General features: G+C 48.1%; 45 protein-coding genes and 1 pseudogene. 23 read left to right on the top strand and 23 right to left on the bottom strand.

The genetic code is table 11. The features are described from left to right. Nucleotides 1-451: 451 nt before the first annotated feature. A complete protein-coding gene (locus tag WCN91_RS13870; protein WP_342679975.1) occupies nucleotides 452-1,438 on the bottom strand; it encodes an LLM class flavin-dependent oxidoreductase in 987 nt (328 codons plus the stop codon). A 218-nt stretch (nucleotides 1,439-1,656) separates the two neighbouring features. Between WCN91_RS13870 and WCN91_RS13865 the strand changes: the two genes are divergently transcribed. From WCN91_RS13865 to WCN91_RS13855, 3 genes are all read left to right on the top strand, one after another. Next, nucleotides 1,657-2,916, top strand: coding sequence for a glycerophosphodiester phosphodiesterase family protein (locus WCN91_RS13865; protein ID WP_342679974.1), 1,260 nt, complete (start codon nucleotides 1,657-1,659; stop codon nucleotides 2,914-2,916). A gap of 201 nt (nucleotides 2,917-3,117) precedes the next feature. Then, a complete protein-coding gene (locus tag WCN91_RS13860) occupies nucleotides 3,118-4,074 on the top strand; it encodes an SPFH domain-containing protein (RefSeq protein ID WP_342679973.1) in 957 nt (318 codons plus the stop codon). A 16-nt stretch (nucleotides 4,075-4,090) separates the two neighbouring features. Further along, on the top strand, nucleotides 4,091-4,546 hold the full coding sequence (locus WCN91_RS13855) for an NfeD family protein (protein WP_342679972.1): 456 nt from the start codon (nucleotides 4,091-4,093) through the stop codon (nucleotides 4,544-4,546). 366 nt (nucleotides 4,547-4,912) lie between these two features. Here the strand turns inward: WCN91_RS13855 and WCN91_RS13850 are convergent, their stop codons facing one another. Both WCN91_RS13850 and WCN91_RS13845 read right to left on the bottom strand, forming a co-directional pair. Beyond that, nucleotides 4,913-6,421, bottom strand: a complete 1,509-nt coding sequence (locus WCN91_RS13850) for a DEAD/DEAH box helicase (RefSeq protein ID WP_342679971.1) — start codon at nucleotides 6,419-6,421, stop codon at nucleotides 4,913-4,915. 184 nt (nucleotides 6,422-6,605) lie between these two features. Then, nucleotides 6,606-6,909: pseudogene (locus tag WCN91_RS13845) on the bottom strand (serine hydrolase domain-containing protein); the annotation flags it as partial. A 119-nt stretch (nucleotides 6,910-7,028) separates the two neighbouring features. Between WCN91_RS13845 and WCN91_RS13840 the strand changes: the two are divergent. Beyond that, the gene (locus WCN91_RS13840; protein WP_342679970.1) at nucleotides 7,029-8,003 is read left to right on the top strand and encodes a transposase; all 975 of its coding nucleotides are present in this window, start codon (nucleotides 7,029-7,031) and stop codon (nucleotides 8,001-8,003) included. Between the two features lie 293 nt (nucleotides 8,004-8,296). Here the strand turns inward: WCN91_RS13840 and WCN91_RS13835 are convergent, their stop codons facing one another. Further along, a complete protein-coding gene (locus tag WCN91_RS13835) occupies nucleotides 8,297-9,223 on the bottom strand; it encodes a LysR family transcriptional regulator (RefSeq protein WP_342679969.1) in 927 nt (308 codons plus the stop codon). Between the two features lie 139 nt (nucleotides 9,224-9,362). Between WCN91_RS13835 and WCN91_RS13830 the strand changes: the two genes are divergently transcribed. The 6 genes from WCN91_RS13830 to WCN91_RS13805 all read left to right on the top strand — a co-directional run bounded on the left by WCN91_RS13830 (nucleotide 9,363) and on the right by WCN91_RS13805 (nucleotide 14,501). After that, nucleotides 9,363-10,430 carry a PepSY-associated TM helix domain-containing protein gene (locus WCN91_RS13830; protein WP_342679968.1) on the top strand — a complete coding sequence of 356 codons (1,068 nt, stop codon included), beginning with the start codon at nucleotides 9,363-9,365 and terminating at the stop codon, nucleotides 10,428-10,430. Continuing rightward, entirely contained in the window at nucleotides 10,427-11,266 is an 840-nt protein-coding gene (locus WCN91_RS13825) for a DUF4198 domain-containing protein (protein ID WP_342679967.1), read from the top strand. Before WCN91_RS13830 ends, WCN91_RS13825 begins: the two co-directional genes overlap by 4 nt. Before the next feature lie 174 nt (nucleotides 11,267-11,440). Then, nucleotides 11,441-11,908, top strand: a complete 468-nt coding sequence (locus WCN91_RS13820; protein WP_342679966.1) for a MarR family winged helix-turn-helix transcriptional regulator — start codon at nucleotides 11,441-11,443, stop codon at nucleotides 11,906-11,908. Next, nucleotides 11,905-12,984: an HlyD family secretion protein gene (locus tag WCN91_RS13815; RefSeq protein WP_342679965.1), complete on the top strand. Its 1,080-nt coding sequence runs from the start codon at nucleotides 11,905-11,907 to the stop codon at nucleotides 12,982-12,984. Before WCN91_RS13820 ends, WCN91_RS13815 begins: the two co-directional genes overlap by 4 nt. 16 nt (nucleotides 12,985-13,000) lie before the next feature. After that, nucleotides 13,001-14,026 carry a DUF2955 domain-containing protein gene (locus tag WCN91_RS13810; RefSeq protein WP_342679964.1) on the top strand — a complete coding sequence of 342 codons (1,026 nt, stop codon included), beginning with the start codon at nucleotides 13,001-13,003 and terminating at the stop codon, nucleotides 14,024-14,026. 52 nt (nucleotides 14,027-14,078) lie between these two features. Next, complete coding sequence (locus WCN91_RS13805; protein WP_342679963.1) at nucleotides 14,079-14,501, top strand: hypothetical protein; 423 nt, start codon at nucleotides 14,079-14,081, stop codon at nucleotides 14,499-14,501. Between the two features lie 14 nt (nucleotides 14,502-14,515). On the opposite strand, the gene arfB is transcribed toward WCN91_RS13805, so the two are convergent. Then, the gene (gene arfB / locus WCN91_RS13800; RefSeq protein WP_342679962.1) at nucleotides 14,516-14,929 is read right to left on the bottom strand and encodes an alternative ribosome rescue aminoacyl-tRNA hydrolase ArfB; all 414 of its coding nucleotides are present in this window, start codon (nucleotides 14,927-14,929) and stop codon (nucleotides 14,516-14,518) included. Nucleotides 14,930-15,113: 184 nt separating this feature from the next. On the opposite strand from arfB, the gene WCN91_RS13795 reads away from it, so the two are divergent. Further along, complete coding sequence (locus WCN91_RS13795) at nucleotides 15,114-15,692, top strand: short-chain dehydrogenase (protein WP_342679961.1); 579 nt, start codon at nucleotides 15,114-15,116, stop codon at nucleotides 15,690-15,692. A 302-nt stretch (nucleotides 15,693-15,994) separates the two neighbouring features. Continuing rightward, on the top strand, nucleotides 15,995-16,849 hold the full coding sequence (locus WCN91_RS13790) for an EamA family transporter (protein ID WP_342679960.1): 855 nt from the start codon (nucleotides 15,995-15,997) through the stop codon (nucleotides 16,847-16,849). A gap of 110 nt (nucleotides 16,850-16,959) precedes the next feature. Here WCN91_RS13790 and WCN91_RS13785 read toward each other — a convergent pair whose 3' ends face one another. Continuing rightward, nucleotides 16,960-17,526 (bottom strand): uracil-DNA glycosylase family protein, encoded by a 567-nt coding sequence (locus WCN91_RS13785; protein WP_342679959.1) that lies wholly within the window; start codon nucleotides 17,524-17,526, stop codon nucleotides 16,960-16,962. 454 nt (nucleotides 17,527-17,980) lie between these two features. Further along, nucleotides 17,981-18,505, bottom strand: coding sequence for a lipocalin family protein (locus WCN91_RS13780; RefSeq protein ID WP_342679958.1), 525 nt, complete (start codon nucleotides 18,503-18,505; stop codon nucleotides 17,981-17,983). Between the two features lie 446 nt (nucleotides 18,506-18,951). On the opposite strand from WCN91_RS13780, the gene WCN91_RS13775 reads away from it, so the two are divergent. Further along, a complete protein-coding gene (locus WCN91_RS13775; RefSeq protein ID WP_342679957.1) occupies nucleotides 18,952-19,482 on the top strand; it encodes a DUF6942 family protein in 531 nt (176 codons plus the stop codon). Nucleotides 19,483-19,488: 6 nt separating this feature from the next. Here the strand turns inward: WCN91_RS13775 and WCN91_RS13770 are convergent, their stop codons facing one another. The 4 genes from WCN91_RS13770 to WCN91_RS13755 all read right to left on the bottom strand — a co-directional run bounded on the left by WCN91_RS13770 (nucleotide 19,489) and on the right by WCN91_RS13755 (nucleotide 25,373). Further along, a complete protein-coding gene (locus WCN91_RS13770; RefSeq protein WP_342679956.1) occupies nucleotides 19,489-20,154 on the bottom strand; it encodes a class I SAM-dependent methyltransferase in 666 nt (221 codons plus the stop codon). 41 nt (nucleotides 20,155-20,195) lie between these two features. After that, nucleotides 20,196-23,858, bottom strand: a complete 3,663-nt coding sequence (locus WCN91_RS13765; protein ID WP_342679955.1) for an AAA family ATPase — start codon at nucleotides 23,856-23,858, stop codon at nucleotides 20,196-20,198. Further along, nucleotides 23,848-25,065, bottom strand: coding sequence for an exonuclease SbcCD subunit D C-terminal domain-containing protein (locus tag WCN91_RS13760; protein WP_342679954.1), 1,218 nt, complete (start codon nucleotides 25,063-25,065; stop codon nucleotides 23,848-23,850). The genes WCN91_RS13765 and WCN91_RS13760 overlap by 11 nt, the downstream gene beginning before the upstream one ends. Nucleotides 25,066-25,133: 68 nt before the next feature. Then, the gene (locus WCN91_RS13755; RefSeq protein ID WP_342679953.1) at nucleotides 25,134-25,373 is read right to left on the bottom strand and encodes a hypothetical protein; all 240 of its coding nucleotides are present in this window, start codon (nucleotides 25,371-25,373) and stop codon (nucleotides 25,134-25,136) included. Between the two features lie 400 nt (nucleotides 25,374-25,773). On the opposite strand from WCN91_RS13755, the gene WCN91_RS13750 reads away from it, so the two are divergent. Then, entirely contained in the window at nucleotides 25,774-26,370 is a 597-nt protein-coding gene (locus WCN91_RS13750; protein ID WP_342679952.1) for an HAD family hydrolase, read from the top strand. Nucleotides 26,371-26,494: 124 nt separating this feature from the next. Then, on the top strand, nucleotides 26,495-27,220 hold the full coding sequence (locus tag WCN91_RS13745; RefSeq protein ID WP_342679951.1) for a YebC/PmpR family DNA-binding transcriptional regulator: 726 nt from the start codon (nucleotides 26,495-26,497) through the stop codon (nucleotides 27,218-27,220). A gap of 70 nt (nucleotides 27,221-27,290) precedes the next feature. Here the strand turns inward: WCN91_RS13745 and WCN91_RS13740 are convergent, their stop codons facing one another. Further along, complete coding sequence (locus WCN91_RS13740; protein ID WP_342679950.1) at nucleotides 27,291-29,474, bottom strand: malate synthase G; 2,184 nt, start codon at nucleotides 29,472-29,474, stop codon at nucleotides 27,291-27,293. Nucleotides 29,475-29,686: 212 nt separating this feature from the next. Between WCN91_RS13740 and WCN91_RS13735 the strand changes: the two genes are divergently transcribed. Beyond that, the gene (locus tag WCN91_RS13735) at nucleotides 29,687-31,291 is read left to right on the top strand and encodes an isocitrate lyase (RefSeq protein ID WP_342679949.1); all 1,605 of its coding nucleotides are present in this window, start codon (nucleotides 29,687-29,689) and stop codon (nucleotides 31,289-31,291) included. A gap of 303 nt (nucleotides 31,292-31,594) precedes the next feature. On the opposite strand, the gene WCN91_RS13730 is transcribed toward WCN91_RS13735, so the two are convergent. From WCN91_RS13730 to WCN91_RS13705, 6 genes are all read right to left on the bottom strand, one after another. Further along, the gene (locus tag WCN91_RS13730; protein WP_342679948.1) at nucleotides 31,595-32,191 is read right to left on the bottom strand and encodes a hypothetical protein; all 597 of its coding nucleotides are present in this window, start codon (nucleotides 32,189-32,191) and stop codon (nucleotides 31,595-31,597) included. A gap of 51 nt (nucleotides 32,192-32,242) precedes the next feature. Further along, the gene (locus WCN91_RS13725) at nucleotides 32,243-33,922 is read right to left on the bottom strand and encodes a substrate-binding domain-containing protein (RefSeq protein WP_342679947.1); all 1,680 of its coding nucleotides are present in this window, start codon (nucleotides 33,920-33,922) and stop codon (nucleotides 32,243-32,245) included. A gap of 186 nt (nucleotides 33,923-34,108) precedes the next feature. Further along, complete coding sequence (locus tag WCN91_RS13720) at nucleotides 34,109-35,470, bottom strand: DNA recombination protein RmuC (RefSeq protein WP_342679946.1); 1,362 nt, start codon at nucleotides 35,468-35,470, stop codon at nucleotides 34,109-34,111. Between the two features lie 345 nt (nucleotides 35,471-35,815). Beyond that, nucleotides 35,816-38,857 carry a DEAD/DEAH box helicase gene (locus tag WCN91_RS13715; RefSeq protein ID WP_342679945.1) on the bottom strand — a complete coding sequence of 1,014 codons (3,042 nt, stop codon included), beginning with the start codon at nucleotides 38,855-38,857 and terminating at the stop codon, nucleotides 35,816-35,818. Nucleotides 38,858-38,998: 141 nt separating this feature from the next. Continuing rightward, complete coding sequence (locus WCN91_RS13710) at nucleotides 38,999-39,964, bottom strand: ParB N-terminal domain-containing protein (RefSeq protein WP_342679944.1); 966 nt, start codon at nucleotides 39,962-39,964, stop codon at nucleotides 38,999-39,001. A 9-nt stretch (nucleotides 39,965-39,973) separates the two neighbouring features. Next, complete coding sequence (locus WCN91_RS13705; protein ID WP_342679943.1) at nucleotides 39,974-41,212, bottom strand: AAA family ATPase; 1,239 nt, start codon at nucleotides 41,210-41,212, stop codon at nucleotides 39,974-39,976. A 786-nt stretch (nucleotides 41,213-41,998) separates the two neighbouring features. Between WCN91_RS13705 and WCN91_RS13700 the strand changes: the two genes are divergently transcribed. After that, complete coding sequence (locus tag WCN91_RS13700) at nucleotides 41,999-43,213, top strand: replication protein A (RefSeq protein WP_105213958.1); 1,215 nt, start codon at nucleotides 41,999-42,001, stop codon at nucleotides 43,211-43,213. An 89-nt stretch (nucleotides 43,214-43,302) separates the two neighbouring features. On the opposite strand, the gene WCN91_RS13695 is transcribed toward WCN91_RS13700, so the two are convergent. Then, the gene (locus WCN91_RS13695) at nucleotides 43,303-44,175 is read right to left on the bottom strand and encodes a DNA replication terminus site-binding protein (protein WP_342679942.1); all 873 of its coding nucleotides are present in this window, start codon (nucleotides 44,173-44,175) and stop codon (nucleotides 43,303-43,305) included. A gap of 193 nt (nucleotides 44,176-44,368) precedes the next feature. Between WCN91_RS13695 and WCN91_RS13690 the strand changes: the two genes are divergently transcribed. After that, nucleotides 44,369-44,830 (top strand): low molecular weight protein-tyrosine-phosphatase, encoded by a 462-nt coding sequence (locus WCN91_RS13690; RefSeq protein ID WP_342679941.1) that lies wholly within the window; start codon nucleotides 44,369-44,371, stop codon nucleotides 44,828-44,830. 181 nt (nucleotides 44,831-45,011) lie between these two features. After that, nucleotides 45,012-46,361, top strand: coding sequence for a class II 3-deoxy-7-phosphoheptulonate synthase (locus tag WCN91_RS13685; protein ID WP_342679940.1), 1,350 nt, complete (start codon nucleotides 45,012-45,014; stop codon nucleotides 46,359-46,361). 51 nt (nucleotides 46,362-46,412) lie between these two features. On the opposite strand, the gene ppsR is transcribed toward WCN91_RS13685, so the two are convergent. Next, nucleotides 46,413-47,222 (bottom strand): posphoenolpyruvate synthetase regulatory kinase/phosphorylase PpsR, encoded by an 810-nt coding sequence (ppsR, locus tag WCN91_RS13680; protein WP_342679939.1) that lies wholly within the window; start codon nucleotides 47,220-47,222, stop codon nucleotides 46,413-46,415. A gap of 147 nt (nucleotides 47,223-47,369) precedes the next feature. Here ppsR and ppsA point away from each other — a divergent pair, with 147 nt between their 5' ends. Further along, nucleotides 47,370-49,748 (top strand): phosphoenolpyruvate synthase, encoded by a 2,379-nt coding sequence (gene ppsA, locus WCN91_RS13675; protein WP_342679938.1) that lies wholly within the window; start codon nucleotides 47,370-47,372, stop codon nucleotides 49,746-49,748. Nucleotides 49,749-49,795: 47 nt separating this feature from the next. On the opposite strand, the gene WCN91_RS13670 is transcribed toward ppsA, so the two are convergent. After that, nucleotides 49,796-50,008, bottom strand: a complete 213-nt coding sequence (locus WCN91_RS13670; RefSeq protein ID WP_105201339.1) for a PGPGW domain-containing protein — start codon at nucleotides 50,006-50,008, stop codon at nucleotides 49,796-49,798. Between the two features lie 367 nt (nucleotides 50,009-50,375). Between WCN91_RS13670 and ydiJ the strand changes: the two genes are divergently transcribed. Continuing rightward, entirely contained in the window at nucleotides 50,376-53,417 is a 3,042-nt protein-coding gene (gene ydiJ / locus WCN91_RS13665; RefSeq protein WP_342679937.1) for a D-2-hydroxyglutarate dehydrogenase YdiJ, read from the top strand. Here ydiJ and WCN91_RS13660 read toward each other — a convergent pair. Both WCN91_RS13660 and WCN91_RS13655 read right to left on the bottom strand, forming a co-directional pair. Next, a complete protein-coding gene (locus tag WCN91_RS13660) occupies nucleotides 53,414-54,616 on the bottom strand; it encodes a cation:proton antiporter (RefSeq protein WP_342679936.1) in 1,203 nt (400 codons plus the stop codon). The two genes, ydiJ and WCN91_RS13660, sit on opposite strands and share 4 nt — an antisense overlap. Nucleotides 54,617-54,625: 9 nt before the next feature. Beyond that, nucleotides 54,626-55,837 carry a tyrosine-type recombinase/integrase gene (locus WCN91_RS13655; RefSeq protein ID WP_342679935.1) on the bottom strand — a complete coding sequence of 404 codons (1,212 nt, stop codon included), beginning with the start codon at nucleotides 55,835-55,837 and terminating at the stop codon, nucleotides 54,626-54,628. Nucleotides 55,838-55,923: 86 nt separating this feature from the next. Between WCN91_RS13655 and WCN91_RS13650 the strand changes: the two genes are divergently transcribed. Next, the gene (locus WCN91_RS13650; protein WP_342679934.1) at nucleotides 55,924-56,499 is read left to right on the top strand and encodes a lipid-binding SYLF domain-containing protein; all 576 of its coding nucleotides are present in this window, start codon (nucleotides 55,924-55,926) and stop codon (nucleotides 56,497-56,499) included. Between the two features lie 504 nt (nucleotides 56,500-57,003). Next, nucleotides 57,004-57,671: IS30 family transposase (locus tag WCN91_RS13645; protein ID WP_342675822.1), on the top strand; the 668-nt coding region annotated here is incomplete at its 3' end.

Raw genomic sequence — 57,671 nt, 5'->3', positions numbered from 1 at the left:
CCGCAAAAGCTGGGTTATAAATAAACGCTGATGTATCAGCCCTTATCCCGTTTAGGTTCGCGCTGTAGAAATCAGCTTTTGTTGTGGAGTGTGTTATTGAGAGCGAGGCAGGATGCCGAGCTAGATTTGTCAGCACAGGGACGTGCTGTTAAATCGCCTCAATAACTAAATGGAACGTTTAACAAAACCTGAGTTCGTAAGCATTAGCGAATCACGGGCGCCTTGGGGTTCTTAGGGGTGGTTGGCGTAAACCACCCCTAAGGTGTCGTCGTCACCACGACAAGATCTCAATTTGAAGGCCGTTTGTAGATCGGTACACTGCGCTGACATCTCAATCAAGGTGCTCTTGCATTGCTCTCTTGTCGGCCTTTTTCGGCAATGTGCTCCTGCATTGCTCTACTACCGCCATCCATGGCGGCAAAGGCCGGCCTACAACCTTGGCGGAATGATATTAGCCTTTGGCGATCAATTCGTAGGAACGCAATCGAGCTTGTTGATCATAAATAAAGGCATTAACCATGATCTCATCGGCGCCGGTGCGCGCCTGCAAGCCGCGTAGTCCGGCATGTACCTTATCCTGATGACCAACGATGGACTCGCGCAGCATATGAGTAACCTGCTGGCGCTCCGCCGCAGTCCAAATCATATCCATATTCTCGGTTGGCGGTGGAATTAACCCCTCCTGCCCACGCAACATGCTGACAAACTTTTGCTGTCCGGTGGTAGCCAGGAATTCCGCTTCTTCATTACTATCGGCGGCTATCACATTCACCGCCACCATAACGTAAGGCTCGGCCAGTTGCTGGCTGGGCTGAAACTGCTGACGATATAACTCGATGGCACGCATCATAAAATCCGGGGCAAAGTGTGAGGCAAATACGAAGGGCAGCCCCTTTTTCGCCGCCAACATGGCGCTGTAAGTGCTCGAGCCTAATAACCACAGCGGCACCTGAGTACCGGCTCCGGGGTAGGCGCGGACTCTTTGCCCGGGCTTGGCATCGCCGAGAAAATAAGCCAGTTCATCGACTTGCGGTTCTAAATCTTCCGCCGCACTCGGATCACGACGAAGCGCATGAGTGGTAGCGCCATCGCTGCCCGGAGCGCGACCTATGCCGAGATCAACGCGATCCGGGAATAAGGTCGCTAGGGTACCAAACTGCTCCGCCACCACCATGGGCGCATGGTTGGGCAGCATCACGCCACCTGAGCCTATACGTATCTTCTCGGTATGCGCGCCGATATAGGCCAGCAGGGTTGAGGTAGCGGCGCTGGCGATATCGGGCATATTATGATGCTCTGCCATCCAAAAACGCCGATAGCCCAAGCGCTCAACATGTTGCGCCAGCTCTTTGGCACGCATTAATGCATCCCGCGTTGAACTGCCCTGCACTACAGGTGCCAGGTCAAGCACGCTTAAAGGGGGTAATTTTGCCATCATACATTCACCAAGATTAAAAATTGTCAGGGCGCTAGAGTAGCAGTTTTATTCGCTTTGGATGAGACAACTAAAAACACATCTTTGTGGCCTAAATGGCATCAATCGGCCTTATTCAAAACCTATTCATGCTTAGGCTAAGATAAAAATGTCATAAAATTAACACGCTTGAGCACTATGCTTAAGGATATGCTCGGGACTATTTAAAATAAGACTTGCCTATGCACCTTGCCCTTATCCTCATTTTTCTCGCGTCACTGCCCCAAGCCTACGCCGCAGCAAGTGCAACGACAATAAAAAGTGCCCATACTCAGGTACAGCTAGGTCCGCGACCCTATGCGCTTATTGATGCCATGACACCGAGCGATCTCAAAAACAAGCTGCTCGCCTGTGGCGATAAAGCAGTTAAGGCCCACGCTTTTTCCATCGGCCATCGTGGCGCGCCGCTGCAATTTCCTGAGCATACCCGCGAGAGCTACCTGGCTGCAGCCCGCATGGGCGCTGGGGTACTCGAGTGTGATGTTACCTTTACCGCCGACAAGGAGCTGGTGTGTCGTCATTCTCAATGCGATCTGCATACCACCACCAATATTTTGCAAACAGAGCTGGCAGCCAAGTGCTCCGAGCCATTTACACCAGCCGCAAATGGCAAACCGGCCAGCGCCAAATGCTGTACCAGTGATATCACCCTTGCGGAATTTAAAACCTTACAGGGGAAAATGGATGGCGCTAACGACAAGGCCGTCACTGTAGAGGAATATATAGGCGGCACCGCCGACTGGCGCACCGACCTCTATGCCAGCCAAGGCACACTGATGACCCATGCACAAAGCATTGCGCTATTTAAAGAACTCGGCGTGCAAATGACGCCTGAGCTCAAGGCTCCCGAGGTCGAGATGCCCTTTAAAGGCATGTCACAAACGGATTACGCCGCCAAGATGCTCGAAGAATATCACCAAGCCCAGGTGCCCCCAAGTCAGGTGTGGCCACAGTCTTTTAACCGCGATGATGTACTGTATTGGCTTAACGCGCACCCTGAGTTTGCCGCGCAAACTGTTTACCTGGATGACCGTGACAGTAACCCTGAATTTGATCATCGCCATGCGCATACTTGGTCACCAAGTATGGAAGAACTGGCAAACCTGGGCATAGAAGTGATTGCGCCACCAATCTGGATGTTGCTTGATTTAAACCAAGACAAGAAGATAGTGCCCTCGGCCTATGCCAAGGCCGCCAAGGCCGCAGGGTTAAAGATCATCGCCTGGTCGCTGGAGCGCTCTGGCCCATTGGCAAATGGCGGCGGTTGGTACTATCAGTCAATCACAGAGGCGGTCAACCATGACGGCGTACTGATGCAAGTATTAGATGTGCTGGCCCAAGAGGTGGGCGTGATAGCCGTTTTTAGCGACTGGCCAGCGACCACTACCTATTATGCCAATTGTTTACTGGCACCAGATAAAGAAGAAATAAAAGGAAAGTAAGTACACACCAACCAAACTTCTCCAGCAAGTGGATAATGTGGTTTAAGTTCCAGCAAAAAAAACAGACTTAACCCTTTCATTATTAGAGTAAAGTTAACATTTTTATGGCGCAATTAGGGGCACGGTGGTAGGCTGTTAACGGCGATTTATTAATCTATCAACAATAAGCGCTCTAATTTCGGTCTTTCTAAGGAGAGTAATATGGACCCCGTTTCGCAGATCCTCAACATGCTATTTACCGTTGAGGCGTTTCTACTGATCTTCGTGATTGTGCTACTAAAAAGCAGCGTGAAGTTCGTTCCACAAAACCGCGCTTGGCTGATTGAGCGTTTTGGTAAATACCAATCAACCAAAGAGGCTGGTCTTAACTTTATCGTGCCTTTTATCGACCGTATCGCCGCTGATCGCAGCCTAAAAGAACAGGCGCAGGACGTACCGTCGCAGTCGGCTATCACCAAAGACAATATCTCGTTGATTGTTGACGGCGTGTTGTACTTCCGCGTGCTAGATCCATACAAGGCAACCTATGGTGTTGATGACTATGTATTTGCCGTAACCCAATTGGCGCAAACCACTATGCGTTCTGAGCTGGGTAAAATGGAGCTAGATAAAACCTTTGAAGAGCGTGACTTGCTTAATACCAATATCGTCGCGGCCATTAACCAGGCTTCCGAGCCTTGGGGTATTCAGGTACTACGCTATGAAATTAAAGACATAGTGCCGCCAAACTCGGTAATGGAAGCGATGGAAGCCCAGATGAAGGCCGAGCGTGTAAAACGTGCGCAAATCCTTGAATCTGAAGGTGATCGTCAAGCCGCTATCAACGTGGCCGAAGGTAAGAAGCAATCACAGGTACTGGCCGCAGAAGCGGAGAAGGCCGAGCAAATTCTAAGAGCCGAAGGTGAGGCTCAGGCCATTATCGCCGTAGCCGAAGCCCAAGCAGATGCCCTACTTAAAGTTGGTGCTGCTGCCGATACCGAGCAAGGTCAAAAAGCCATTCAGCTTGATCTTGCCACCAAGGCCATTGCCGCTAAAGAAGCCATCGCTCGCGAGTCTTCCGTAGTATTACTACCGGAAAGCGGCACAGATGCTAGCTCATTGGTGGCGCAAGGGATGTCTATTATTAACTCCCTTAATAATAAGCAAAAAAACAGTTAATTTTGAGGAGTAAGCCATGGAGCTGATCACCAACAACCTTGCCGAAGCCCTGATGATTTTGGGCGTGCTCGCCCTAATCGTAGAGGCCGCGGTGCTAGGTATGTCGACCATTATCCTGTTGTTATTGGGTTTGTCGCTGTTGGCTACAGGGGTAATGATGAACTTTTCTTTATTGGAGAGTTCATTAACCACGGCATTGTGGAGCAATACCCTGATCACCGCCGCCTTGGCTGCCTTGTTGTGGAAACCGCTCAAACGCATGCAGGAGCAACGTGATAACGCCCAAGTGCACTCTGATTTTGCCGAGCTGACCTTTACTCTGACAGAAGACGTAAACGATCAGGGTCTGGCTCATTACGCCTATTCCGGCATCAGTTGGAAGCTAAAGAGTGAACAGCCGCTTAGCGCTGGCACCCTGGTTAAAGTAGTAAAAAAAGAAGTGGGTGTGATGTGGGTAGCCGCCTGCGACTAAGCATCAACTAGGGTCTGTTGACCTTTGTTGTTTGTTTCTGCAGCAGTTTGTAGCGGATTTATACAAGGCGGCACATGTGTGGTGTAGTTATTCTACATGAACATGTAACAACACAGTAGAAATGCGCTACAAGCGCTGCCCTATGGGTTCATCTAAACGCATCCTGCTCTGTGTTGCTCGCTATGTACATAGAATGACTATGCAGCATAACGAGCGTCGTGATCAGAATGCGTTTAGATTGAACATAAAGTAAACCACAAAGATAAACAGACCCTAATCTCTCAAAAATAAAAAAGCGCCTGTCGGCTACCGGCAAGCGCTTTTTTTATTCTCTAAGTGCTGATAATCACTTTCACTTGTCAGTGATCACCGGCCAGCAGGGCGTCTATTTCGAGACTGATTGCTTCTTCTGCCTTGACCTTCGCTCTGACCTTGTCCTTTGCCTTGGCCTTGCCCCTTCCCTGCGCCACTTTGCTTACGCTGGTTATTTGAGTTGGCAGGACGACGGCGCGCTTTGTTAGCGTGGTGGGAATGACCACGTCTATCGGTTTGTTCTTTGCTTTTAGCCGGCGCGTTTTGTGCGTTACTTTCCGAAGCTTGAGCTTGGCCTACAGCGTTCACTTTAGGTTTTTTTGGCTTCTTAGGTTTCTTTGGCTTAAGCGGTTTGAGGGTACTTTCAGGCAACTCATTGGTTGGCTCAAATCCGGCAATCACTTTTCGTGGTAAAAGTTGCTGGATTAGGTTTTCAATGTCGTTTAAATCTTTGGCATCATCGGCAATCACAAAAGAAATAGCTAAGCCTGAAGCCCCAGCTCTGCCCGTTCGGCCAATGCGATGCACATAGTCTTCGGCAATGTTAGGAAGATCGTAGTTAATCACACAGGGCAATTGATCTATGTCTATGCCGCGCGCGGCGATATCCGTGGCAACGAGCGCCTGTATGCTGCCGTCTTTAAACCCGGCCAAGGCTTTGGTTCTGGATCCTTGGCTCTTATTACCGTGAATTGCCGTCGACGGGATGCCACGGGTTTCAAGATTACGGGCAATACGATTGGCGCCGTGCTTAGTGCGACTAAATATCAGCACCTGCGGCCAATCATTCTCTTTGATTAGATGACTAAGCAAAGCCGTTTTACGAGATTTATCGACCGGATACACCCACTGCTCAACGGTTTTCGCCGTTGTATTAGGCGGCACTACCGAAATCTCCAGCGGATCTGTCACTATGGTCTTGGCTAAATCACGAATTTCTTCGGAAAAGGTCGCCGAGTAGAGCAAGTTCTGACGTTTTGCCGGTAGCAATTTAATTATCTTACGAATATCGTGAATAAAGCCCATGTCCAGCATGCGATCGGCCTCATCCAGCACCAGCATTTCAAGTTGATTAAACTTAATGGCGTTCTGCTGATACAAATCGAGTAATCGCCCAGGTGTGGCAACCAAGATATCTGCGCCGCGGCGTAACTGCATCATTTGTGGGTTAATCTTCACACCACCGAATACCACGGAATAACTCAGTGCCAATTGCTGACCATAGGCTGCTACGCTCTCGCCGACTTGAGCCGCGAGCTCTCTTGTTGGTGTTAGCACCAGGGCGCGGACATTATTATTTTGCGCACGCTGACCTTTACTAAGTAGTTCCAGCATGGGTAAGGTGAATCCAGCCGTTTTACCCGTGCCGGTTTGCGCTGCCGCCATCACATCTTTGCCGGATAATACTGCGGGTATGCCTTTGGCCTGAATAGGCGATGGATGCTTATAACCCTGCTGTTCCACCGCTTGTAATAGCTTCGGCTGCAAGCCTAGGTCGCTAAATTGAAGATTATCGTCGGGTTGAATAGAACGGGTCACTGGCGCTGATTCTTGGTTGGTCATATTTACTCGGTATGGGTGGCAAAATACGGCTGACGGTTATTTCACCAGAAAAGATTATGGATGCGAAGATTAAAGGACTATAGCCACAATTACAAAGACTACCCGCACTTTTTCACTTATTTCATAGCCAATGAGCATTATTGAGGCCAATTAAATGTACGCCCTTCCAAGCTGATAGCCAAAATTAGCCTTTTTTCTCCAGTAAATGAGTGCGGATCGCTTGGCGTACTTGATTATGCAGCTCAAACACGCGCTCCATATCATTGAGATTGAGAGAGATGTTTTCCAGCATCACAAGATCTAAATTAAATTCCGGGTAGTGAAGCGACATAGACATATACCCGGGTAAGTATCCGGTGTGGCTAATATTCTCTAAGGTCGTCGTCACTATTGAGCCTAAGGCCATAGCCATAGCTCATATTCGGCCAGAAAAAATCCATCTTGGTATGAGCGCGCGTCATCAATTTATAGCTCTTAGGGATGATAAGCTCGCCATTGTAAATAACTGAGACACCCACTCCAATTAACTAAGACACCCATTCCAATATTTCACACTCCCCGATCCTTTGACTACACTTTTAAGGTGCTACTCAAGGAGGAGTGGATCATGGCAACACCTCGAAAAAACCAAATCAGTCTGGCAGATACCCTCTATTATCACTGTATTTCTCGTTGTGTACGGCGTGCATTTTTATGCGGCATAGATGCACTGACCGGCCGCTCTTATGAACATCGCCGCGATTGGGTTGAAAGCAAGCTGCTGCAGCTAGCGCAAATTTTCTGCATAGATGTGTGTGCCTATGCAGTAATGAGCAACCATACCCATATCGTACTGCATGTAGATAAGCCTAAAGCTCAGGTCTTAACGGATAGAACCATAGTGCTGCGGTGGCACAAATTGTTTAAAGGTACCATGCTCTGTCAGCGCTTTTTGCAAGGAGAGTCGTTAGATGCGGCCGAGTTGGCCACGTTGCACAGTCGTATCTTGATTTATCGTGAACGCCTGAGCGATATCAGCTGGTTTATGCGGGTACTAAATGAAGGAATTGCTCGCCAAGCCAATCGCGAAGATGATTGTACTGGCCGTTTTTGGGAAGGGCGCTTTAAATCCCAAGCCCTCCTTGATGAAGCTGCCTTGGTGGCCTGTTTAGCCTATGTGGACTTAAACCCTATTCGTGCAAAGGCCGCTGATTTACCCGAGCACTCAAACTATACCAGTGTAAAAACCCGAATCGCATCAGCAAAGAAAGGTGCGCAACCCGCTACCTTAATGCCCTTTGTTGGGAACCCACGCAAAAACATGCCGAAAGGGTTACCTTTTGAGCTACAGAGTTATCTGGAGCTAGTTGAATGGACAGGGCGCTGTATGCGCGCAGATAAACCAGGGCATATTTCATCTGACGCAGCCCCCATACTTGAACGCCTCGATATTTGCCCTAAAAACTGGTTAGCACTCACAACTTCGTTCACCAAGGTATTTCACGGGGCTGTAGGTAAGGAGCAAGCGTTAACAACCTACTGCCAGCATCAACACCGAAAACGACGTGTGGATTTAAGCAACAGCCAAGCGCTGTTTGCTTAAGTACCACTTCCCCTTAGCATTAGCAATCTCCTACTACGTGCACACAATGTGGGCTACGTACGTCTAAAATTCACGAAAATGATAAAAACAAAAGGCAAATCGTCAAAAAATATAAAAACAGGGTATCACTCGCTTTAAAATCCATTCCCCTCGTTCTGTTACAAAGCTCAATCTTTAGGATGGATGTCTAGGTTATTCCTGCGACCTTACAACTCCCAGCCTTTAGAATGGGTGTCTTGTTAATTACTTTTTTAAAGTGGGTGTCTCGTTTATTCTTTGTTTATTCTGTCACTCTAGCTTTCACCCACAAATAAGTCGGGGTCAGCAGACACCTGTTCAAACCAGGTGCGCAGGCTGTCGATGGCGGCGCGGGTTTTGGCCGCGACCGCATCGCGATGAGGGGTGACTGCGTAAACACTGTAATGGGGCAAATGCCACTGCGGACATAAACGCTTGAGCCTGCCGCCGGCAAGCAGGTGACGCACCTCAGGCTCCGGCAACATACCATAACCTATGCCATCCAAGGTCAGCTGGATCACCGCCTGCATGTTATTAACCATCAATCTTGGTTCATCCAGAGGGCGGCTTCCGCCGCTGGCTTCATGGGTTAATGCCAAAGCCAAACGCTTAGAGCTGATATGGCCAATTAAGGGATGTGCCGCCAAGGCTTGCGGATCCTCAGGGTCTATTTGCGCCAGCGGATGAGTGCTGCTGACACAGGGGATCAGCTGCCAGTCGGCCAGGTGGCGGGCAATTAATGTGGAGTCGTGCAAAGGGCCTATACAGATAGCAAGATCGACCCCTGCGGCTATGATGTCTAAGGGTTCATCGGTGAACGTTAATTGCAGCTCGATTTTAGGAAAACGCTCCGTCAGCTGCTTAATGGGCTGGCTTAACAGGCCGCCACCAAAACCTATGGGGGCGACGATCTTTAAGCGTCCCGATGGCGTATGTTGCAACTGTTCCAGCTGCTGCTGCGCTCGTTCAGCGGTGGCCAGTAACTGCACCGCCGAGGAATAATAAATCTCCCCCGCTTCGGTCAGGGTCAGTTTACGGGTATTGCGATTAAACAGGCTTAAATCTATGTCCTGCTCTAACTTGGTGATCTGCTGACTTACCGCCGAAGCTGTCATATTAAGCTGCGCCGCAGCGCGGCTCATATTGCCCGCCTCAACCGTTTTCACAAACACCTGTAGCGCGCGCGTTATTTTAGAATTCATAATGTTAAGCGTTTCTAATATCAATTTTAAGCAAAAATCCAATTGCTCCTAAGATGGCGACATCATACCATCGAATGATAATGAATATCATTTCTTTTAATTGGACGTAAAAGTTGCCACGTCGAACTGGAGTAAATACGTGACTAAACGCAGTAAGCTTTGGGATCTCAAAGCCTGGCATTGGATAAGCTCAGCAGTCTGTCTTATCGGCATGCTGTTATTCGCCATCACAGGTATCACCCTCAATCATGCCGCCAGCATTGAAAGCCAGGCGCAAGTAACACAAGTCGAAGCCCAAGTACCTAATGCGATACTAACCCAGCTTGTAAATGCTAGCCAGCACGAACAGCTACCGCACGGTTTTTCCGCCTGGTATGCACAAGAGACTAAACACACCTTAGCGGCCAATGCCCAAGTACAATGGAGCGATTATGAGCTCTATGTGGCCATGCCTAAAGCGGGCAGTGATCGCTGGTTTACCGTGGCTTTGGACACAGGTGAGTTTTACCAGGAAGCCACTAATCGAGGTCTAGTCGCCTATTTCAACGACCTGCACAAAGGCCGCAACACAGGCATCTGGTGGAGTCTGTTTCTCGATATTTTCTCCATTGCCTGTATCGTCTTTTCACTCACAGGCCTCTTGTTGCTTAAACGCTATGCCAAGGGCCGCAAATCGACCTGGCCCCTGGTGCTGGCCGGGCTTGGTATTCCGGCTATGGTATTGGCCTTACCCGCTCATGCGGCGCAAAAAAGCCAGCTAGAGGTAGAAATTCCTCGCCTTAGCGTGGCCGAGTATCACCCTCCCTATGTCGCCATTTGGCTGGCCGATGAGCAAGGCAAGGCGGTGATAAACCTGGCGCATTGGTACGACACCAAAATGGCCGACCGCGAAGGCGAGAAATGGCTTAAAGATTTACGCCTTTGGTGGCGTCGCAGCGGCCGCAGTCTAAGCCTGCCGGTGGATGGTGTAACCGGAGCTACTCGCCGACCGGGCACGGTAACACTGGATTTAAGCCCTTTTATGGCAGAGATACAAGCGCTGCCGAAAGGTACTTACAGCCTGAATATTGAAGCGGCGCGTGAGCTGGGTGGCCGTGAATTAGTACAAATCCCCATAGCCCTGCCCAGCGGCGAATCAATCATCTACTCCGAGCAAGGAAAGCAAGAGCTCGGCACTATTACCCTAACCATGGAGCCCAATCTGTGAAGCTAGTTAAATTATCATCTCTTATTATTTGTGCCAGCCTAAGTGCCAGCGTTTTTGTCGCTCAAGACGCCCATGCACACCGCGCCTGGCTAAAACCCAACACTACAGTGGTGTCTGGTGACGAGTCCTGGATCACTTTTGATGCGGCCATCGCCAATGGTATTTTCAATCCAGATCACCATGCTTACCCATTGCAACGTCTCTCTGCCATAGGGCCAGACGGCAAAGAAGTAGCCATGCAAAACAGCGCCAAATTGCGCTATCGCAGCGTATTTGACTTGCACCTCACAGATGCCGGCACCTATCGAGTATTTAATGCCAGCCGCTCTCTTATGGCCCGCTGGGTAGACGAGCAAGGGCAAAACCAAAGATGGCCAGGACGCGGAAAAACTGGCACGGCGGAGCTATTCGCCGAGCAAGTACCCAAAAATGCTAAAGATCTTCAGGTCAGTGAGGTTGCTCGCCGCATGGAAACCTTTGTCACCTTAGGCGCGCCGAATGCAGTGGCCGTTGAGCCTACGGGACAAGGTCTGGAACTCAATGCCCTAACCCACCCCAACGATTTATACGTAGGCGAAGCCGCTCCTATGCAGTTTCTTATGGATGGTAAAGCCGCGCCGGGCACGACTATAACCCTGGTACGTCAGGATGAACGCTATCGCGACCAGCAGGTGGCCACCGAACTCAGCACCGACCAAAACGGTAAATTCACCCTGGAGTTTAGCGAGCCGGGCATGTATTGGCTCGAAGCTGAATATGAGGACAATCAAGGCAAGGCTCCGGCGACCATGCGCCGTGGCAGCTATGTGGTGGTACTTGAGGTGTTACCGCTATAAAGCCACCAATTTTTTGATGTAAACGGGCTTTACAGTGCTTCTGTGAGCCCTTTTTTTCATTTTTCAATCAAGGAGCTAACCACAGCAAACCAGTTAAAACAATCGACGTGGTTTACTTAGCACGCTAACTAAATTAAAATATTTAGCATGCTAACTAATTTGGAATTGTTGCTCATGTCCGATACCCCTTTTCATGAAACCTTGGATCTAAGCCTGTGTGGGCAACTGGGTCGCGTTCATCGTATTTGTCGTCAGGCTATTTCGGTGGCGGTAGAGCCCTTGGGTTTTACCCAGCCAAGGTGGACGGCCATGATGTATATCCAGCACCTAGGTGAGGGCTGTACTCAGCATGAGTTAGCGACCAATTTGGGGCTCGAAATGCCAAGCCTGACGCGCACCCTCAAGCAGTTGGAGCAAAGTGAGATTATCGAACGCCGAGTCGATAGTCAGGATAAACGTTGTCGACGCCTGTATTTTACCGAGCAAGGACACCAGCAAATGCTGCTGTTGCGCGCCCGTATTGCCGAGATTAAAACTCAGCTCTATAGGAACCTCAGCGACGAGCAACTCAACGGTCTTGCCCAAGGCCTGATCCAACTTGAAGAAAATGCCCTTAATTTAATACAGGAGGATCAGTTGTGAGCCAGCCCCGCACCCCAGATCAACAATTTGCCCGTTACGTAAAAATCGCCATCGGCCTTTTTATTTTATGTTTTAGCTACTTTGTTGTCGCCGATCTTTATATGCCTATGACCCCACAGGCCCGGGTGTACCATCAAGTAACCCAGATCACGCCCCAGATTAACGGCGATATTGTGGCGGTGGAAGTCAGTAACAATGAGCAGGTCAAAGAAGGCCAACTGCTGATGCGCATTAATCCGCGCCCCTACGAGTTAGCGGTACAGCAGGCCGAATTAACCCTGGCGCAGGTGCAATTGCAAAACCAGCAGCTCGATGCGGACATCAGCGCCCTTAACGCCGATTTAAGCGCCGCTAAGGCCAAGTTAAATGAACAACAACGTCTGCATAAGCGCAGCGCCGCCTTATTGGCAAGCAAGGCGATTTCTGAACAGCAAAGCGATGCTATCACCGCCAGTCTGGCTACCGCCAAGGCTCAGGTCAGTGCCATTAATGCCAAGATCCAGGCGGCCAAAATCAAGCGTGGCAAACATGGCGACAACAACCTAGCCCTGCAACAGGCCAAAAATGCCCTAGCCCAGGCCCAATTGAACCTCAGCTATACTCAGGTGCTGGCACCCCATGATGGCGTGATCAGTAACCTTCAGGTGACCACAGGTACTTATGCCAAGGCCGGCATGGCCATGACGGGCCTAGTTGCCAACAGCCTAGATCTGGCCGCGGATTTTCGCGAAAAGTCGCTCTATCATGTGCGTGTTGGCAAGACGGCCCTGGTGAGTTTCGATGCCCTGCCCGGCCAGGTTTTTAGCGCTCATGTCAGCGAATTTGCCGCCGGTTCCAGCGATGGTCAGCTTAATGCTAACGGCGCTCTGGCTCAGGTCGAAAATTCGAACCGCTGGGTCCGCGACGCACAGCGCCAGCGCATCCATTTGCAACTTGAGCAGCAATCGAGCGCTAAATTAACCTACTTACCAAGCGGCTCCCGCGCTACGGTGCAGATTATTCCCGATGGCGGTATTCGCGCCGCCCTGGCCAAGGTGCAAATTAAATTCGTCAGCCTGATGCACTACATCTATTAATGGGCGAGGTAGAATTATGATGCTTAGCGCCAACCATGTTCGACAAATGCTGCGTATCGCCAGCGGCGCAACCTTAGGCTTCACCCTAAGCAAGTTGTTCGACTGGCCCAATGGCATCTTTTTTACCGTGTACCCCATGCTGTTACTCGGTTTAGTGCCCGTCATCAACGCTCATATTGCCCGTCAGTTTTTCGCCAGCGCACTCTTTTGTGCCTTTGCTGTTCTGGTTGTGCAAGGTCTGCTGGGGTTTCACCCTGTGCTTATGTCGCTGGCGGCATTTTTGGTCTTTGCCTTTTTGTTTTATCAGATGAGTCGTGGCGTCAACTTCTTATTCGGTGCGCTCAGCGTGGTGGGGTTATCAATTCAATGGCATTTCGCCAGTTACAGCCCTATAGGCATGAGCCTGTATGAACTTGTTTTTAGCAATATACTGGCCGTGATTATCAGCCTGAGCAGCGCTTATCTGATGCACTGGTTATTTCCGGATGTGACGCCACGCGTCATTCCCCAGAGACCACCGAAGGACAGTGCCAGCGTACGCCATGAAGTGCTTTTGTGTGCTAGCGTCACTACTGTCTCTTTTATTACTTTTCAGGTTTTGGACTTGCAGGACTCGGTATCCGCTCAGGCCGCCTCTATCCTGATCCTCTTTCCACTTTGCTGGAAGGCGGCGGGCATGGCGGGCTGGCAGCGTATCATTGGTACCTTGATAGGTTGTAACCTGGCATTAGGGGCGCAAATTCTACTGTTTAACTACAGCCAGATTCTACTGTTTCCTATCTTAGTGCTGTGGATCTTAACCTTTGTGTTCAGTCGCTACCATGTGCTTGGCAGTGGCTTGCCGGGAATTGGCTTTGGCGTGATCACCACCTTCGGTATTTTGTTCGGACAGTCGCTGGCACCGGATCAGGATTTAATCTACAGCGCCCTATACCGCTTTAGTTCGGTCTGCGTGGCCATAGCCGTGAGCCTATGCCTGGTTTATTTGCTACACCATTTCCTAAACCGCTTTAGTATGACTCGTCATCATACTTATTTTTAAGGCTACTTCAGGAATTAAAGGTTACAATCATGCTAAAGCAAGGACAACAAGGATGATGATGCACAAGCTCTCTTTAAAACAGGAAAAACACCCTTGGTGGGTGTACGCAATGGCGGCCGTGGCCGCATGCGCTTTGATTGTAAGTGTTATCAAGGGCAGTAATCTGCTGTTCGCCCTAGCCATGCTCGCCAACCTGGGGCTAATTTGGCGCGTCAATTTTTCTTCACCTCAGATAAATACCACCAACCCTTTGGCACAAATAAAAGTTGACGGGCAGCTTCTCAAAGTGGGTAAGGCCACTTTCCCAATCCATGAAGTAAATAAGGTGGTGATTGAGCGCTTTGATGATAAGGGCTTGTTCCAGCTTCCCTACAATGGTGGCGGCCAGGTGCAGTTGGTGTTCGACGGCAGTTATGTGAACGGCTTAAAAGCCTATATTCAACAAAACATGCCGCACGTTGCAATTGTGAGTTAAGGCCGATGAGGGCCTTAGGGTTTGGGCATTTTTCTTAATTCTTTGGTGCGGCCACGTTGTACTTTTTCGTCCACTCGCTTGCGCTGAGAGCTGCGGGTAGGCTTAGTAGCATGGCGCTTTTTTTCTACCTTGGTAGCGGCCAAAATAAGTTCTTTTAAGCGCTGCAAAGCTTCTTCGCGGTTTTGCTCCTGGGTGCGGTGGCTTTGCGACTTGATCACTATAACGCCGTCTTTAGTGATACGGCTATCGCGATACGCCAACAGCCGCTCTTTATAGAAGTCAGGGAGTTTTGAGCGTTTAATATCAAAACGCAAATGAATGGCGGTCGCCACCTTATTGACGTTCTGGCCTCCGGCTCCTTGTGAGCGAATCGCACTGAGTTCGACTTCCCATTCATCTATGGTTACGGAGTTGGAAATTTGTATCATTACTTATTCAACTTAGCTGTTCATCTTAGCTTAAAGGCTCTAACCTATTATCATCGGCTTAGAGTCTATCATAGAGTCAATGTGACTCAATCCATACGACCGAATCAGTGTAACCCGAATTGGCTTTCACTCTAAAATGGTGACGAGCGCAACAAAAAATCAAGATTTATAACTGGAGATAACAATGAAAAAAATGCTATTCGCACTTACCCTGGCCGCATCCGCGGCGCTTAGCTCGGCTCAGGCCTGGGCACTGGAGTTAAGCACGACGGACGTAGAAAAATTTCTTAAAGCCGCGCCCGCGGTGACCGATTGGGCAGATTACCAGGGCGGTATTGACGCTGGTGCCCTGCTTGGCGCCCAGCAGGTACAAGAAGGCGATACAGGCTCAACCAATAATGCCATGGTGAGCAGCGCCATCACCATGCTAAATGACAACGCCATGTATCAAGAGTTTGCCACCATGCTAAGCGCTTACGGCTTTACCCCAGAGCAGCTTATTAGCGTTGGCAGCGAGATCAGCAGCGCCTATATCGTCAATATGAAAGGCAACCTTTCTGCAGAAAATCAACAGCGTGTGGACCAGGTAATGGGGGGTCTGCAAAGCCTCTCTGGCGGCAAGAGCAGCGACAGCAATTCGCTCCTTGGCGCCCTGGGCAAGGCCAATGAGGCGAGCAAGGAAGAGATCAGCGATAACAACCTGTCTATTGTTAGCGAATATATGCCACAGCTGCAGCAGCTTTTTAGCGCCTACGTACAATAAAGCATTAAGTTTATCGGCGTCGGAGCCCTCCGATGCCTTATTCCCCCCTCCCCGACTAACAACAAAACTCATACAGCACTTCGCGGCCTAGCCCTTACGGGTCATAATAGCGCCATGATAATGGCAATAATAATACCAATTCTGTTAAGTATGTGATCAGATATAGCGCTGGATAAATGATATGATCACAAGGCGGAATTTTTCTTATGTAGTTATTCTACATATAAAAATTCCAACGCAGTGAGCATGATATTTAGCCCGCTAGAATGATTAGCTATTTAAGTGAATTGGTATAACTCCCTATGACTTATCTTCTCGCCACCACCTTGCTGTGGGCATTTTCATTTAGCCTGATTGGCGTGTATCTGGCCGGACAGGTTGATCCCTGGTTTTCCGTGCTGACACGTATCGCCCTAGCGACCTTGGTATTTCTACCCTTTTTACGCCTGCCCCAGCTGACGCTTGCTATGACGTGCAAGCTGATGGCCATAGGCGCGGTGCAATTAGGCCTGATGTACGCGTTTTACTATCACTCCTTTTTTTACTTAACCGTGCCAGAAGTGCTGCTATTTACTGTAATGACACCCCTGTATGTGACCTTGCTCAATGATGCTCTGGACGGACACTTTAATCCGGGCTTTTTTATCGCGGCGCTGCTGGCCATAGCCGGCGCCGTGGCCATTCGCTTCGATGGCATTAATCAGGGCTTTACCCTTGGCTTTGCCATAGTTCAGGCGGCAAACCTTTGTTTTGCCAGCGGTCAGGTGTTGTATAAACGCCTTATGGCTCAAAATCCTAGCCTGGCTCAGCATCAAATATTTGCCTGCTTCTATATCGGCGCCTTGGTGATAGCCCTAAGCTGTTATGCCCTGTTTGCCGATACCACGGCGCTGCCGCAAACGACAACGCAATGGACGGTTTTGGTTTATCTCGGTTTAATCGCCTCCGGGCTCGGGTATTTTGCCTGGAATAAGGGCGGGACCTTGGTCAATGTCGGTACCCTGGCGGTGATGAACAATCTGCTTATCCCGGCGGGGATACTGGTTAATGTGTTGATATGGAACCGCGATGCCGATATCTGGCGCCTCACCTTGGGCGGCGGCATCATTATGGCGGCGCTGGTACTTAACGAAAAGTACTTCAACAAGCAAAGCTAAAATTGGCAAGGGGGTTTACACCCCCTTTTTATTGGCCGCTCACCCCCTAATGCTGAGGTAAGGCCTCAAAACGCGCCACTACCCGGCGCTCAATATCGGTGACAAAGCTATTATTTCAATACTGAAGCAACGCGGGTTTTCAGCTCCGGCAAGAGTTCTTGCTCAAACCAGGGGTTACGCTTAAGCCAGATATTATTACGCGGGCTAGGATGTGGAAGCGCCAGTGTTTCGGGCCATTGGCTGCGCCAGTCCTGTACCGCAGCGGTCACGGTTTTATAGCGTTTTTGCAAATGATAACGCATGGCATACTGGCCTAACACTAGCGTTAGTTGCCTTTGTGGTAAGGCCTCAAGCACCTGCTCTCGCCAAGTTGCAGAGCATTCAGGACGCGGCGGAAAATCGCCTTGTTTACCTGTACCTGGATAGCAAAACCCCATAGGCACAATGGCAAACTGATGCGGATCGTAGAAGGTCTCCTTCGTCACCCCCAACCATTGCCTCAAGCGCACACCACTGACATCGTCAAAAGGGCGCCCGGCATTATGAGCGTGGAGCCCCGGTGCCTGCCCAGCGATCAGTATTTTCGCATCACCATGCAGTTGCAAGATGGGCTTAGGTGGCAAGGGTAGATCCGCCTTACACAAGGTGCAGGCACGTATTCTATCGAGTAATTCCATGGCTTAGGCTAGTCAGAGGCTTTATTAAAGCCTAGATGATAACGTGGGACACCAGCAAACTAAATATGTGAGCTATAGAAGGTATTGATACTAGTTAGATCATAATTTTACTAACTTGATGACCTAGTTAGTAAAATATTGATCTCAACACAGATCAGATTTTTACCAACTTTTCAGGGAAAAAGCCGTTTATAAGCAGCTAAATAGTTAACACATAAGGCTCTAAACCCTCTAAACCATGTGATACGGGTAGTTTCTTGTCTTTATCTCCCTGCACTTTTACGAAAGCGACTGTTGCACTAGGCTTTGTGTAACCGAATTTAGCTAACCCACTGCCTTTATCCTGCTTATGCTCAAGGTGGAGATCAATATTTTACTAACTTAACAAGGATCACTTAGTAAAATAATGATCTGTAAACCCCCTTTACAACTTTATACTGATCCTCTCAACTATTTACTGCGCCACCAAAATCAGCTTATCAACAGCGAAACCTCGCGCAGCCAATTCTCTTTTGAAGTCTTCAACACGAGCCGGTTCAACGCTTGGCTTTCTCGCCAAAAGCCAGGCATAGTCTGTGTTATAGCCGCTGATATAAGCGTATTGATATGCCTCCTGGTCGAGCTTAAACACCACGTATGAGGAGTAGAAAGGGCCAAAAAATGATACCTTCAAATGCCCTACATCGCTCCCATCAACAAATTTAGCCTTGCCTTCGGCACTGCTCCACTGCCCTGTTTCGGCATTAAAACCCTTATTTAAAACCTTAACCGAACCGTCTTCATTGATGCTGTAGGTGGCCGTCACCTTGGACAAGCCTTCTTCGAATGAGTGCGGCATGCGGGCAATTTCATACCAGGTTCCGCTATAGCGGGAGAGCTCAAACGGAGTCACAGGCGTTACCTGCTCAGGCATGGAAGTGCAGGCGCTGAGCAACAAAGTTAGTAAAATAATGATCTTGTTGATTATGGAGATTTTCATTGTTTTTCCTTAGCTTATAAGTATTAGGGTCTGTTGACCTTTGTTGTTTGTTTCTGCAGCAGTTTGTAGTGTATTTGTACAAGGCGGCACATGTGTGGTGTAGTTATTCTACATAAACATGTAACAACACAGTAGAAATGCGCTACAAACGCTGCCCTGCGGGTTCACCTAAACGCATCCTGCTCTGTGTTGCTCGCTATGAACATAGGCGAGCAAGACCGAAGCAATGCTTCGCAGCTTAGCGAGGTGAGCGCATGGATGCGCGATGTAACCAAGCTTCATGGATGAATTTGACCACATAAATCAGTGATTATATTCATCAGAATGCGTTTAGATTGAACATAAAGTAAACCGCAAAGATAAACAGACCCTAGTAATCACTTTAGATGAGTACGTAGTAATGGGTATAATTGGATCGCTATTTTACTAACAACAAGACGAAAATTATGCCGCAGGCTATAGGATTTGGTGCCACCGATGCCGCCATTCGCGTTTATGTGAAGAACCGCCCTCCCCTTGTTGAGTTTCAACAACTCGACACCCTATTGGCGTTGGATAAAGAAGCCATAGAAAAAATTAACTCCGAAGCGGGCAATGGTTGGCGTAAGGTATTTAATGTGTACGCAAAGTGGTTGTTTGCGCTGCACGGCAAGCAAGGCATGTTAGGAGAGTTTGAAAGTTGGCAACAACTAAGGGATCAGTTGCTGCTACGCAAGAACAGTAATACGGCTTTGTTATTCAGTGTTCCCGAGTTTAATAGCCCTGCCCTGCATGTGATAGCTGGTCGCACCTACGCTCAGGAGCTGGCGGCACAGCCCTCACTTGGTATAAATCTGATCTGGCTGGATAGAGAGTTCGCAGTGGATCAGGCAAACCGGGTTTTGGTCTGCCCATATTTCGACTATCGCCAGCTTAGCAATGTAAAAATCGATAAGCTCTGCCAGCTGATCCGGGAGCTGTTTCCGAATTACATCTAAATCAGGCTATAAGCAACGTATGGCATAGCCGGTAAAGCCCAGCGCCTTAAAGTAACACTGAGCAGTACCAAAGCCAGTCTGATCCAACAGCTCAGCAAGACGAATACGATCAAGCGGATAAAACTCGTACTCGAAATTATGACGCATGCGCTGTACACCGACTTCGGTCAAGCCGAGCTGCTGACACACTAAAAACTGAGCGTCTAGCTCGAAAGGAGTTTGCGGCTTCATTAAATCCGCTAACCACAGCCAGGCACTTGGCTTTAACCTTTGGCGCACAGCGCTCAGTAAGTCAGCCTTATCGCCATTATCGGCGACAAAGTGCAGCACCAGCAAACACAAGGCCGCATCGAAGTTACCTTCGATTTCCGCCACGCTACCACAATGGCATTGCACCCTATCGCTAATTCCCGCCTGCTCGAAGCTCTTTTTCGCAAGGCTGAGCATATCCGCAGAAATATCCTGGGCGACAAAGCGCATCTTAGGTTTGGCCTTGGCTAGAGCCAAAATCTCGGTGCCGGTACCGGCACCGACCACAAGCACATAAGCATCCTCGCTCAGAGCCGCCTGGCACTGAGCCTGAGTCAACTGCTGTAATAGATCGTACCCAGGCACTAAACGTTGAATTCGTTGGTCGTAGTTACTGGCTTCATCACCTAAAAAACTGGGCATACTGGCTCCTTAATTTAGCTATTCTTAGCTTATACGCAGGCTTACTCACAACTGATCTGCGAGTATCCCCCGGGTCGCTTAAGCACCTTAATCTGCGTGGCAACCCGCTCTGTTAGCTCGGCAACATGGGAGATCACCCCCACCTTGCGCCCCTGCGCCTGCAGGTTATCGAGCGCATCCATGGCAACGCTCAGGGTTTGTGCATCCAATGTGCCAAAGCCTTCATCAATAAACAAGGACTCTATTTTCACCTTGTTCGACGATAAGGAGGCTAACCCCAGCGCCAGCGCCAGGGATACCAAAAAGGATTCGCCGCCGGAGAGGGTGTTAACACTGCGCTGCTCATCCGCCATATCCTGATCGATAATGGCAATATCCAGAGTGCTAGGAATACGGGTAAGGCGATACCGTTTCGACAGGGAGTGCAGATGTTGGTTTGCATAGGCGAGCAAAATAGCCAGAGTCTGGCTTTGTACCAGATTTCGCAAACGCTTACCCTGCGCATCACCCAGGGCGCTGTTAAGGGTGGCCCAGGTCTTCAGCTGGGCTTGTAACTGCTGCAGTTGCTCGGCCTGATCCGCCAGCTGAGCAAGATTCTGACGGTGATTCTCAAGCTTAGCGGCGATCAAAGTCAGTGTTTGCTGAGTTTGCTCATAATCATTATCAAGCGCCGCTTTACGTGCCTCTAATTCACTCTGTGCCTGCTCTGGACGCGCTTGCTGATGCGTACTATGGCGCTGCTGCGTTTGTGCTAATTGCGCTTCAAGGCGGACCTGCTGTTGTTGCAACCTCTGTTGCTGAGCGAGCAGGGCATCGACCTCGGCGCTATCGCGACTTAGTAAAACTCGGATCTGCTCACGGCCAATTTCGTCTTCGGGAGCAAAATTGGCGCTGCACCAATCACTAAAGGCCGTTTCCAGTTCGCTTAAGTCCTGCTGTAACTGAGAGCAATTTTTTACCAAGTGCTCATATTCATTGTGTTCGCGCTCAAGCCTGCTTTGCGCCTGCTGCTGAGCTTGCTGCGCGCCCTGCAGCTCACTGGCTCCTTGCTCAAGGGCTTGCTCAAGCTGAAGCAGCAATTGCTGGGGCTGCAATTCGGGTGCGAGCAGAGCATGACGACGAGTTAGTAAATTACTGATCTCCTTTTCACTACCTTGCTCTTGCCGCGTTAATTGCTGCAATTGAGCGGTGCAGGCAGACAACTTGGTAAAAATCTGATCTAACTCTAGTTTATAGTCGCTAACCTGTTGTTCTAGTTGCGATATTTTAATCTGCTCCTGATCATACTCTTGCAGTTGTAATTGTAGCTGTGGCCAGTAGGAGGCGAGATACTCCGGTTCATCACGCCACCAAGGCGCCTCACTAAATGCCGTTTCTAGTTGCGCAATGCTATCTTGGCTACGTTCCTGCTCAGCTTCAAGTTCATCACTAAGGCGTTGATACTGTAGCTGTAAGTGCTGGCTTTGCTGCTCATACAGACGCTGTTGCTGCTGTTGTTGCTCGGCAAGAGTGCGCCCTTGCTGCAGTGCAGATCGCAATTTTACTAACTCCTGCTCAAGTGCCGTGGCGCCCAGGTACTGGTTATTCAAGCTTTGCAATTGCTCGCTAAAGTATTCCTCGTCCAACTTATCCAGCCCCTGCTCAGGGCAAAATTGTGTCAACTGCGCACCTAACTCGTCTTGCTCTTGCTGGGCTTGAATAAGGCTTGCGGCCAGGGTGCTAAGCTCTTGCTCGGCTAATCGGGCTGAGGTTTGCAACTCGTGGCTGTGGGTTAAATACTGATCCCAATTCTGTTTCGCCAGCTTAAGCTGAGCGGCAAAATCTGCGAGTAGAGCACCGAAGGGGCTGGTTTCACTCGCTTTCACTGCAAATGGATGCTCACAGGAGCCACATACCATGCAAGGTTCACCCGCATTTAACTGAGTACGTAAAACACTGATCTCTTCACTGGCACGTAATTGCACCTGATTATAAGCCTGCTCAGCATTAACAACTTCTTGCTGCAAGAGTGGCTGCTGGGTTTGACGCTCGTGCAACTGCTGTTGATACTGCGCCAGTTGCTCTTGATTGCGTGCCTGCTGCTGGCGCCACTGCGCAATTTTATGCCCCAAATCGTGCCAGCGACGATAATGCTCCAAGCCCTGTTGCCACCTGCCGATATTTTGCTGCAAGGCAGCAGGAGACTGGTGTTGTAGCTCTTGCTCCAGATACGCAATGCGCTGCTCCTGACCCAGATTTTGCTCCTGAGTGTACGTCTGCTTTTCGGCCAGCTCAGTAATACTGACGGTGAGTTTTGTCAGCTCGGATTTATGCTCTTGTAACTGGGTATTTTTTTGCTCTCTAAGCTGAGAATGCAAGGTGATGGGCTGCCATAGATGCTGATAGTGAGAACGATTTTTTACTAACTCTACAAGCCAGGGTTGCGCGCTTGCCTGCGCCACTTTTTGCTGTAACTGTGCCTGACATTGTTCGGCACTAAGTTGCAACTTGGTGCTTTGTTCTTGTAACTCCTGCTGATCGCGGTTTTGAGCGACTATTTGCTCTTGCTGCTGCGCTAATCCCTGACGCAATTGCTGTACCTGAGCGTCCAGGGTAATGGCCTGCTGCAACGCCGGCTTTTGCTCATTTAGGCGAGCCTGAGCATGAGTATAGACAGACTCAGCCTGCTGTAGCATCTGCTGCGCCTTTTCCCATTGAGCCTGAGCGTCTGAGCCTTGCAAAGCAACAATTCGCTGCTCATCTTGCTGTAAGCGCAATCTCAAGCGCGCGGTATTATTTATATTGTCACTAATTTGTCGACAACGGGCGCTGAGCTCGGCTTGTTTAAACTCGCCCTCGCGAAGCTGTAATTGCTCGCCCGCCTCGCTTAACTGTCCTTGCAGGGTAAGCAGCTCGTTCTGCATATTTTGTTCGTTGGCAAACCACTGCAATTGCAGCTGGTAAGCACTGATTTGTTGCTTACGGCTTTGCTGGATCTCACTCTGCTCTTGCTGCTGTTGCCCTAAGGCGGCAAGTTCCTCGTCGCTGAGCAAATGCACGGCATTCATACTGCTTTGGAACAGAGTTACTTCATTGAGTTTGGCCTTGTAGCCCTCAAAAACCCGCTGACCAACGAGGGAATACTTTTGCGTGCCACTTAAGCGCTCTAACAGCGCCGCACGTTCATCCCCTTGTGCCCGTAAAAAGGCGGCAAACTCATTTTGCGCCAGCATTACGGCGCGGGAAAACTGATCGAAATTAAGGCCGACTAAGCGCTCGATGAGCTTTTTTGTTTCTGACTTGGCATCGCTTATAAGCTGCTCACTGGGCAATTGATAAAGCGCATGAGTTGGCGTTTGCAGCCGCCCCTGGGCTTTTTTACGCGCGCGCGTTACCTGCCATAAGGCCCGATATTGCTGCCCATCTATGGCATTAAAGTCTACCTTAACCCAGCCTACGCCAGTGCCGCGCCTAAGCAAGTGGCGCGGGTCGTTTAGGCGCACATTATCGCCATTAAAATCAACCTTCTGGGTGTTCTCATTACTCAGACGCGCGGTCTTGTCATAGAGCGCCAAGCACAAAGCATCGAGCAGGGTACTTTTACCTGCACCTGTATCGCCGGTAATGGCAAACAAGCCGGTGTCACTCAGGGGGGCCTTGGTAAAATCGATATCCGCATCCACTAAGGAAGCAAGGTTATGAATTTGCAGGCGATTAATCTTCATGGCTTAGCTCCTGCTCAACATCGGCAACCAGCTGGGAAAACAAGGTCTTAATTTCATCATTGAGATCTTGCTCACTCAGCTCGCTGTGCTCCTCAAGGGCGACGGATAGCAGATGATCCGCATCGAGTCGTTCGAGTTGCGAGAGATCCTGAAATTCCACCTCATCCTGCTTTGCTTGCTGCTGCGACCGCACCCGCTCTATACCGCAAAACAACAGGTTTTTCCCCGCAAGGGCGGCATCTATTTGCTCGCGAAAATCCGTACTTAGCTCTTTGCTCGACAGACGCACGCGGATATAACCTGGTTGCGCATTATCATCTGGCAGGGCGCTCAGCTGCTGACACAGCTCTGTAAGCGGCACTACCTCACCCTCGGGAAGCAGATGCAGCTTTCTGAATGTGGGAATGTAAAGGGGGTTGACACTTTGCAGGGCGCCATCGGCGACTTCAACCAGCAGGCATTGATGGCGGTAATTACGCTCGTTAAAAGACATAGCGAAGGGCGTGCCACTGTAGCGAATACGCTCCTGAGAATTGACCATCTGCGCTTTATGCAAATGACCAAGGGCAACATAGCAGGCCTCGGCGGGAAATACATCCGCACCTATGGCATCTTCACCGCCAATCACCAGAGCGCGTTCGGAGTCTTCACTGACCGCAGCACCACGAGCATGCAAGTGACCCATGGCAATCACATTGGTTTGGGTATCAAACTCGCTGTTGTCCAGCATACTGGTATAGGCTTGCTGCACAGCTGTGCTATAGCTTTGGCTGGCACTGGGAATATCACAGGAACGCAAATAAGGAAGCGCTAAAATCAAGCATTGCTCATCGCCTTTGGTAATATTAACCGTACTAAGTTCCGGCGCCTGATGCTGATAATGGCCAATGATTTGTGTATCGAACTGGGCCAGCAAGGACTCTGCCGTGGTGATGCGTTTGGCGGAATCGTGGTTGCCGGCAATTACGACTATTTGCAGCTCAGGACAGGCGGACTTTGCCGCTTCTATAAACTGATAGAACTGCTTTTCAGCACGACTAGGAGGCGTCGCTGTGTGGTAAATATCGCCGCTGATAAGCAGTACATCAATGGCCTGCTCACGTAATTGCGTTAATAGCCAGGCTAAGAACGCCTGATGCTCATCAATGCGTTCATGTTCGTAAAAAAGCTGTCCAAGGTGCCAATCTGAGGTGTGAAGTAAGCGCATGAAATAAAGTGATTAGACTTATAATGTCCTCACTATATCATGGAAAACTTGTTACCGCGGCGATTGCTTTAATGGGTAAATTGCCACCAGGTGATCAACAAAATAGGTATGGCAATGGCCAGAACCAGCAGGGGAATACGTATGCTACGTTGGTATTTGCTTTGCAGATGACTTATCGCCGTGCGCTCGTCGCAGGCAGCTACCTTATCTATATAAAAGTAGCCATTGTTTAGGTACTGCTTACAATGCTGCTCATCGGCAGGAATAGCAATTAACTCGTTTTTCTTTTTAAGGACATAAAAATCCATAGCACCACCACATACACCTTGCTATGTGCGAATCAAGTGAACATTCCATCGCTTATTTTATATCTCGCCAGGCATTATTGTGCTCGCCGAGGTCCATTTTTATTGTTCACGAATTAAAAAAGTGGGGGATTTTAAAATTAATTAAATACCAATTGCAACCTTTGCCGAAATTATTTTATCAATTCGCTGTCAACCCCCTTTACACTTGTTGTAACTCAGTCAGGAACTAGGCAAGCACTCAAAAAGTAACCTTATATTTTATTTGGTTTTACTATCGAGCCTAAGGTTTATTAGGGAAAAATTAACAAGGATGAAAACCAAGGTCGCTATATTGGGCCGTTACTGCTACATTGCCAGCATAGACTACGCATGTACCAGATGTTCGCATTAAGAGGAATTTATGAGCAAATACCACAATGTGCCATTAAAAGGTGTTATTTTTGATATGGATGGCACCTTATTTAGCTCACAATTAGATTTTGCCCTTATCCGTGAGCAAATAAACTGCGCCCATGGCGAGGATATACTCGAATTTATTACCCGCCTGGACAGCGATAGCCAGCGCCACGCCGAGCAGGTGATACTCGACCATGAACTGGCAGACGCTGAACAAGCCGAGCTGCTGCCCCAGGTTGCCCAGTCCCTTGCCAGCCTGCATAAGGCGCAGATCCCCATGGCCATAGTCACCCGCAATTCCGAGCAAGCCACGGGTATAAAGATGAGCCGAAATCCCATTCCCATAGATTTGGTGCTGACCCGGGATGATGCCCCCGCTAAACCCAACCCCAGCGCTTTATTGCATATTGCCGAACGTTGGCAGGTGCCGGTGCAGCACTTGCTTTACGTAGGCGACTATAAATACGATATTCAGGCCGCCCATAATGCCAATATGCGCGCTTGCTTGTACGCTCCGCACAAGATTCCCGACTATGCGGCACAGGCGGATTATGTGATCCGCTGCTTTAGTGAATTACCTGCACTTATTGAGTTATGTTAAATAGCATGGTTTTTTAGGTTTTACCACTAGCTATACTGCTTTTATAAAAACATGACACTAGCCCAATTTGCCTTGAGTTGTTAAAATCATGCAAAGCATAAAATTCAAACTTGAGAGATTGAAAATGGGCAGAGCGTTTGAAGTTCGTAAAAACGCCATGGCGAAAACCGCTGCGGCAAAAACAAAAGTAAACTCAAAATACGGTAAAGAAATCTACGTCGTGGCAAAAAACGGCGGTGCTGACCCAGAGACCAACCTTTCTCTTCGTCGCTTGATGGATAAAGCGAAAAAAGATCAGGTACCAGCACACGTAATCGATAAAGCCATTGAAAAAGCCGCTGGCGGCGCTGGCGAAGACTATTCAACAGCTCGTTACGAAGGCTATGGCCCGGGTAACTGCATGGTTATCGTTGACTGTTTAACCGACAACCCGAACCGTACCATCAAGGACGTACGTCTTCCTTTTACCAAAACCGATTCAAAAATTGGCAGCCCGGGCTGTGTAGCACACATGTTCGATCACCTGGCGATCTTGGGTTTTGAAGGCGATGACGACGAAGCCGTGTTAGAAGCACTGATGATGGCCGATGTAGATGTGACCGACGTTGAATTAGAAGACGGCAAGGTTTCAGTATTTGCGCCGCACACCGAATACTTTAAGGCGAAAACCGCACTTACCGAAGCATTCGATGGTATTAACTTTGAAATCGACGAGATCACCTTTGTGCCACAAACACATATAGAGATTACAGATGCTGACGATATTGCCAACTTTGAGAAGTTTATGAACATGCTTGAAGATTGCGATGACGTGCAAAACATCTATCACAATGCCATTGTGAAAAACTAATAGCGTCCAACACGCAAAAAAGAAAAGCCGGATATTAATCCGGCTTTTTGTGTAAAGGGGGTTTACACTTTTACGACTCTTGCTGTTTGCCTTTAAACAAACGACGGTAATGATGCAATAGAGGCTCGGTATAGCCGCTGGGTTGCTCACAGCCTTTAAACACCAGATCCAAGGCTGCCTGGAAGGCAAAGCTGGCATTGAGCGACTGCTCATCAGCGGCCATGTCAATATAGCTGGGGTCGCCGGCATTTTGCTCATCCACCACCTTAGCCATACGGGCCATGGTATTGTGAACCTGCTCCTTAGAACACACGCCGTGACGTAACCAGTTGGCAATATGCTGGCTGGAGATCCTCAGGGTCGCTCTGTCTTCCATCAAGCCCACATTGTTAATGTCCGGCACCTTAGAGCAACCTATACCTTGCTCAACCCAGCGCACAACATAGCCGAGAATACCCTGAGCATTGTTGTCGAGCTCCATTTGAATATCCTCTGGGCTCAATTGCTGACCCTTGTCTATGGGCGGCGTCAACAAGGCCGCCAACGAATCCTCACCTAGTGGCGGCAGGGATTTTTGCAGCGCAAATACATCGAGCTTATGATAGTGCAGAGCATGCAAAGTCGCCGCAGTAGGGGAGGGCACCCAGGCGGTATTGGCACCGGATTGCACATGCGCCACCTTTTGCTCCATCATCAGGGCCATTTTATCTGGAATGGGCCACATGCCCTTACCAATTTGCGCCTTGCCGCTGAGGCCGCATTCCAGGCCTATGCTGACGTTGCGCTTTTCATAAGCGTCAATCCAAGGCTGCTCTTTTATTTTCGCCTTAGGCAAGACGATGCCACCTTCCATTGCGGTGTGAATTTCATCGCCGGTACGGTCGAGGAAGCCGGTATTGATAAAGACCACGCGCTGTTTGGCGCTGGCGATACAGGCCTTAAGGTTAACCGAGGTACGGCGCTCTTCATCCATGATGCCCATTTTGATGCTGTATGGCTCAAGCCCCAGCAAACGCTCTACCTCAGTGAACAGCTGCTCGGTAAAGGCCACTTCTTCTGGGCCGTGCATCTTGGGCTTAACAATATAGATGCTCTTGGTGCGCGAGTTCGCCAGCTTGCTGCGACCATAATACTCGGGCAAGGCACATAAGCTGGTAAAGATGGCATCCATAATGCCTTCAAACACCTCATTGCCTTCGCTATCGAGTATCGCCGGGTTGGTCATCAGATGACCGACATTACGAACAAACATCAGGCTGCGCCCGTGCAGGGTCAGTTGTGAACCATCGGGCTTGGCAAATTGCAGATCCGGGTTTAATGTGCGTTCAAGTTGCTCGCCACCTTTATTAAAGCTGCAGCTTAGCTGACCCATCATAAGGCCGAACCAATTGCGATACACATTGGTTTTATCTTCACCGTCCACCGCCGCGACCGAATCCTCACAGTCCATAATAGTGGTCAGCGCCGCCTCCATAATAATGTCTTTAATTCCGGCTTTATCATCACGACCAATGCGATTATGCGGGTCGATAGCAATAATAAAATGCAGGCCATGATGACAGAACAGCAAGGCGGAAGGACGCTGTGGCTGGCCCTGAAAACCGAGCAACTGAGCCGGGTTTTGCAAGCTGACCTGCTGTGAATCACCCAAAGTCACAACTAGTTCGCCATTGTTGATGGCATATTCGGTACTTTCGATATGTGAGCCGCTGCTAAGGGGCAGGGCTTGGTCGAGGAATTGACGGGCATAGGCCATCACCTTAAAGCCGCGCACCGGGTTATAGCCACCGCCTTGCTCAGCGCCTTCTTCCTCGGCGATCACATCACTGCCATATAGGGCATCGTATAAAGAGCCCCAGCGGGCATTGGCAGCATTGAGGGCAAAGCGAGCATTGCTCACCGGCACTACAAGTTGCGGGCCAGCCATGGTGGCAATTTCCGCATCGACGTTGGTGGTTTCTATGCTCACCGACTCCGGGCTATCAACCAGATAACCTATCTCGCGCAAAAACGCCGTATATTCATCAAGATTATGCTCAGTATTAGCCTGATAGTAGGCGTCTATCTGCTGTTGCAGCGTCTCACGCTTGGCCAGCAAGGCTCTGTTGATGGGAGTAAGTCGCTTGATAATATCGGCAACACCGGCGAACAAGGTATCGCCGTCTATATCGGTCTGGGGCAATACCTCTTGAGTAATAAACTCATAGAGGGTGGCGTCAATAGACAGGCCGCTGTGCGAGATGCGCTGAGTCATGAGCAATTCCTTTAATCGAACAAGTGTTATTTCACTGTAACCGAAAATATGTGAATGTGAACACAAAACCTATTCACTAAAAATATAGCGGCAATAACAAGTATAAATTTAATAAATCTGTAAAAAACGGCCTAGGGTAAATATACAAGACGACCACCTCTCCCACAGGGTGTTGCAAAACATAACCATTACACGTTCAAAGGATACCGACTATGAAACAGTACAACGCACAGATAGACAGCCTTGCTACCCTATGCCAACAAAATGGTCAAAGCTGGAACAGCATCAGCCCTGTTTATGCGGCTCGTATGCAACTGCAAAACCGCTTTAAAACCGGTTTGGATATCGCCAAGTACACCGCCAAAATCATGCGTGAAGACATGGCCGCTTACGATGCCGATTCAAGCCAATATACTCAGTCTCTAGGTTGCTGGCATGGTTTCACGGCGCAGCAAATGATGATGGCGATTAAACGCCACCAAAAGACGACTAAACGCAGTTATGTGTATCTGAGCGGCTGGATGGTAGCGGCGCTACGCTCTGAGTTCGGTCCACTGCCAGACCAAAGTATGCACGAGAAAACCTCGGTTCCGGCACTGATTGAAGAGATCTACACCTTCTTAAAACAAGCAGATGCCCGTGAGCTGGATCATCTTTATAAAGCTCTGGATGCGGCACAGCAAAGCGGTGCAGACACTTCGGCAATCGAAGCGCAAATTGATAACTTTGAAACCCATGTAGTGCCAATTATCGCCGATATCGATGCCGGTTTTGGTAACGAAGAAGCCACTTATTTACTGGCCAAGAAGATGATTGAAGCCGGTGCCTGTGCCATTCAAATCGAAAACCAGGTATCCGATGCCAAACAATGTGGTCACCAGGCTGGTAAGGTAACTGTACCGCACGAAGACTTCCTCGCGAAAATCAACGCCGTGCGTTATGCCTTCTTAGAGCTTGGCGTGGAAGACGGCATTATCGTGGCTCGTACCGATTCATTGGGTGCCAGCCTGACGCAGAAAATCCCAGTCAGCAAAGAGGCAGGCGACTTGGCCAGCCAATACATCAACTTCCTTGACGCTCAGCCTATCAGCGGCGCCGATGACCTGGAAGACAACGAAATGGCGATTAAACTTAACGGCCAGCTATGCAAGCCGGTACGTTTAGACAATGGCCTCTACCAATTCCGCGCCGGCACAGAGAAAGACCGCGTGGTACTGGACTGTGTCACCAGCTTGCAGCATGGCGCCGATCTGCTGTGGATCGAAACCGAAAAACCGAATGTGCAGCAAATTGCCGAACTGGTAAATCGAGTTCGCGAGCAAGTACCAAACGCCAAGCTGGTGTATAACAACTCACCTTCATTTAACTGGACACTGAAGTTCCGTGAGCAGGTTTTCGCGCAGTGGCAGGCTGAAGGCCGTGACCTAAGTGCTTACCCAGATCCAACAAACGATGCCAAGGTATTGATGGATGCGAGCCTGGATAGCTCAGAGCTGGCGGTTGCCGCCGACGAGCTTGTGCGTAACTTCCAGCGCGACGGTGCCCGTGAAGCTGGTATCTTCCACCACCTGATCACCTTGCCGACTTACCATACAGCGGCACTAAGCACGGATATTCTTGCTGAAGGTTACTTCGGTGATCTGGGCATGCTGGCCTATGTACGCGATGTACAGCGTCAGGAAATCCGCCGCGAGCAGGCCTCGGTTAAGCACCAAGACCTGGCCGGCTCGAATATCGGTGATACTCATAAAGAGTATTTCTCCGGTGAAAACGCGCTTAAAGCGGGCGGTGAAGCCAATACCATGAATCAGTTCTAACCACTGTGTGTTGCAAGCAAAAGGGCCTAAGGGCCCTTTTTTATTGAGATCAGCTTTTAACTAGGTTGAATATTTCCCAGATCGGAAGTGCCTCAAAAGTAGGAAATAGCCGCTATAAACGGACACAGAGCAAGATTTTACCAAGTGTCTTGAAGCTAAATTTGGGAACAGAGCAAGTTTTTACTAACTGCTCAGGGGATCCCGGAACATTTTTTTACTAACTTGGCTTTGACTAAAGAAATTCCAGAGACATTAAAAAAGGCCGTACTAATGACGGCCCTTTGGTTCAGTGCAAGTGGTAACTTAGGCTTGGTGGCGACGCAGGGGCACCACGGAATTATCTTCATCCATGGTGCTAGGCTTTGGGCTATCACCTTGGGCAAGCGCGTTAAGGCGCTCACGCACGCTTTGAGCGTCTTGCGATGCAGTTTTTTGTGCCGCTTGATTCAAGCGTTCACGTATAGCATCGAGTTTTTGCTGTTGTGGGTCTTGCGGAGCAATATGATCCACAGACACACCTTCTTGCGCCATCATATCGGCTAAAGAGTCCGAGGGCAGATTAAGCGCCAACATGGCAATATCCACGGTTTCTTTACAGCTTATCTTCTCGCTTAGGCTCAACTGTTCAAGCGTTTGCTTAAGCTTGCTGTAATCCAAAAAAAGCTGGCTAAGATGATTTTGTAAGACCGACTGCGAAGTCTGATGATCCGGCTTAGACATAGGCGCACCAAGCGAACCCAGTAAGCCTTCCTCACGCATTTTTTCAATCAGAGCGGCGGAGGGCATGTTGAGGTCGGTAAAAACCTGATCCACATTTCGTTTAACGCGAATAGCTTTCAACATGCTTAAACGCGCAAAGGCACGAGTAAGATTGTGATGATCCGTTAATATTGCAAACATAAGCCCTCCTGTTGAGAGTCGCCAGCCTAGCAGGCGACCATTAAACTTTTATTACAAAACCCAGACTTCAACTCGGCGATTGCGCTCGCGTCCCTGTACCGTGCTGTTGTTGGCGACCGGCAGAGCTTCACCAAAGCCCTGAGTATCAAACACGCCAATACCGCGAGCACTAAGTTCGGTGGCTACCGAGCGGGCACGTTGAGCCGACAGGGATTTGTTCTTCTCGTCATTGCCAGAGTTATCCGAGAAGCCCATAAGTACCACGCGCTTTTGCGGGTGTTCTTCTAAGAAGCCAAGCAGACGCTGTAAGTCGCGCTTACCCTTGTTATCAAGTTGGCCGCTGCCGAACTCGAAACGGAAGGTAAGAGATAAACGCTGGCCCTGACTGGCGTATTGCTTATAAAGCGCCGGAGCCGTTAGCGGTGCCTGCACCTGCTCAACATGGATATTCTGTGAAATAAGACCAGTATCGGCCACAATTTCCTGACCCGGGTATGAAATTGCATAATGAGCAAAGTTCTTCACAAACATGTCTGCCGTGGTCGGCGTGTATAAATACAAACGACGTGACAGGGCGTAGTCCTCAGTACCTATGGTAAAGCGGGTAGGGTAGATGGGCGCGGTTTGCTCACCCTCAGAGATAGCCACCGCCTTGTTATGCACTATATAGTTAAGGCCGATAAAACCTATACTGTGCTCATCCTGCGACACCAGTTGCGATAGCTCAGAGCTGGACTCAAAACGCTGGGCGTTATTGCTTAATTTGGCGCTGTGCTTTTTCAATACCAGGTTTTTAAAGGTATCCCAGGTACCAGATTTAGCATCGCGAGCATACAAATTAATGGCCGCCGAGGCGCCGCCAAGCTCTCCCCAGTTGCTGATTTTGCCCGAAAATACATCAGCAAGTTGCTGCGTGGTCAGGTGACTGATAGGGTTATTTTGGTTCACGATCACCGCCAGACCATCAAGACCGATAATATGTTCATTACCTACCTGGCTAAAGTCACCATATTGTTCTTTTAGGCTCGCTACTTCTTTATCTTTTACTTTGCGCGATGCCATGGCCACATCGGCGCTGGCCGTCTGCACATCGGCAAAGCCGGTGCTTGAGCCGTGCGCATGCAGTTCAATATAGTAAGGTTTATCGGCTAAGCGATAATGAAGCTCGCGCTCTACCGCCACATCACCTTGTTGCCATGTGAAATCACTGGCGCCTTGCTCGGTTAAATAGCCTTCGATTAGCGCCGGAGCCAGCTTTTCACCTATGGTGTTAGAGCCGTGAATACGAAATGCCAGTTGCGCTTGTGGCTGAGGCTGCACCTGAGCTGCAGGAGTCGCGTTTACGGAAGTTGCAGTTTGTACTGGCGCTTGCTCTGTGCTTTGCGTTGGAGCCTGAGTTACTATCACTTCAGGCTTGGCGGCAAACATGGTATAGCTGGCAACCGCCAGAGCCACAGCAGCAGTAATTGATGTGAATATTAAAGCCAATGGCTTCTTGCTTTGTGCCTTAGGCTCTTCCTGTGCGGGCGCTACTGCAGGTTGTTTAAGCGCGCTAATTACCGCATTGAGTTCACTGTCGCCGAGCAAGCCCAGTTCGTTAAGTACCAGATCACGGTAGTTATCATCATTGATAAACTTTTCCGTGGCGATATCAATGCCAAATTTATTTTGCGCCAAACTTTGTAGTTGTTTTAGTTGTGCAATAAAGCTCTGCTGATGTGCTGATGTCATGTGTTAAGCCCATGTTCAATTTTGGGGCTAAGAATAAAACAGAAAAATGACAATTATATGAAACGTAAAGGGGGTTTACATTTGCTCATTTTTATTGAAAATCAATAAATTACCTAAAACAAATACATATAAAGGCATCAGCTTGCCCGCCCCAACCAAAAAGGCTAGGGCAAGCACACAAATACATTAGTCGCTATGTGTTAGCTCAAGCTCGGCTTTTTCGCGCAAAGACTCGGGCAACTCCTTTTGCACCGCCACACCCAGCTCCTTAAATTCATTGGCTTGCTTGATCAGGTTGCCCTTACCGCTGTAGAGCTGCGAAAACGCCTTATCATAGGTTTCCCGCGCCTTATCAAGCTGCTTGCCCACACCTTCCATAGACACTAAGAAGGAATTGAGTTTGCTATAGAAACGCTCCGCGCGTTTTGCTAGCTCCTGAGTGTGCTTGGATTGATCTTCAAAGCGCCATAACTGTTTTACTATGTTTAAACTGGTGAGCAAGGTAGTCGGGGTGGCCACCAGAATATTCTTTTCAATGGCGCGCTGATACAGGTCGGGCTGGAACTTAAGGGCTTCGACAAAGGCGCTTTCGATGGGCATAAACATGATCACCACCTCAGGCGAATTTAATTGCTCAAGGCGGTGATAATCCTTGCTAGCAAGCTCATTAATGCGCTCGCTTACCGCCTGTACATGCTCCCCCAAGGCCTGCTGCGCTTCAAGCTCGGTTTGGGCATTCACATAACGGGTGTAGGCATTAAGAGATGTTTTCGCATCGATAACTATATGGCGCTGTTGCGGTAAATACACCACCACATCGGGGCGCAAGCGGCCAAGGGGTGAGTCGAAGCTGACCTCACGGCGATAATCCTGATTAAGGCGCAAACCGGCGCTGTCGAGCACGTTCTCCAGCATAAGTTCGCCCCAGTTACCCTGTGTTTTCTTTTGCCCCTGTAGCGCCGTAGAGAGCTTCTCGGCCTGTTCAGTGATGGATTGATTGAGCTTTTGCAGATGTTGCAGCTCGGTTTTCAATGCGGCCCTTTGCTGTAATTCCTGAGCGTGTATATGCTCCATCTTGTCGCGAAAGCCTTTAAGCTCCCCCTGCACCGGCTTAAGCAACTGTTCCATATTTTCCTGGTTAAGGTGCTTAAACTGCTGTGACTTGTCTTCAAAGACCTGATTGGCGAGCAGGGCAAATTCCTTTTTCAGGGTTTCTTTGGAATCTTGCAACAAGCTGAGTTGCTGCGCAAAGTGCGTTTCCTTTTGCTCCAGGGTTGCCTTAAGTGATTCATAACGACCATGTAACAAGGTGACTTTTTGCTGCAATTGCTCGCCCTTTTCACGTTCGCTTGCCGCCTGACGGCTCAGCTCAGAGGTACGCGCTTCGGCGCCGTGCGCCTGCTGTTGCAGTTCATTGTTATGAGTCAAAGCCGCGCGTAAACGCCCTTGAACGCGCAACAATACAAAAGCTAAGGTCGTCGAAGATAAAGCCAGCGCAGCAAGGGCGCCAAGCAACACAGGTGAGCTTTGGGAAAACAAGGAAAGCATATTGAGCCCGCATTAATTATTGTTATGTATAGAGTGATAATAACAATTTTATCAGGAAAGTAATTAAGGTCGATGTTGTGGGCGAGGCTTTAGCCTTGCAAAGTGTCCGTATTACTCATTTGTAGGGATGCCCGGCGTTGCTCTACTACCGCCGTTCCTGGCGGCTTTTCGACAAGGAGCTCCTGCATAGTCTACTGCCGCCGTCCCTGCCGGCAAATTTCAGGCAAAAAAAAGCCAGCTAATCAAGCTGGCCTTAAAATCATAATAATCAGGGAAATCAACATAGGGTGCTTGCATCACAAGCATAATAGTAGAGTCCCAGCTGCCGAGAAAGTTCAGGAAAATTTAAACTTTTTCTTCTTTTTCTAGATTTAACATTTCAAATAGTTGATTATCATCAATTTTTTTATCTGATAATAAACTACCATTGAGGAACTCATCCACCAGGTGGCGTTTCTTCTCGGCCAAGGCCTGTACCTGTTGCTCGACAGAATCCGCCAAGATCAGCTTATAAACAAATACCGAGCGGTCTTGCCCCATACGATAGGCTCGGTCTGTAGCCTGGTGCTCCACCGCTGGGTTCCACCAAGGATCGAAGTGGATCACTGTATCCGCTTGAGTCAGGTTTAAGCCGCTGCCGCCGGCCTTTAAACTTATTAAAAACACTTGCTTACGCCCTTGTTGGAAGTCATCAACCTGACGCTGGCGGTCTCGGGTTTGCCCTGTCAGTAACGCATAGTCTATGCCCATATCCTGTAACTGCGCGCCAATAAGGCTGAGCATGGAAGTAAACTGGCTGAAAATAATTACATGATGCTCTTGCTCCAGCATCTGGGGCAAATGGGTTTGCAACCATTGCAACTTGGCACTGCCGCCCTGATAACTAGGGTCAACCAGCCCAGGGTGGCAGCAAATTTGCCTGAGCTTTAAAAGCGCATCTAGAAACTGCAGCTTACTTTTGCCAATGCCTTGAGTTGACACCAGATGACTGAGCTTTTGGTGCAGGGCGCTGTGATAGCCCTGATACACATGGGCTTGATCTTCAAGCATATCGAGCTGTTTAACCAACTCGGTTTTGCTCGGCAGCTCGCTCAGCACATCGGCTTTGGCACGGCGCAATAAGTAGGGACGCACCGCTTCTTTAAGGGCATTTTTTCCCGCCTGTTCAAGGTCTAAAAAATTTGCCTTAAACTGGCTATCTGAGCCAAGCAGGCTCGGCATGGCAAAATCAAATACGGATTTAAGCTCAAGCAGGTTGTTTTCAAAAGGCGTACCGCTCAAGGCAAGACGAAATTGTCCTCTTAATTGCTTAACCCTTTGACTAAGCTGAGACTGAGCGTTTTTAATGGCCTGAGCTTCGTCTAACACCAGGGTGTGATACTCAACCCCATGATAAAAGGCAAAGTCGCGTTTAAACAGGGTATAAGTAGTGATGATCACCTCATACTTGGCCAACTGCTGCAACATGATGGTTCGGTTATTACCAGCCACTACCTGCACTGATAATTGTGGGCAAAAGCGCTTAATTTCGTTACACCAGTTACCAATCAAACTGGTAGGGCAGAGGATCAGATGTGGTCGGCCGACACGAGGTTTTAGGGTACTGAGATAGGCAATCACCTGCAGGGTTTTACCCAGGCCCATATCATCGGCGAGCACGGCGCCTAGCCCCTGCAAGGAAAGCAGTTGCAGCCAGTTGACTCCGGCTTGCTGATACTCTCGCAATTGCACATTGGGCGCCAGTTTAACCGGCTGCAATGAATTCAGAGTAGGCTTTTGTAATAAAGGCGCCAAAGAGGTGGCAACCGATAACTGCCAGTAGGCTTGCTCGGTTAACTTGGCATACAGGCTGCGCGGAATGGAACAAATACTTTTCTCTTTAGCGCTGGCAAAACGTTGCAGATAACTCAGTATCTGCTTTGCGGCCTCACTAGTTATGACACATAACTGGTCGTCACATTCTAAATAACAATAATGAGCACTGTAGTTGGCATTATTAGCCAGTTGTTCAGCGCTTAAAATAAAAACCTTTTGCTTGTGGTGTAACTCAAAACGCACCAAGAAACGATGCCCCTGAAGCTTATCGATAACCAGGTGGGGGGTCAGTACAGCGCTGGTTTGCTGGCGCTGACGTGGTAAGGCAATCACCTTTCCTCCCAAACTCTGAACCTCTTGCTCAAGCTCAAAGAGCCATTGCTGCTCTTGCAAGGCGTCGGCAATAACCACTTGATACTCTTGCTGTAAAGGCCCTTTACATGGCTCAAGACCTAAATTGGCCAGGCAGGCTTGAGTGGGGGCTTGTCCCTCAAGGGCAATAAGGTAAGGCGGGGATGTGCGCATAAAGCGCAGGGTAAAGCCTAGCTTAGGCTTTTTTTTTTCGCCTTTGCTCAGCGACAGGGCGAGCTCATCATCAAGACGCTGAGACAAAGCACTAACATCTTCCTCGTTCACCTCAGGAAAGCGTGCCAACTGTTTGATCTGCGAGCCGGACAGATGGGTATGCAAAGCCAGTATCTGATTCTTGCTGCTATCAAGGTAGTAGGGCGGGGCGGTATTAAATACTCTGTCGGCATCAAAGTCGGCGATATTGCAGGTTAATTTCGCCTTGCCCTCATGGCGTAGCCACTGGTATTGCAGCTGCTGCGGCTTACCCAACAACAAAGGCTGGCGTTGCTTTTCAAAAAACAGACGTTCGCGGGCAAGTAATTGCACCAAGGCACGGGCGCCCCAGTGGCCATAAAGCAGGGATTGTCCGGGCAGGTTTTGCGAACGTATCCAGCTAAACAAACGAAAATCGTCTTCATCAAGCCCTTTGGGGGTGACCTGAGTATGGCTTTGCTGCTCGCTCAGTGCTCGACCCTGAGATTGCAAACCCGCCTCGGTATTGGGTGTCATCTTGGCCTGGAGTTGAAGTTCGCTCTGGTGTGGGTGCAGCTCGAACAACAAAACCTGTTGCTGGCTTTGAGCTGGCTCACTGTCATGCTGAGCCAAAACACAAAACCAGTCATCTATTTGATATTGGTGAGCAAATTCGCCATGACTTTGGAGTTTTAGTTGCAGCAAAGCGCTGGCCACATGCTTGCAGCGCACCTTTGCCTGACAGCTACAATGGGCTTCTATCTGAGTGTGCTCGACAAACTGGAGCTGGATATGCTGATCATAGGTGATACCATCATCGTCAAGCACCTGCGCTTCAATACGGCTATAGTCATCGTTGCTTTTTACCCAAAGCACTTGCTCATCGCGCTGCATTTGCTGGGCGCGGCTGTAAACCCCCTTGCTAAATAGCTGCTTCAGCGCCTGCTCGGACAATGGCAAAGGAGCTGGCTCGGCATTGATCTCGGCAAAGACTGCGAGCAAATCTTCTTTAGTAAACGATGCGGCCATGGTCCAACCCAACTACTGAAATAGGCCAGTATATCGCTTTTCGACATGGTGAAAAAGCCCCAGAGCGTGGAACTCAGGCGAATTGAGGGCATAAAAAAGCCCGGGTCAAAACCGGGGCTTAAAAATGAATGAAAAAGAAACTTAATTAAAACTTTCCAGCATTTTAGCCAGTTGCATAAAGCGCTTCTCTGTCATTATCTTATTGTCGATCTTGATTGTTAGATCGCCATTTTTACTGTGCTTTTGGATCCGCACAAAGTCATTGGCGAGTTTAATGTCCTCGTTGCGCTTTACCCCTTGCGGCGCTTCACACAGGTACTTAGTTATTGCAAGCGCAGCCTTGTCGTCACTGTCGAAGCCAGTTTGTGCAAATTGGGCACGGCAATCGGCAACACGTTCGTTAAAAGCACTGCCGTCTTTATCTTGCGCCTGAATCAGCTTCTTAGCCACTTCGCGGCCAACATGGTTGGCGGTAGGGTAGAGGGCCAGTACATCTTTAGGAAGGCATTCAAAGGCCTTAATGGCATCAGCAATGGCTGTGTGTGAAACACCTTCTAACTGAGCAATTTCGCGATACGAGCCCTTTTTACCCAGCTCCTTCAACTCTTCGCGCGTCGACGCATAGGCCTGGCCCAGCTCCCATAAACTAGGTGCTATATATTGATCCGAAGAAACCGCGAGGATCTTCGCATCTTCATCGTTAAAATCGCTGGAGCTTAATACCAGATAATCCGCCGGTGCCAGCATACAAGCCTTGCGACGACGCGAGCCGGCCAAAACCAAAAGCTCGCCATTATGCTCCCAAGCCAGTGCCGGATGCTGGTTACGACCATCTTCACGAATGGCAGGAAGAATATCGGCCACCGACTTTTCTGTCAGAAGCGCCTGAACACGGCGGTTTTTGCCGTAAACCTTGGTACGTTGTTCAATATCCTGATGGGCGATCACCTGGCAAGTAAGCCGAATGGTGCGGTTAGGATCGCTTGGCGCCGGCATACTGATCACATCCCCGGCTTGAGCCTGGGCCAGTAATTGATCCAGACTGCTACTTTCTACCGCGGTTGCAAACGGATCGATGCGGGTGTCGTTCTTACGTTTCTTTGCCATGATAATGCCTTACTGTGCTGCCTTAAGTTGTGACTGTGTCGATGCCCAATTGGAACGGATAAGCATTTCTAATTCATCAACCACGTCTTTGACGTTTTCCTGAGCCTTAATCAAGGACTCTCGGCTAGCCAAACTGTCAGAGGTTTTCTGATCGAAAATAGTGTTAAACGACGAAGAACTCGCGGTAATTGCACTGCTATGGTTTATCGGATAGCTCATTACCTGACGACCGAACGCAGAGCGCACATCTTTAACTATGTCGCGTTGGGAATGGTTACCTTTGACATAGTTGGTAACCAGGAACTGCATAAAGTCCCAACCATCATGACCCAGGGCAGCCACGGTGTGATAAATCTCACCCAGACGCTTAAGGTATTTATTGTTTGCATCAAAGTCGACGGCTTCCGGGTGAACCGGAATAAGCATCGCAGTTGAAGCCATTAATGCGTTATAGAACATGAAGTTAAGTGATGGTGCCGTGTCGATCAAAATAATATCGAATTGATCCTGTACCGGTTCAATGACCTTTTCCAATAACTTATGGTAATGGCGTGTTTGCTCATAATCACCGCTTTTACGCAGTACAGTGGCTGTTTCATGCTCGAAGTAAAAATCATCCATGCCTGATGGCAAGATGCGGATATTAGGGATATGGGTTTTTAAAAATGCATCGCTGACAATCCCTTCCCAGGTTTCATCTTCGTCAAGCTCGATACAATCGCGCATTAGATCACCCACAGTAATGGGATCAGGCTCGCCTGGTGGGAAAAAGCTCGATGAGGATCCTTGCGGATCTAAATCGATAATGCCAATGCGGTAACGTTTAATATTGGTGGTTGCAAGTGCGGCGGCGATGTTAACCATACTGGTGGTTTTACCACATCCGCCTTTGAGTGAATTAATAACAATAACCTGAAGTTTATCATCAATTTGGCGATGATCGGCATCAATCCCCATCACTTCGGCCATGCTATAAATATTTGCCAATGTGTAGGCATAATGACCATTGGCACCACGGCGAATTTCAATGTGATCGAAATCACCCTGATCATGACGTCGTTTTAAGGTACGGTTATTACAACCTAATAGATCGGCGGCAGCCTTTTGGGTATAGGTTCGAAGCTCTTTCTCTTCTGATTTGAGATGGGCTCGATAATGTTGAATTCGTCCTTCGAGTGACTTTTCAGCAACATCGGCGGTAGCCTTAAGTAACTGGTAGGTTCTTAGCGCACTTTGTTTTATTGTCATACTTGCATCCCTAAGTTTAAGCTATGAGTATAATGTCCACTCCTTTAGCTGTAAACATATATTTTAGGCGACATTACATTAAAAACAAGAAAGACAAATTGATTGAAAACTTCCTATAAGGTAATAACTAGATTAGATTCGTTTAAATATATAGGTATATAAAGGTTAAAGCATAAAATATTAACACTAACTAATTGTTTTTTAATGATATTGTTGTTTTTCTTAGATCGTCATTTTACTTGGTATAGATCTGATTCCTACCAAGTCATGGATCAGCATTATAGTAAGTGAAAATCTGCGCCTTGAGTTATACACAGTTTACTTACAAGGTTACTCACAAAAATGCCAGGTAAGATCATTTTCTTACTAACCATTTGCTCTTAGTTATGCACATAAACAGGTAACTAAGACACTGATATCTAGGTAAAGATCTGATCTTTACCTGCTATAGATCAGATCTCTACTAAGCGCTTACCCAGTTATACACAAGGTTAGTATTTACAGGACCAATAATGGCCAAAAAGACCGCGATTTTTTAAGTGAAAGAACAAAAATACAAAAATTCTGCCGCCCTACTTGGTAAAAATATGATCTCTAACCCATGAGTTAATAAAAATCTGATCCCAAAAGTATCAAACTGAACGTTTAATCGCCTAAGGTTAGTAAAAAAGTGATCCAAACCATGAAACTCGAACTCGGATCAGTTTTTTACTAACATAGATGATTAACTTTTTTCGTATTATGTGTTGATATTACCTTTGGCATCGATAGCAATGGAAAATAACAATGAACCGCAAGGTTAATATCTCGGTAGAAAACTTACCAGACTCTTTGCGAGGCCAGATCAATGGCGTTGAAAGTGCAACGGATAACGAAAATCTGGCATTGTTCACCGACAATAAAGATGTGCGTATTTCAATCGAAAGTTCTGTACATGGATTAAGAGCCTACTCTAATACCTTCAACCATTATGATCTTTGGGGGCGCTTCGTCCGTTCAGGTCATAAAAAATTGCCGCTAGAAGATGCACCAAAGAAAACCATTATTACTCGCCGAATTTCGGAAAAAGTAGATGGCATACTGTATGAGGGGGAAATTAAAATTACTCCGGCGGTGGTCAGTACTCGTCAAGAAGGCGAAGAAGTTGAATGCCTGGTATGGCCATCTGACAGAGAAGAAAAAGTTGAGCGTGCCTTAATTCGTTTGGCGTCCAAAGGCAAGATTGTCAAAATCAACTTTAAGTCGGGTATCCAATACGCGGTTATCTTTTCGATGAATGAATTGGCCCAAGAGCTCAAGGCTGTGGGTCAGTCGATGCCATACCCGCAAATTAAAGAATCATTGGAAGCCCTGCAAGGCTCCAAGTTGTCCTTTAAGTACACGGCGACCGATACCAAAAATTCAAATATCGATGATTCATTTTATGAGTCGAATATGAACTTCTTATCCTCATTACATTTCAGTGGTAAGAAAGGGCAGGGCGGCAATGTAAAATGTGTGGCCTGTTTAAACGCCTTTGTTCACAACATGATAGATAACCTGGAATATAAAGGTTATTACTTTAACCGCGCGCAAGAACTGAAACGCGGATTATCGCGATGGATGATGTTACGCCTGTATCACTTGTGGCGCTACGCAGCACCGGGTAAGACGTATCATTTCCGTCTGCTGTCTATTATGGAAAAATATGGCTCAATCTATGCCGATGACAAGATCACCGACAATAAATTAAAAGCCCTGCGCCGTGATATGACTACAACCATGAAAGACCTGATCGATAAGGGCGCCATTTCCGATTACAGCATTTCCAATGTGAAAGAGGACTCAACCGGGAAAATTATCGATTATGTTTACGAAATGCATCCATCTGATGAGTTTTGCGAAGAAATTCTTACTTTGAATAAGCAAAACAAACGTATCGAAATTCAAGGTGGCAAACGCATAGTCGAAAATGCAGAGATCATAGATGAAGAAAGACTAGAAGAAATAGTCGAAAAGTAATCCTTGTGTACGCAAGCTCTCAATAGAAAAGCCCACAGATGTGGGCTTTTTAACATAATAAATACGGGGAAATAAAAAGTTGTAAGCACTTACTCACTTTTAGCTAAGTAGAGTCGCTCAACCAGGTATTCATAGTCACGTTTTCGCGGATCTTCCTTAGGTTGATAATCTTTGAGTTCCCCAAGTTTTATATCCGGATTGTCGTCAAACACGATAAAGGGCAAAGCACCGCTAACATGATAGCGGCGGTTATCGGCAAAGCGTACATTTACTTCCGGCGTAACCCTTATAGGCCGACGAATACGTAACTTTTCGTTTTCAGCCAAACTCGCAACCTTACGTTTTTCCTGCTCGACTAATATTAGCCACTGCTGCTGATCTATCATGCGTGGATTTGAATAAGCACTGCTTCGCTCTAACATAGTAAGTGCTAACTTACGGGTAAGGGATTTGGTGGAATGTTTTTGCATCCAGGTAAAACGCACCGAGTAGGGAGAGTGAGCTTCAAAATGGATATGGCGATAAAATGCCAGTGTCATTAACCCCGGCACGGCACTGTGAACCGCATCAAAACGGGCGTCATTATTATCCAGGGTCAGCACCTTTTGCTTAAACTCGGTTTTAAGCTCGTTTATTTTTAAAAGATAAGGCTCAAAAGTAGCGAAAGAAGCTCGCGGTAATAAGATTATGCCCGGGTGACGTTTAGCTAATTTTCCGCTGAGTTCACCATCTTTATGAAAATCTAAAAAGCTATTTTTAATTTGTGCCAGCGCTGCATCACCTCTATGGCCTTGCACTGAAATTGCGGCCAAAGGATTTCGCTCCTGTTCAGGTGTTGGCAAGGGCAATTGGAAATAGCTCGCCTGGCGATACTGGGTTTGTGCCAGTAACTGAGTAAAATCCTGCAGATATTCCTGCGTCAGATCGTAAATGCTGCGAAGCTGTAGTTTTATACTGCTCATAGTAATAAAGAACACATCATACAATATCTTGCTAGTTTAGCTTGTAACTCCTCTGTTATTCAATAAATTGAAAATAACAAAAATGCTGAGATTGATATTTTCCTAAAATAAGTATGATGTGTTCATTGTTGCATTACTCCAATCGAACTGTTACTAAAATTAAGTAAGTAAATAAAAACAGGATAAAAAAGCTATGAAGATCATGTTCGTCTGTTTAGGTAATATTTGCCGCTCGCCAACAGCCCATGCCATTGCTATAAAACGAGCAATAGAGCAGGGCTTAACCTATATCGAATTTAGCAGCTCTGGTACTTCTGGCTATCATGTGGGTGAGCATCCGGATGAGCGGGCAATTACACATGGCGCACGACACGGATATGATCTATCACGGCTAACCGCACAACGACTTAGCCAAGATGATTTCTATGAACAAGATTTAATTCTCACCATGGACGAGCAAAATTACCGAGATGTGCTGGCCATGCAACCCGAGGATGCAACAGCCATGATCAAGCGTCTGCTCGATTACCACCCCGACCATGAATTAACCCAGGTTCCTGATCCATATTACGGCGGCCAAGCAGGTTTCGACGCTGTGATCGCCATGTGCGAGACAGCCATTGATTCCCTGTTTATCCTATTAAATAACAGATAAAACGTTGCTGAGGTTGCCGACCTCCTGCAATAAGTATGATGTGTTCAACTTACATAAAGGTCCACCGCGACAAAAGTAGGATACTTTATTTCCCCCATCTGCCCCTTTTACCCTTGCGCTAGCGCCTGCCATTGGGTACTTTCGTGAGTGAGGTACAATTAGGAATGAGGAAAATTGTAAAGTGAAACCTTGGAGTCCAAATAGCTGGAGGGATTTCCCCATAGTCCAGCAACCCACATACCCGGATCAAGGCGTTTTAGCAAACGTTGAAAATGAGCTAAACAGTGCCCCCCCTTTGGTGTTTGCCGAAGAAACGCGCAGCCTATTTAAGCAACTTGAAGATGTGTGCGAAGGCCGGGCCTTTTTATTGCAAGGTGGCGATTGCGCCGAATCCTTTGCTGACTTTAGCGCCGCAAATATCCGCGATACCTTTAAAACCCTGCTGCAAATGGCGGTGGTATTAACTTATGGCGGTAAATGCCCGGTAGTAAAAATCGCCCGTATGGCGGGGCAGTTTGCCAAGCCACGTTCGAGCGACCTTGAAACTATTGACGGCGTCAGCCTGCCTTCATATCGCGGCGACATTATTAACAGTTACGAATTCACCGAGCAGGCCCGTGTTCCCGATCCGCAACGCCTGATGAAGGCTTATCACCACAGTGCGTCAACGCTTAACCTGCTGCGTGCATTTGCTCAAGGTGGTCTTGCGGATTTACACCAGGTAAACCGTTGGAATATGAGTTTCGTTGCCGCCAACCCCTTAAAGGATAAGTATCAAGAGGTTGCCGATCGCATTCAGGACGCCCTCGAGTTTATGGAAGTCTGTGGCATTAATTCCACCAATGCCCCGTCGTTAACCGAAACGTCTTTGTATACGTCTCACGAGGCATTGTTACTGGGTTACGAGCAGGCACTCACACGCCGTGACCACCTATCTGGTGACTGGTACGATTGCTCTGCGCACTTTGTGTGGATTGGCGAGCGTACACGCCAGCTTGATCATGCGCATATCGAATTCTTCCGTGGCATTAAAAACCCTATCGGTGTTAAGGTTGGTCCAGGCATGAGCCCGGATGAACTGATTGAACTGATTGATGCGGTAAACCCAGACAATATTCCAGGGCGTTTGACGCTGATCACCCGCATGGGCGCCGATGTGCTGCCGGAAAAACTGCCGGCTCTGGTACGTCGCGTACAGCAAGAAGGGCGTAAGGTGATCTGGAGTTCTGACCCTATGCACGGCAATACCGAAAAAGCCAGCTCGGGTTATAAAACTCGTAGCTTCGACAATATCCTTCGTGAGATCAGCCAGTTCTTCGCCGTCCATAAGGCAGAAGGCTCACACGCCGGCGGTGTACATTTAGAAATGACCGGCCAGCACGTGACCGAATGCACAGGCGGCGCTTATGGCCTGTCGGATGACGATTTGGCCCAGCGTTACCGCACCCAGTGTGACCCGCGTCTGAATGCCGATCAGGTACTTGAGCTCGGCTTCTTAGTTGCAGACTTACTAAAAGACGCCCGCAAATAAGACCAGTAAAAAGAAAAAGCGCCCTGGGGCGCTTTTTTTATTCAATAGTTTTTAATATTTTCTGCGCTGCAATCCGGTCTCAGCCATAATCTTGGCTGACATTTCCTCCACCGAATGATGCGTGGAATTATAGTAGGGGATACGAAAACGCTTATACAGCATTTCCACTTCACGGATTTCGATACGACACTGGCGCAAAGATGCATATCTTGAATTGGCCATGCGCTCATTACGTATAGCCGCAAGGCGTTCGGGTGAAATGGTTAAACCAAACAATTTGTTTTTGTATGGCTGTAAAGATTTTGGCAACTCGCCTGAGTCCAGATCATCCGGCGTTAAAGGATAGTTGGCCGCCTTAATGCCATATTGCAGGGCCAAATACAGGCTAGTTGGGGTTTTACCGCTGCGGCTCACGCCCACCAAGATCACATCCGCCTGCTGATAATCCTTAATATTGGCACCATCATCATTGGCCAGCGCATAGTTGACCGCGGCGATACGAAAGTCGTAACTTTGCTCGTGAATACTGTGAGTACGATGCACCTTAGGTACGGGTTCAACACCCAATTCGTTTTGCAATTGACTGCTGAAGGTGCTGATAAAGTCATAGCACACGGCATTACTCGCGAGGATGATTTCGCTGAGTTCTGGATTCACAAAAGTGAAGAAAACAATGGGTTTTTCATTGCTTTTGGCCGCTGCCTGCTCAATTTGCGCCTTTACTTCTAAGGCTTTTTCCCTGGTTTCAACAAAGGGAATGGTGGTGTGTTCAAATTCCATGGGAAAGAGGGACAAAGTCGCATTACCAAAGACCTCAGCGGTAATTGCGGTGCCGTCAGAAATATAAAATGCGTTGCGCATAAGCGTCCTTTTTTTATCTAATAATCTGATAAACCGTAAGGCTACGGTTTACGCATCAGTGTTTGCCAGTGTAGAATGTTAGCGCCTCATTTAAAAGGTCATTGTTTTAATGACCAAACTTACAATTTGTTTTTTGGAGAAAGTTCCGTGCAAGAATACGTTCTCTGGTATCAAGAGCTTGGTATGCAAGATGTGCCGAGAGTTGGAGGCAAAAACGCCTCTCTCGGTGAAATGATTTCAAACCTAGCCAACGCCGGTGTACAAGTACCGGGTGGTTTTGCAACGACATCATACGCATTTAACGAGTTTCTTGAGCAATCTGGACTGAATGCTCGCATCTACGACGTGTTAGACAAACTAGACGTTGAAGATGTCAATGAATTGGCCAAAGTTGGCGGTGAAATCCGTCAGTGGATCATCGACACGCCATTCCAGGATTCATTGGACCAGGCTATCCGCGAGGCCTACGGCCAACTACACGCTGACCCAGCACACGACGTCTCCTTTGCAGTACGTTCCTCTGCCACCGCCGAAGACATGCCAGACGCATCATTCGCCGGACAACAAGAAACCTTCTTAAACGTGCGCGGCATCGATGCCGTAATGGTTGCTATCAAACACGTTTTTGCTTCTTTATTTAATGACCGCGCCATCTCTTACCGTGTACACCAGGGTTACGACCATAAAGGTGTAGCACTTTCTGCCGGTATCCAGCGCATGGTTCGCTCTGACATGGCCTCTTCAGGCGTAATGTTCAGCATCGACACCGAGTCAGGTTTCGAAGACGTAGTATTTGTAACATCAAGCTTCGGTCTTGGTGAAATGGTTGTACAAGGTGCGGTAAACCCGGATGAATTCTATGTCCACAAGGGTACGCTAGCCAAAGGTAAACCAGCCGTTGTTCGTCGTAATATCGGTTCTAAAGCCATTCAAATGGTTTACTCACAAGACCAGGAACACGGCAAGCAGGTTGAAATTGTTGACGTAGCGCCTGAGCAAGCCAATACCTTCTCTATCACAGGTGAAGAAGTAATGGACCTTGCTAAGCAAGCGGTTATCATCGAAAAGCACTACGGTCGTCCAATGGACATCGAGTGGGCAAAAGACGGTAACGACGGCAAACTTTATATCGTTCAGGCTCGTCCAGAAACCGTACGTTCAAACGAAGATACGAACGTGATGGAACGTTTCCAGCTTAAGCAAATATCAAGCGTTGTTGCCGAAGGCCGTGCTATCGGTCACAAAATCGGAACTGGCGTGGTACGTGTACTTAACTCTATCGACGAGATGGACAAGGTACAACACGGCGATATCCTGGTAACCGACATGACTGACCCGGATTGGGAACCTATCATGAAGCGCGCTGCAGCTATCGTTACTAACCGTGGCGGTCGTACTTGTCACGCGGCCATCATCGCCCGTGAGCTAGGTATTCCTGCGGTAGTAGGTTGTGGTAACGCCACCGACCTTATTAAAGCGAACCAGGAAGTAACCGTTTCTTGTGCCGAAGGTGACACAGGTTACATCTATGAAGGTCAGCTTGAGTATGAAGTACTGACTTCACGCATTGATGAAATGCCTGACTTACCACTTAAGATCATGATGAACGTGGGTAACCCAGATCGTGCTTTCGATTTCGCGCGTTTACCGCACGCCGGTGTTGGTCTGGCTCGTCTTGAGTTCATTATCAACCGTATGATAGGTGTTCACCCTAAAGCGCTTCTTAACTTTGATGCTCAATCTCCTGAACTTCAGGCAGAAATTAAAGAGATCATCGCCGGTTACGAGTCGCCGCGTGAGTTCTACATCACCAAGCTGGTTGAAGGTATCGCCACGCTAGGTTGTGCGTTCGCTCCAGAGCGTGTGATCGTACGTATGTCTGACTTCAAATCGAATGAATATGCCAACCTGGTTGGTGGTCAGCAATACGAGCCGGAAGAAGAAAACCCTATGATAGGTTTCCGTGGTGCTTCACGTTATATCAGTGAAGACTTCCGCGAGTGCTTCGCCCTTGAGTGTGAAGCCATCAAGCGTGTTCGCAACGACATGGACATGAGCAATGTTGAGATCATGATCCCGTTCGTACGTACCCTTGAAGAAGGTAAACAGGTTATTGAACTTCTTGAAGAGCAAGGCCTTAAGCGTGGCGAAAATGGTTTGAAAGTGATCATGATGTGTGAGCTGCCTTCAAACGCGCTACTTGCCGATGAATTCCTTGAGTACTTCGATGGTTTCTCAATCGGTTCAAACGATTTAACTCAGCTTACTCTTGGTCTTGACCGTGACTCGGGTCTTATCGCTCACCTGTTCGACGAGCGTAACCCAGCGATCAAAAAGCTATTGTCTATGGCTATTAAAACAGCCAAAGCAAAAGGTAAGTACGTAGGTATCTGCGGTCAAGGTCCTTCGGATCATGAAGACTTTGCTGCCTGGTTAGTAAAAGAAGGTATCGATTCTGTTTCATTGAACCCAGATACGGTATTGGAAACCTGGTTATACCTGGCTGACAAGCTTAAATCGAACTAAGTTCGGTTGCTAAATAAGTAAAGAAAAAGGGCGAAATCTTCGCCCTTTTATTTTTTCGCCAATTTGCTGTCGAGCAATCGACACCCTCGCGTTAGGGTAGTTTGGCAAACCCGCACATATTTACGGGCAAGAGGGTAGTGCACGGCCAGTAAGGTCAACCCGATTAAAAAGAAGATCACCGAGGGCCCGGGCACCACGGCAAATATCAACCCCAGTAAAAAACACAGTGCCGCTGCAGCATTCATTAACCACTTTTTCATACATCACCTAATAATACCAATTCATTTAAATAGCTAATCTGTTTATTTTTGCGGTTAAATTCATCCATGAAGCTTGGTTACATCGCGCATCCATGCGCTCACCTCGCTAAGCTGCGAAGCATTGCTTCGGTCTTGCTCGCCTATGTAGAATAACTACATACGAAAAATTCCGTCTTATTACCACATCATTTATCCAGCGCTATCTCTGATCACATACTTAACAGAATTGGTATGGTTACTCTTAACTGACCATAGCGTATTGGCGGCTACAAAGTGATTTCAAATTGTAACAATCTGTATATTCTTCAATTTCTAAGCGGGCTCAGCATGCTATAATGGCGCCGTTTGTTCCTGAGGTTTTAAGGCCATGATAGCAAAGTTAAGTGTTGAGCAAGTCAGTTCTGAACTGGTATTACATTACCTAAAAACAATCAAAGCTGAAGGCTTTAGTGGCGATGTCGATGCCAGCTATGGCACCCGGCTATTAGCGGCCACCGACAACAGTGTGTATCAAACTATTCCTCAGGGCGTGGTATTTCCAAAAACCGATAAAGATGTGCAACTGGCACTTAACATAGCTTCACGCGACCCTTTTCTGTCTTTAACCTTTGGCCCACGCGGTGGCGGTACCGGCACCAATGGCCAGTCGTTAACACCGGGTATTGTTATCGATCTTTCCCGCTATATGCGCGAAATTCTGGAAATTAACGAACAAGAAGGCTGGGTGCGGGTTCAAGCAGGGGTGATCAAAGACCAGCTGAACGACTTTTTGCGCCCCTATGGCTACTTTTTTGCACCTGACTTATCCACTAGTAACCGGGCCACAGTCGGCGGAATGATCAATACCGATGCCTCAGGTCAGGGCAGTCTGGTTTATGGTAAAACGTCCGATCACACCTTGGCACTCAAGGCCTTTCTTGCCGATGGCAGCGAGCTCAATACCCAAGGTGTAAGTTTAGATAAAGCCAAATTGATTGCCGAGCAAGACACCGCAGTTGGCAAGGTTTACAAAACTGTATTGGATGTGGCCAGCACTAAGCGCGATTTAATTTTAGAAAAATTCCCACGACTGAATCGCTTTTTAACCGGTTATGACTTAGAGCATGTCTTTAATGAGACCATGACCGAGTTTGATATTGGCCGCGTACTAACCGGCTCCGAAGGCTCTTTGGCCATAGTGACCGAGGCCAAGCTCAATATTACACCGATTGCCAAATTTAAAACCCTGATCAATATTAAATACGACAGTTTCGACTCTGCCTTGCGTAATTCACCATTTTTGGTGGCAGCCGAGGCTACCTCGGTAGAAACCGTTGATAGCAAGGTATTAAACTTGGCCCGCGAAGACATAGTGTGGCACTCAGTATCGGACTTAATTACCGATGTACCCGGGCAAGAAATGCAAGGCTTAAACATGGTTGAGTTTAATGCCGAGCAAGAAGGGGATATGAAAGACAAGATTGACGCCCTGTGTGCCAAGCTTGATAACCTCATAGCCAATAAAGAAGCCGGGGTAATTGGCTATCAGCTCACCAATAATGTGGCCGATATTCAAAAAATCTATGCCATGCGCAAAAAATCCGTTGGCTTGCTTGGTAATACCAAGGGTGCGAAAAAGCCCATCGCTTTTGCCGAAGACACCGCAGTACCGCCAGAAAACCTTGCCGACTTTATCAATGAATTCCGTGAGTTATTGGATGCTCACCAACTTGACTATGGCATGTTTGGCCATGTCGACGCTGGTGTATTACATGTGCGCCCGGCGCTGGATATGTGTGACCCAGAGCAGGAAAAAACCCTGCGCCAGATTTCCGATCAGGTGGTGGCATTGACCGCCAAGTACGGCGGCCTGATGTGGGGTGAACACGGTAAAGGTTATCGCAGTGAATACGGCCCGGAGTTTTTCGGCGACGAGCTGTTTCAGGAATTGCGCCGCATTAAATCGGCCTTCGATCCAAACAACAAGCTCAACCCAGGCAAGATCTGTACACCCCTTGAAAGTAACGACAGCTTGGTCAGCGTTGATGATAAAAAGCGCGGCTGGTTCGACCGTCAAATTGATGTCCAGGTAAGGGATAGTTTTGCCAACAGCATGAACTGTAATGGTAACGGCCTGTGCTTTAACTATGATGTGAGCTCGCCCATGTGTCCTTCATACAAGGCCACCGGCGATCGCCGTTACTCGCCAAAAGGCCGCGCCGGATTAATGCGTGAATGGCTGCGATTACAAGCCGAGCAGGGCGTTGATCTACTTGAAGAAGAAAAGGTGATCAGCAAAAAAGATGGCCCGACCTGGTGGGAGCGCTTCCTTAATACCCAGAATAAACGCAGGGGCCAGTATGATTTTTCACACGAAGTGAAAGAGTCCATGGATGAGTGTTTGGCCTGTAAAGCTTGTACCACAGCCTGCCCAATTAAGGTGGATGTGCCGACATTCCGCGCCCGCTTTCTGAATTTTTACTACAGCCAGTACAACCGCCCGTTGAAAGATTACTTGGTTGCCGGCATAGAACAGACCGCGCCACTGTTGGCCAAGTTCTCGGCCATTACCAACCCTGTGGTTAAATCATCCCCTGTACAATGGGCCATTAAAAAGACTTTGGGTTATGTAGATACACCGACCCCAAGCCATCCAAACCTTGCGCAGCGCACCGCGACTTTAGAAAAATTCGATTTGAATAAACTTGAGCGATTGAGCGAAGAACAACGCCTAGACTATGTACTGATAGTACAAGATCCCTTCACCAGTTTTTATGAAGCAGAATTAGTTGAGAGCTTTGCCAAGGTGATTCAGGCGCTTGGCAAAAAGCCGATCATCTTGCCCTTTAAACCCAATGGCAAGCCGCAACATGTTAAAGGCTTCTTAGACAAATTTGCCCGCACCGCTAAAAACAGTGCTGCATTTTTAGAAAAAGTCAGCGAGTTGGACATTCCCATGGTCGGCCTCGATGCCTCCCTAGTTTTGTGTTATCGCGATGAATACAACACAGTTTTGGGCGAGCAAAGAGGGGACTTCAATGTTTTGCTGGCCCATGAATGGCTTGGCGAGCAGACCTTTAAACAACAGGTTTTTGAGCCACAAACAAGCTATGTGTTACTAAGTCACTGCAGTGAAACCACAGCTCTACCGCACAGCGCCAAGGTGTGGCAAAGTATTTTCTCTGCCTTGGGATTACAACTTGAACCCCAGGCCACCGGCTGTTGTGGTATGGCGGGCACCTATGGCCACGAACTGCAAAACCAGGAAAACAGCAGAGCTTTATATGATCTTAGTTGGAAGGACAAGGTTGAAAGCACAGCGCCCGCTCAGTTGTTGGCCACGGGTTTTTCATGCCGCAGCCAGGTAAAACGTTTTGCTCAATTTAAGCCACAGCACCCAATTGAGGTGCTGGCCAAGATTTTGCACTAAACTTTTTTAGCCCGACTTTTTTTGTTAAAGGAGTTAGCAATGGGTCGGGTGGTAATGCCGTGAATAAAAACGCTGGTCAATATGGTCAGCGTTGCTAATTCACTGAGCGAGCCATCGGCGGAGTCCAACACCATCAGGGTAAAAACTATGGACGCCAGGCCGCGCGGTCCAAACCAGGCTAGGGTAAATTTTTCCTTGAAATTTAAGCCATTAAATAACATCAGGCTAAACAGCACGGGAATAACCCGCACCAAGGTGGCGGCAATAAGCGCAAAGATCACCTTCTCCCAACTCAAATCTATGCTTAGCAATTGCCAATAACTGTAGGCACCGAACAAGCACCAAATTAAATATGAAAAGAACTCGGCTATATGCTCGCTCTGCTCAATCAGCCGCATATCTTTACTGGGTCGGTACAGATGATCAAACAACAAACCGGCAATAAAGGCGGCAACAAAACCGCTGCCACCCACACCCTGTGCCACAGCGTAATTCACAATGGCTAAAGACAAAATTAAAAACGGGCTCGAAGTTTTTTCGAAAAAGTGGCGACTTGCACTGTACTGAATAAGACGAGTTGCAACCCAGGTGATCACCACAGCAACCACCAGAGCAATGCCCACTTCGCGACCCATAAACTCAAGCATTTTCATCGGGTCTTGCCAACTGCCTAATTGCCAAGACAAAAATAAAAACAAGAATATGGGAACACATAAGCCATCATTCAAACCACTTTCAACATTAATGGCTTCACGAATATTTAGCGGCACCGCCTTGGCTTCTAAAATACCTTTGCTCAAAGCCGCATCCGTTGGCGTTAAAATTATGGCCAGCAGCGCCAGCGCCAATAACCCCATTTCCGGGAACAAGACATAGCCGGTGAGCACAGTGGCAAAAAATGTCAGCGGTAGGGCAACAAATAAAAGCACCAGGGGATATTTAAATTCACGTTTTAAAATGGCCAGCCGCGTTTTTGCCGCATCGGAAAATAACACCACCGCCAAGGTCAGCTCCACCAAAGGCAAGAGTTGATCTAAAGGCTGATTGATTTTAAATTCCGCCACAAAAATAGCCGCGACCACCATGCCGGTTAAGACAAAATACATGGGGCCGGTAAGCTCAGCTCGCGCCAACTGGCGAAATGAAATGGAGTAGATAAAAAATGCCAGCGCCAACAAGATTGCGATGTAATATTCCATTGCTTGTCCTTAAAGCTTACGTTTAACGCCCGACTTAGCTCGTTCTTTTATATTAGTCTGAATATAGATTTGATCTGTGGTTGCTAACTTAGCATGACCCAAATCTTCAGATAAATGTTTTAACGGCCGGGTTTGCGCATCATGGGTGGCACCTGTATGGCGCAGCCAATGCGCGGTTGCCGCCATTAGTTTTTCTGCTTCCTCGGTAAAACCGTCGTGATGAAGTGCGGCTGTAGCCAAGTCGAAACTTTGTTGTACTAAACGACGAATTTGTCTAACCGTCATGCCGCCTTTACCGCGCAATTTATGAATAAGCGGGTAGGGCTCATCAACTCGAGGCAGGGCACTTAGGCCTCGATATAAACGATAACGTTTTAAGTAAGCAATAAAACTTTCGCTTAAAGTCACATCCCGTAACTTGTTGCCCTTGCCCATCACCCGTAAAAACCAAAACGCATCGGCATCTTGCCAAAAGTGCGACATCACGGGTGACCAGTTCGGTCGCTCCGATAATTCAGAGATACGTAAATACAAACCCTTTAAACAGGCCAGGGCAAAAAGATTGCGTTCAAGTTGCGGGTCTTCTTCGCAGCGCTCTTCGGTCACCCGCAATACATATTCCCATTGCAAGTCACTTAATGTATCTGGTTGATTTATTTGAGATTGAACAACCAGGTAAGGGCAGTTCTTTTTAACCACGGGAACAAAATTTGTAAATGAGCGCTCCTCTAAAATGGCAAACTTATAAAACACATTAAGCGCCGTAAAAGTTGAATTGAGTGTTTGCTGGCTCGGCTTGGTTTCCTTAGCCATAAAAGGGCGCCATTTTGGATTTGCAATACGCTGACCCAGTTTTTGTTTAAAGCGCCACTGCACCGAGTCCGAACACCAGTCACGGCTCGGTTCAACAACAAAATCTATGTAGTGCTCAATATCTTCGCGTTTTAGCGCCATCACAGAAGCACCTTTTATCAACCAGGACCAAAGGGCAAAACGTTCTATTTCATTGCGAAAGCGGGTAAAAGTGGCATCGGATTTACGGCCATAGACATACAAGTATTGGTAAATAAATGATAAATCTTTTGAAATTTCAGCAAGGTTTAAGCTTTGTTGGTCTATAAATAAAGCTAGTTCAGGATATTCGCTGTTCAAGGTGCCATCTTCGAGATGAGCGATTTGATAGCGCAATTGCTTGAACGTATCAACTAAAGGGGTAAGCATAAGATAAATAACTAAAAAATTTATAGTCTTAGCTTACCACAAAGTCCGATACTGTCTAGTATTGGACATTAAATAAGGGGTATACCATGAAAAGTAGAGCTTTATATATTCACATCATGTTACTTGCCGTTGCTGTGCTCACCCTAAACGGTTGCGCCACCTCCAGTAATGCCAGTCCGCAAGCAAAAAGAGAGATGGTGCAAAGCATGCGCAGTGAAACATTGAAAACCTTGTATGTGCGCAAACCCGATGTGCAAAACCAAATTGCCACCAGCGCCGGTTATGCGGTATTCGATAATGCCAATGTAAACGTGGTCTTTGCCAGTTTCGGCGGTGGTTATGGCGTGGCTAAAAATAACCGTACCGGAAAATGGACCTATATGAATATGGGCGAGGCCGGTTTAGGCCTAGGTTTGGGCGTTAAAGATTTTAATGTGGTGATGGTGTTCCATACCGAAGCAGCATTAAACCGATTTATCGATCATGGTTGGGCCTTTGGCGGTAATGCCGATGCCGCAGCCAAACATAAAAGCAATGGTGGTGCTGTTACCGCCGAAGCCATAGTTGATGATGTAACCGTTTACTCCCTAACCGAAACAGGTTTAGCCTTACAAGCTGTATTAAAAGGCACCAAGTTCTGGGTGGATAATGAGCTAAACTAAGCACTTAATCCAATTCAGTTTAGAAAATGGCCTATTTAGAAATGGATAGGCCATTTTTCATGCCAATTCCTAGCTTTTTATCGGCGCGCACAGCCCCGCGTTTAGATACATTACCTTGATTCATTAACTTAATCTTAATTTAACATAATTAAATTTATGGGCTATCGTGCACACAGATAGCCGCTAGGCTCATTTTGTGATCAACGAATTACAAAATGAGGTTTTTGTAAACTTCGAGGCTAGATAAATTGGGACTTCCACCAATATACCCCTGGCTTTTAGTGTCATTTTTGACTTTGTTTAATGAGTTTTTGAAGCGGAACTCTTTTACGGTAATTTTGAAAAATGCATTTTCGGTTTTTGCTTGAGTTAGACTATTTTTTAACTTTTTTTAATGCCCCCGAATTCAGATAATAAGTGCACCACTCATGGTTAAACGGTGAGAAGAGATCAACTGCCTGTTGGTGGTACTCTATCGTCGCCAAACAAACAGAAGTATTTACCATGAGTTACAAGCAGTTGATCGAAGGACAAAGATACCAGATCGAAGCCTACTTACGCGAGGGCTTTAGTTATCGTGAAATAGGCAAACGCCTGAAAGTCAGCCATAGCACTATTAGCCGAGAAGTCAGACGAAATAGGATCCGGGACAATCACTATCTTCCCGAAGTCGCGCAAGCTAAGGCATTTAAAAGGCGTGTTCAAGCTGCAAAGTCGTGTCTATCTAAACAGACCATCACGTTTGTTGAGTTCGGGTTAGAACAAAAGTGGAGTCCCGAGCAAATTGCAGGCGTGGGTCGAGTTATTGGACTGTTAGTGAGTCACACGTGGATTTACGGCTATGTGCAACGGGATAAATTGAACGGCGGCAAGTTGTTTAGGCACTTACGCCAAGGTCACCGCCGTTACCGAAAAGGTAGCCGAGAAAAACGCGTCATCATCCCTAACCGCGTAGGGATTGAGCACCGCCCGGCCATCGTCGACAGGAAAAAGCGGTTTGGGGACTGGGAAGTCGATACCGTTCTCGGTAAGCAAGGGACAGGAGCCATAGTCAGCCTGGTTGAGCGCAAAAGTAAGCTGTATCTGATACGTAAAGTACCAGCAAAGTGCGCGGCTGATGTGAGCCGAGCTATGGTCGGCATGCTGTGGCGTTATCGCCGTCACGTTCATAC

Origin of the sequence: Pseudoalteromonas qingdaonensis, from assembly GCF_038739665.1 — a bacterium.
In the GTDB taxonomy this organism is placed as follows: Bacteria; Pseudomonadota; Gammaproteobacteria; order Enterobacterales; family Alteromonadaceae; genus Pseudoalteromonas; species Pseudoalteromonas qingdaonensis.
The sequence above is the reverse complement of the archived record's forward strand: the minus strand, read 5'-3'. Positions and strand labels throughout refer to the sequence as shown.

What these genes read in the sequence shown, in the direction of transcription:
- WCN91_RS13795 (WP_342679961.1), top strand. Translation starts at nt 15,114, where the DNA reads ATGAAAAAAATGCTATTCGCACTTACCCTGGCCGCATCCGCGGCGCTT.
- WCN91_RS13765 (WP_342679955.1), bottom strand. Translation starts at nt 23,858, where the DNA reads ATGAAGATTAATCGCCTGCAAATTCATAACCTTGCTTCCTTAGTGGAT.
- ydiJ (WP_342679937.1), top strand. Translation starts at nt 50,376, where the DNA reads ATGATAGCAAAGTTAAGTGTTGAGCAAGTCAGTTCTGAACTGGTATTA.
- WCN91_RS13780 (WP_342679958.1), bottom strand. Translation starts at nt 18,505, where the DNA reads ATGAAAATCTCCATAATCAACAAGATCATTATTTTACTAACTTTGTTG.
- WCN91_RS13725 (WP_342679947.1), bottom strand. Translation starts at nt 33,922, where the DNA reads ATGACATCAGCACATCAGCAGAGCTTTATTGCACAACTAAAACAACTA.
- WCN91_RS13785 (WP_342679959.1), bottom strand. Translation starts at nt 17,526, where the DNA reads ATGGAATTACTCGATAGAATACGTGCCTGCACCTTGTGTAAGGCGGAT.
- WCN91_RS13730 (WP_342679948.1), bottom strand. Translation starts at nt 32,191, where the DNA reads ATGTTTGCAATATTAACGGATCATCACAATCTTACTCGTGCCTTTGCG.
- WCN91_RS13865 (WP_342679974.1), top strand. Translation starts at nt 1,657, where the DNA reads ATGCACCTTGCCCTTATCCTCATTTTTCTCGCGTCACTGCCCCAAGCC.
- WCN91_RS13870 (WP_342679975.1), bottom strand. Translation starts at nt 1,438, where the DNA reads ATGATGGCAAAATTACCCCCTTTAAGCGTGCTTGACCTGGCACCTGTA.
- WCN91_RS13860 (WP_342679973.1), top strand. Translation starts at nt 3,118, where the DNA reads ATGGACCCCGTTTCGCAGATCCTCAACATGCTATTTACCGTTGAGGCG.
- WCN91_RS13840 (WP_342679970.1), top strand. Translation starts at nt 7,029, where the DNA reads ATGGCAACACCTCGAAAAAACCAAATCAGTCTGGCAGATACCCTCTAT.
- WCN91_RS13740 (WP_342679950.1), bottom strand. Translation starts at nt 29,474, where the DNA reads ATGACTCAGCGCATCTCGCACAGCGGCCTGTCTATTGACGCCACCCTC.
- WCN91_RS13835 (WP_342679969.1), bottom strand. Translation starts at nt 9,223, where the DNA reads ATGAATTCTAAAATAACGCGCGCGCTACAGGTGTTTGTGAAAACGGTT.
- WCN91_RS13655 (WP_342679935.1), bottom strand. Translation starts at nt 55,837, where the DNA reads ATGCTTACCCCTTTAGTTGATACGTTCAAGCAATTGCGCTATCAAATC.
- WCN91_RS13750 (WP_342679952.1), top strand. Translation starts at nt 25,774, where the DNA reads ATGAGCAAATACCACAATGTGCCATTAAAAGGTGTTATTTTTGATATG.
- WCN91_RS13715 (WP_342679945.1), bottom strand. Translation starts at nt 38,857, where the DNA reads ATGGCCGCATCGTTTACTAAAGAAGATTTGCTCGCAGTCTTTGCCGAG.
- WCN91_RS13805 (WP_342679963.1), top strand. Translation starts at nt 14,079, where the DNA reads ATGATGATGCACAAGCTCTCTTTAAAACAGGAAAAACACCCTTGGTGG.
- arfB (WP_342679962.1), bottom strand. Translation starts at nt 14,929, where the DNA reads ATGATACAAATTTCCAACTCCGTAACCATAGATGAATGGGAAGTCGAA.
- WCN91_RS13755 (WP_342679953.1), bottom strand. Translation starts at nt 25,373, where the DNA reads ATGGATTTTTATGTCCTTAAAAAGAAAAACGAGTTAATTGCTATTCCT.
- WCN91_RS13850 (WP_342679971.1), bottom strand. Translation starts at nt 6,421, where the DNA reads ATGACCAACCAAGAATCAGCGCCAGTGACCCGTTCTATTCAACCCGAC.
- WCN91_RS13810 (WP_342679964.1), top strand. Translation starts at nt 13,001, where the DNA reads ATGATGCTTAGCGCCAACCATGTTCGACAAATGCTGCGTATCGCCAGC.
- WCN91_RS13745 (WP_342679951.1), top strand. Translation starts at nt 26,495, where the DNA reads ATGGGCAGAGCGTTTGAAGTTCGTAAAAACGCCATGGCGAAAACCGCT.
- WCN91_RS13695 (WP_342679942.1), bottom strand. Translation starts at nt 44,175, where the DNA reads ATGAGCAGTATAAAACTACAGCTTCGCAGCATTTACGATCTGACGCAG.
- WCN91_RS13770 (WP_342679956.1), bottom strand. Translation starts at nt 20,154, where the DNA reads ATGCCCAGTTTTTTAGGTGATGAAGCCAGTAACTACGACCAACGAATT.
- WCN91_RS13650 (WP_342679934.1), top strand. Translation starts at nt 55,924, where the DNA reads ATGAAAAGTAGAGCTTTATATATTCACATCATGTTACTTGCCGTTGCT.
- WCN91_RS13670 (WP_105201339.1), bottom strand. Translation starts at nt 50,008, where the DNA reads ATGAAAAAGTGGTTAATGAATGCTGCAGCGGCACTGTGTTTTTTACTG.
- WCN91_RS13775 (WP_342679957.1), top strand. Translation starts at nt 18,952, where the DNA reads ATGCCGCAGGCTATAGGATTTGGTGCCACCGATGCCGCCATTCGCGTT.
- WCN91_RS13710 (WP_342679944.1), bottom strand. Translation starts at nt 39,964, where the DNA reads ATGGCAAAGAAACGTAAGAACGACACCCGCATCGATCCGTTTGCAACC.
- WCN91_RS13700 (WP_105213958.1), top strand. Translation starts at nt 41,999, where the DNA reads ATGAACCGCAAGGTTAATATCTCGGTAGAAAACTTACCAGACTCTTTG.
- ppsR (WP_342679939.1), bottom strand. Translation starts at nt 47,222, where the DNA reads ATGCGCAACGCATTTTATATTTCTGACGGCACCGCAATTACCGCTGAG.
- WCN91_RS13790 (WP_342679960.1), top strand. Translation starts at nt 15,995, where the DNA reads ATGACTTATCTTCTCGCCACCACCTTGCTGTGGGCATTTTCATTTAGC.
- WCN91_RS13820 (WP_342679966.1), top strand. Translation starts at nt 11,441, where the DNA reads ATGTCCGATACCCCTTTTCATGAAACCTTGGATCTAAGCCTGTGTGGG.
- WCN91_RS13690 (WP_342679941.1), top strand. Translation starts at nt 44,369, where the DNA reads ATGAAGATCATGTTCGTCTGTTTAGGTAATATTTGCCGCTCGCCAACA.
- WCN91_RS13705 (WP_342679943.1), bottom strand. Translation starts at nt 41,212, where the DNA reads ATGACAATAAAACAAAGTGCGCTAAGAACCTACCAGTTACTTAAGGCT.
- WCN91_RS13760 (WP_342679954.1), bottom strand. Translation starts at nt 25,065, where the DNA reads ATGCGCTTACTTCACACCTCAGATTGGCACCTTGGACAGCTTTTTTAC.
- WCN91_RS13660 (WP_342679936.1), bottom strand. Translation starts at nt 54,616, where the DNA reads ATGGAATATTACATCGCAATCTTGTTGGCGCTGGCATTTTTTATCTAC.
- WCN91_RS13720 (WP_342679946.1), bottom strand. Translation starts at nt 35,470, where the DNA reads ATGCTTTCCTTGTTTTCCCAAAGCTCACCTGTGTTGCTTGGCGCCCTT.
- WCN91_RS13855 (WP_342679972.1), top strand. Translation starts at nt 4,091, where the DNA reads ATGGAGCTGATCACCAACAACCTTGCCGAAGCCCTGATGATTTTGGGC.
- WCN91_RS13735 (WP_342679949.1), top strand. Translation starts at nt 29,687, where the DNA reads ATGAAACAGTACAACGCACAGATAGACAGCCTTGCTACCCTATGCCAA.